Annotated in this window: 53 protein-coding genes (1 of these 53 running past the window's edge); 22 read left to right on the top strand and 31 right to left on the bottom strand. The window is 48.3% G+C overall.

Going from position 1 to position 57,671, the window contains the following annotated elements; translation table 11 throughout:
* Positions 1–575 precede the first annotated feature (575 nt).
* Both Q0135_RS08715 and Q0135_RS08720 read right to left on the bottom strand, forming a co-directional pair.
* Positions 576–2,222 (bottom strand): formate--tetrahydrofolate ligase, encoded by a 1,647-nt coding sequence (locus Q0135_RS08715; RefSeq protein ID WP_297989871.1) that lies wholly within the window; start codon positions 2,220–2,222, stop codon positions 576–578.
* Positions 2,223–2,359: 137 nt separating this feature from the next.
* Complete coding sequence (locus Q0135_RS08720) at positions 2,360–3,118, bottom strand: exodeoxyribonuclease III (protein WP_297989873.1); 759 nt, start codon at positions 3,116–3,118, stop codon at positions 2,360–2,362.
* Between the two features lie 67 nt (positions 3,119–3,185).
* On the opposite strand from Q0135_RS08720, the gene Q0135_RS08725 reads away from it, so the two are divergent.
* The 4 genes from Q0135_RS08725 (at position 3,186) to Q0135_RS08740 (ending at position 9,865) form a co-directional block, all read left to right on the top strand.
* Positions 3,186–3,548, top strand: coding sequence for a diacylglycerol kinase (locus Q0135_RS08725; protein WP_297881047.1), 363 nt, complete (start codon positions 3,186–3,188; stop codon positions 3,546–3,548).
* Positions 3,549–3,913: 365 nt separating this feature from the next.
* The gene (locus tag Q0135_RS08730) at positions 3,914–5,056 is read left to right on the top strand and encodes a PepSY domain-containing protein (RefSeq protein WP_297989875.1); all 1,143 of its coding nucleotides are present in this window, start codon (positions 3,914–3,916) and stop codon (positions 5,054–5,056) included.
* A complete protein-coding gene (locus Q0135_RS08735; RefSeq protein WP_297989877.1) occupies positions 5,053–7,188 on the top strand; it encodes a TonB-dependent siderophore receptor in 2,136 nt (711 codons plus the stop codon). Before Q0135_RS08730 ends, Q0135_RS08735 begins: the two co-directional genes overlap by 4 nt.
* Before the next feature lie 223 nt (positions 7,189–7,411).
* A complete protein-coding gene (locus Q0135_RS08740; protein WP_297989879.1) occupies positions 7,412–9,865 on the top strand; it encodes a molybdopterin-dependent oxidoreductase in 2,454 nt (817 codons plus the stop codon).
* Between the two features lie 28 nt (positions 9,866–9,893).
* On the opposite strand, the gene Q0135_RS08745 is transcribed toward Q0135_RS08740, so the two are convergent.
* The 6 genes from Q0135_RS08745 to Q0135_RS08770 form a co-directional block, all read right to left on the bottom strand.
* Entirely contained in the window at positions 9,894–10,922 is a 1,029-nt protein-coding gene (locus Q0135_RS08745) for a hypothetical protein (RefSeq protein ID WP_297989880.1), read from the bottom strand.
* Between the two features lie 682 nt (positions 10,923–11,604).
* Positions 11,605–12,885: a dihydroorotase family protein gene (locus Q0135_RS08750; protein WP_297989882.1), complete on the bottom strand. Its 1,281-nt coding sequence runs from the start codon at positions 12,883–12,885 to the stop codon at positions 11,605–11,607.
* Positions 12,882–13,811 carry an aspartate carbamoyltransferase catalytic subunit gene (locus tag Q0135_RS08755; RefSeq protein ID WP_297989883.1) on the bottom strand — a complete coding sequence of 310 codons (930 nt, stop codon included), beginning with the start codon at positions 13,809–13,811 and terminating at the stop codon, positions 12,882–12,884. Before Q0135_RS08755 ends, Q0135_RS08750 begins: the two co-directional genes overlap by 4 nt.
* 279 nt (positions 13,812–14,090) lie before the next feature.
* Positions 14,091–14,621 carry an NAD(P)H-dependent oxidoreductase gene (locus tag Q0135_RS08760; protein WP_297989884.1) on the bottom strand — a complete coding sequence of 177 codons (531 nt, stop codon included), beginning with the start codon at positions 14,619–14,621 and terminating at the stop codon, positions 14,091–14,093.
* 560 nt (positions 14,622–15,181) lie between these two features.
* Positions 15,182–16,012 (bottom strand): hypothetical protein, encoded by an 831-nt coding sequence (locus Q0135_RS08765; protein WP_297989885.1) that lies wholly within the window; start codon positions 16,010–16,012, stop codon positions 15,182–15,184.
* An 11-nt stretch (positions 16,013–16,023) separates the two neighbouring features.
* Entirely contained in the window at positions 16,024–17,154 is a 1,131-nt protein-coding gene (locus tag Q0135_RS08770; RefSeq protein ID WP_297989886.1) for a CinA family protein, read from the bottom strand.
* A 118-nt stretch (positions 17,155–17,272) separates the two neighbouring features.
* Between Q0135_RS08770 and ileS the strand changes: the two genes are divergently transcribed.
* The 7 genes from ileS to Q0135_RS08805 all read left to right on the top strand — a co-directional run bounded on the left by ileS (position 17,273) and on the right by Q0135_RS08805 (position 26,072).
* Entirely contained in the window at positions 17,273–20,032 is a 2,760-nt protein-coding gene (gene ileS / locus Q0135_RS08775; protein ID WP_297989887.1) for an isoleucine--tRNA ligase, read from the top strand.
* A gap of 96 nt (positions 20,033–20,128) precedes the next feature.
* On the top strand, positions 20,129–21,487 hold the full coding sequence (gene gatA, locus Q0135_RS08780) for an Asp-tRNA(Asn)/Glu-tRNA(Gln) amidotransferase subunit GatA (RefSeq protein ID WP_297989889.1): 1,359 nt from the start codon (positions 20,129–20,131) through the stop codon (positions 21,485–21,487).
* Positions 21,488–21,489: 2 nt separating this feature from the next.
* Entirely contained in the window at positions 21,490–22,941 is a 1,452-nt protein-coding gene (gene guaB / locus Q0135_RS08785; RefSeq protein ID WP_297950290.1) for an IMP dehydrogenase, read from the top strand.
* Complete coding sequence (locus Q0135_RS08790) at positions 22,938–24,041, top strand: homoserine O-acetyltransferase (RefSeq protein ID WP_297989890.1); 1,104 nt, start codon at positions 22,938–22,940, stop codon at positions 24,039–24,041. The genes guaB and Q0135_RS08790 overlap by 4 nt, the downstream gene beginning before the upstream one ends.
* Positions 24,034–24,225, top strand: a complete 192-nt coding sequence (gene xseB, locus Q0135_RS08795) for an exodeoxyribonuclease VII small subunit (RefSeq protein ID WP_297942120.1) — start codon at positions 24,034–24,036, stop codon at positions 24,223–24,225. Before Q0135_RS08790 ends, xseB begins: the two co-directional genes overlap by 8 nt.
* A 9-nt stretch (positions 24,226–24,234) precedes the next feature.
* A complete protein-coding gene (locus tag Q0135_RS08800; RefSeq protein WP_297989891.1) occupies positions 24,235–25,410 on the top strand; it encodes a carbon-nitrogen hydrolase family protein in 1,176 nt (391 codons plus the stop codon).
* On the top strand, positions 25,407–26,072 hold the full coding sequence (locus Q0135_RS08805) for a ThiF family adenylyltransferase (RefSeq protein WP_297989892.1): 666 nt from the start codon (positions 25,407–25,409) through the stop codon (positions 26,070–26,072). Before Q0135_RS08800 ends, Q0135_RS08805 begins: the two co-directional genes overlap by 4 nt.
* 48 nt (positions 26,073–26,120) lie before the next feature.
* Here Q0135_RS08805 and Q0135_RS08810 read toward each other — a convergent pair whose 3' ends face one another.
* Complete coding sequence (locus tag Q0135_RS08810) at positions 26,121–26,873, bottom strand: hypothetical protein (RefSeq protein ID WP_297989894.1); 753 nt, start codon at positions 26,871–26,873, stop codon at positions 26,121–26,123.
* Positions 26,874–26,912: 39 nt separating this feature from the next.
* The gene (locus Q0135_RS08815) at positions 26,913–27,320 is read right to left on the bottom strand and encodes a hypothetical protein (protein ID WP_297902092.1); all 408 of its coding nucleotides are present in this window, start codon (positions 27,318–27,320) and stop codon (positions 26,913–26,915) included.
* A 157-nt stretch (positions 27,321–27,477) separates the two neighbouring features.
* Here Q0135_RS08815 and Q0135_RS08820 point away from each other — a divergent pair, with 157 nt between their 5' ends.
* Positions 27,478–27,693, top strand: a complete 216-nt coding sequence (locus tag Q0135_RS08820; protein WP_291938102.1) for a transcriptional regulator — start codon at positions 27,478–27,480, stop codon at positions 27,691–27,693.
* Between the two features lie 18 nt (positions 27,694–27,711).
* Here Q0135_RS08820 and Q0135_RS08825 read toward each other — a convergent pair whose 3' ends face one another.
* The 3 genes from Q0135_RS08825 to Q0135_RS08835 all read right to left on the bottom strand — a co-directional run bounded on the left by Q0135_RS08825 (position 27,712) and on the right by Q0135_RS08835 (position 29,257).
* Positions 27,712–28,122, bottom strand: coding sequence for an Rrf2 family transcriptional regulator (locus Q0135_RS08825; RefSeq protein WP_297989896.1), 411 nt, complete (start codon positions 28,120–28,122; stop codon positions 27,712–27,714).
* An 81-nt stretch (positions 28,123–28,203) separates the two neighbouring features.
* On the bottom strand, positions 28,204–28,839 hold the full coding sequence (locus tag Q0135_RS08830; protein ID WP_297961745.1) for an SDR family oxidoreductase: 636 nt from the start codon (positions 28,837–28,839) through the stop codon (positions 28,204–28,206).
* Between the two features lie 43 nt (positions 28,840–28,882).
* The gene (locus Q0135_RS08835; protein ID WP_297989897.1) at positions 28,883–29,257 is read right to left on the bottom strand and encodes a cupin domain-containing protein; all 375 of its coding nucleotides are present in this window, start codon (positions 29,255–29,257) and stop codon (positions 28,883–28,885) included.
* A 167-nt stretch (positions 29,258–29,424) separates the two neighbouring features.
* Here Q0135_RS08835 and Q0135_RS08840 point away from each other — a divergent pair, with 167 nt between their 5' ends.
* The 5 genes from Q0135_RS08840 (at position 29,425) to Q0135_RS08860 (ending at position 32,935) form a co-directional block, all read left to right on the top strand.
* Complete coding sequence (locus Q0135_RS08840) at positions 29,425–29,559, top strand: hypothetical protein (RefSeq protein WP_297989899.1); 135 nt, start codon at positions 29,425–29,427, stop codon at positions 29,557–29,559.
* A 51-nt stretch (positions 29,560–29,610) separates the two neighbouring features.
* Positions 29,611–30,567: a cation diffusion facilitator family transporter gene (locus Q0135_RS08845; RefSeq protein WP_297989900.1), complete on the top strand. Its 957-nt coding sequence runs from the start codon at positions 29,611–29,613 to the stop codon at positions 30,565–30,567.
* Positions 30,568–31,196: 629 nt separating this feature from the next.
* The gene (locus Q0135_RS08850) at positions 31,197–31,775 is read left to right on the top strand and encodes a hypothetical protein (RefSeq protein WP_297989901.1); all 579 of its coding nucleotides are present in this window, start codon (positions 31,197–31,199) and stop codon (positions 31,773–31,775) included.
* A gap of 282 nt (positions 31,776–32,057) precedes the next feature.
* Entirely contained in the window at positions 32,058–32,318 is a 261-nt protein-coding gene (locus tag Q0135_RS08855; RefSeq protein ID WP_297989902.1) for a transporter, read from the top strand.
* A gap of 62 nt (positions 32,319–32,380) precedes the next feature.
* A complete protein-coding gene (locus tag Q0135_RS08860) occupies positions 32,381–32,935 on the top strand; it encodes a hypothetical protein (protein ID WP_297962575.1) in 555 nt (184 codons plus the stop codon).
* A gap of 3 nt (positions 32,936–32,938) precedes the next feature.
* Here Q0135_RS08860 and ribD read toward each other — a convergent pair whose 3' ends face one another.
* Positions 32,939–34,030 (bottom strand): bifunctional diaminohydroxyphosphoribosylaminopyrimidine deaminase/5-amino-6-(5-phosphoribosylamino)uracil reductase RibD, encoded by a 1,092-nt coding sequence (gene ribD, locus Q0135_RS08865; RefSeq protein WP_297989903.1) that lies wholly within the window; start codon positions 34,028–34,030, stop codon positions 32,939–32,941.
* Positions 34,031–34,565: 535 nt separating this feature from the next.
* On the opposite strand from ribD, the gene Q0135_RS08870 reads away from it, so the two are divergent.
* The gene (locus Q0135_RS08870) at positions 34,566–34,820 is read left to right on the top strand and encodes a hypothetical protein (protein WP_297989905.1); all 255 of its coding nucleotides are present in this window, start codon (positions 34,566–34,568) and stop codon (positions 34,818–34,820) included.
* Between the two features lie 926 nt (positions 34,821–35,746).
* On the opposite strand, the gene Q0135_RS08875 is transcribed toward Q0135_RS08870, so the two are convergent.
* The 9 genes from Q0135_RS08875 to bamA all read right to left on the bottom strand — a co-directional run bounded on the left by Q0135_RS08875 (position 35,747) and on the right by bamA (position 47,140).
* A complete protein-coding gene (locus tag Q0135_RS08875; RefSeq protein WP_297989906.1) occupies positions 35,747–36,166 on the bottom strand; it encodes a ribosome maturation factor RimP in 420 nt (139 codons plus the stop codon).
* Positions 36,159–36,524 carry a 30S ribosome-binding factor RbfA gene (rbfA, locus tag Q0135_RS08880; RefSeq protein WP_005872391.1) on the bottom strand — a complete coding sequence of 122 codons (366 nt, stop codon included), beginning with the start codon at positions 36,522–36,524 and terminating at the stop codon, positions 36,159–36,161. Before rbfA ends, Q0135_RS08875 begins: the two co-directional genes overlap by 8 nt.
* 1,193 nt (positions 36,525–37,717) lie before the next feature.
* Positions 37,718–40,426, bottom strand: coding sequence for a translation initiation factor IF-2 (gene infB, locus Q0135_RS08885; protein WP_297989908.1), 2,709 nt, complete (start codon positions 40,424–40,426; stop codon positions 37,718–37,720).
* Positions 40,410–40,637, bottom strand: a complete 228-nt coding sequence (locus Q0135_RS08890; RefSeq protein ID WP_040304108.1) for a hypothetical protein — start codon at positions 40,635–40,637, stop codon at positions 40,410–40,412. The genes infB and Q0135_RS08890 overlap by 17 nt, the downstream gene beginning before the upstream one ends.
* A 21-nt stretch (positions 40,638–40,658) precedes the next feature.
* Complete coding sequence (gene thrB, locus Q0135_RS08895; RefSeq protein WP_297989909.1) at positions 40,659–41,540, bottom strand: homoserine kinase; 882 nt, start codon at positions 41,538–41,540, stop codon at positions 40,659–40,661.
* An 8-nt stretch (positions 41,541–41,548) separates the two neighbouring features.
* The gene (locus Q0135_RS08900) at positions 41,549–41,947 is read right to left on the bottom strand and encodes a glycoprotease (RefSeq protein ID WP_297989910.1); all 399 of its coding nucleotides are present in this window, start codon (positions 41,945–41,947) and stop codon (positions 41,549–41,551) included.
* Positions 41,948–42,010: 63 nt separating this feature from the next.
* Complete coding sequence (gene lpxC / locus Q0135_RS08905) at positions 42,011–42,895, bottom strand: UDP-3-O-acyl-N-acetylglucosamine deacetylase (RefSeq protein WP_297989911.1); 885 nt, start codon at positions 42,893–42,895, stop codon at positions 42,011–42,013.
* Between the two features lie 50 nt (positions 42,896–42,945).
* Positions 42,946–44,325 (bottom strand): M23 family metallopeptidase, encoded by a 1,380-nt coding sequence (locus Q0135_RS08910; RefSeq protein ID WP_297963870.1) that lies wholly within the window; start codon positions 44,323–44,325, stop codon positions 42,946–42,948.
* A gap of 559 nt (positions 44,326–44,884) precedes the next feature.
* Complete coding sequence (gene bamA / locus Q0135_RS08915; RefSeq protein ID WP_297989912.1) at positions 44,885–47,140, bottom strand: outer membrane protein assembly factor BamA; 2,256 nt, start codon at positions 47,138–47,140, stop codon at positions 44,885–44,887.
* An 81-nt stretch (positions 47,141–47,221) separates the two neighbouring features.
* On the opposite strand from bamA, the gene Q0135_RS08920 reads away from it, so the two are divergent.
* A complete protein-coding gene (locus Q0135_RS08920) occupies positions 47,222–48,052 on the top strand; it encodes a prephenate dehydrogenase (RefSeq protein WP_297989914.1) in 831 nt (276 codons plus the stop codon).
* A gap of 120 nt (positions 48,053–48,172) precedes the next feature.
* Here Q0135_RS08920 and Q0135_RS08925 read toward each other — a convergent pair whose 3' ends face one another.
* The 7 genes from Q0135_RS08925 to accD form a co-directional block, all read right to left on the bottom strand.
* Positions 48,173–48,904 (bottom strand): metallophosphoesterase, encoded by a 732-nt coding sequence (locus Q0135_RS08925; protein ID WP_297989916.1) that lies wholly within the window; start codon positions 48,902–48,904, stop codon positions 48,173–48,175.
* Between the two features lie 98 nt (positions 48,905–49,002).
* Positions 49,003–49,440 carry a hypothetical protein gene (locus Q0135_RS08930; RefSeq protein ID WP_295152162.1) on the bottom strand — a complete coding sequence of 146 codons (438 nt, stop codon included), beginning with the start codon at positions 49,438–49,440 and terminating at the stop codon, positions 49,003–49,005.
* 22 nt (positions 49,441–49,462) lie between these two features.
* Positions 49,463–50,389 carry a tRNA-dihydrouridine synthase gene (locus Q0135_RS08935; protein ID WP_297989918.1) on the bottom strand — a complete coding sequence of 309 codons (927 nt, stop codon included), beginning with the start codon at positions 50,387–50,389 and terminating at the stop codon, positions 49,463–49,465.
* A gap of 537 nt (positions 50,390–50,926) precedes the next feature.
* On the bottom strand, positions 50,927–51,928 hold the full coding sequence (locus tag Q0135_RS08940; protein ID WP_297989919.1) for a LapA family protein: 1,002 nt from the start codon (positions 51,926–51,928) through the stop codon (positions 50,927–50,929).
* A gap of 2 nt (positions 51,929–51,930) precedes the next feature.
* On the bottom strand, positions 51,931–52,287 hold the full coding sequence (gene dksA / locus Q0135_RS08945; protein WP_005872423.1) for an RNA polymerase-binding protein DksA: 357 nt from the start codon (positions 52,285–52,287) through the stop codon (positions 51,931–51,933).
* A 9-nt stretch (positions 52,288–52,296) separates the two neighbouring features.
* A complete protein-coding gene (locus Q0135_RS08950; protein ID WP_297989920.1) occupies positions 52,297–52,749 on the bottom strand; it encodes a 23S rRNA (pseudouridine(1915)-N(3))-methyltransferase RlmH in 453 nt (150 codons plus the stop codon).
* Positions 52,749–53,648: an acetyl-CoA carboxylase, carboxyltransferase subunit beta gene (gene accD, locus Q0135_RS08955; RefSeq protein ID WP_297989921.1), complete on the bottom strand. Its 900-nt coding sequence runs from the start codon at positions 53,646–53,648 to the stop codon at positions 52,749–52,751. Before accD ends, Q0135_RS08950 begins: the two co-directional genes overlap by 1 nt.
* Positions 53,649–53,741: 93 nt before the next feature.
* Here accD and recO point away from each other — a divergent pair, with 93 nt between their 5' ends.
* Entirely contained in the window at positions 53,742–54,356 is a 615-nt protein-coding gene (gene recO / locus Q0135_RS08960) for a recombination protein RecO (RefSeq protein ID WP_297989922.1), read from the top strand.
* 169 nt (positions 54,357–54,525) lie between these two features.
* On the opposite strand, the gene Q0135_RS08965 is transcribed toward recO, so the two are convergent.
* The gene (locus tag Q0135_RS08965) at positions 54,526–55,092 is read right to left on the bottom strand and encodes a PAS domain-containing protein (protein WP_005870765.1); all 567 of its coding nucleotides are present in this window, start codon (positions 55,090–55,092) and stop codon (positions 54,526–54,528) included.
* Positions 55,093–55,248: 156 nt separating this feature from the next.
* Between Q0135_RS08965 and Q0135_RS08970 the strand changes: the two genes are divergently transcribed.
* Entirely contained in the window at positions 55,249–56,481 is a 1,233-nt protein-coding gene (locus tag Q0135_RS08970; RefSeq protein WP_297989923.1) for an MFS transporter, read from the top strand.
* An 85-nt stretch (positions 56,482–56,566) separates the two neighbouring features.
* A protein-coding gene (gene phsA / locus Q0135_RS08975; protein ID WP_297989924.1) for a thiosulfate reductase PhsA crosses the window boundary here: on the top strand, positions 56,567–57,671 show its beginning. Its footprint extends 1,160 nt past the window's final position; only the first 1,105 of its 2,265 coding nucleotides appear in the window; it begins with the start codon at positions 56,567–56,569; its stop codon lies beyond the right edge, outside the window.

The raw sequence follows: 57,671 nt of genomic DNA on the forward strand, positions 1-57,671 counted from the left end.
TGCAAGAGAAGCTAAAATCACGCGACATCAAGGCTTACGAGCGAAATTTAAGCGTAAAAAATATAGAAATTGCGAGCATTTTTAAAGAGGTTGCAGGCGGGATTGAGCCGTGGGAGAAGGTTAAAATTTAGCTCTGTTTCGCGCAGGATTTTTGGCTTACCTAGGAAAATTTGATCAATAAAAACGCCAAAATACATTACGCCGATTTTCCCCTAAATTTGACGTAAAAATCTCAAATTTACGATTAGTGGCGATTTGCCAAAAAGGCAAGCAATTTTATCCGCTTTGGCGAGAAATTATGGGCAATTCGTCAAATTTTAAAAGGCGAACCTAACGTCAAATTCTCCTCAAATTCGCCTCTGTTTTAAAAATCAAAGCCGATCCGCAAAATCCCGCGCTTAAAATTTATCCGCAAGCGAGCAAATTCAGCCAAATTTTGCAAATCGGTAACTCTACTCCGCTCTCGTCTGAGTACCTACGAATGCTAAGCTTAAGTCGCGACTAGGCCGGTGAGCTAAGCTTAAACCCCAATGCGGGCACGCAAAAAAATGGACGCGCGGAAAATAAAATTTCAATCACGCCAACCCGCTTATAACGCCATCGCTAGTGATCTTCATATTTAGCGCGTTAGGAACCTTCGGTAGCCCCGGCATAAGCATTATCTTGCCGCAGACGGCTACGATGAAGCCTGCTCCCGTGCGGATCTGAAGGTCTTTGACGCTGAGCTTAAAGTCGCGCGCTCGCCCGAGCGCCTTAGCATCGTCGCTGAAGCTATACTGCGTCTTTGCGATGCAGACGTTTAGCCGCTCAAGCCCCAAAGTCTTGATGTGCTGCAGCGCCTTTTGCGCCTCGGGCTCGAAAACCACCTCGCTCGCGCCGTAAATTTTAGTAGCGATCTTTTCGATCTTGCTCGCCGTATCGTCGCTAAGCTCGTAGGCAAACTTCAGCTCCTTGGCGCGCTCGCACTCATCTATGACGAGGCGGGCTAGCTCAAGCGCGCCCTCGCCTCCTTTGGCGAAATTTTCGCAAATCGCCATCTGCACGCCGCGCTGCTTGCAGTAATCGCGCACGAAAGCGATCTCGTCGTCGCTATCGAAGCTAAAGCGGTTAAGCGCCACGACCGGATTTAGCCCGAAGTTTTGTAAAATTTCAATATGCCCGCCTAAATTTACGATGCCTTTTTGAAGCGCGGCAAGATCAGGGCTCGCGATATTTTCTTTATCCGCGCCGCCGTTGTATTTAAGCGAGCGGATCGTGCTAACCAGCACCGCAGCATCCGGAGCGATGCCCGCGCGGCGACACTTGATGTCGATAAATTTCTCAGCCCCGAGCTCACTTCCGAAGCCCGCCTCCGTCACGGCGTAATCTGCTAGCGAGAGCGCTAACTTACTCGCCATGATGGAGTTGCAACCGTGCGCGATATTTGCAAAGGGTCCTCCGTGCACAAGCGCGGGCGTATGCTCAAGGCTTTGGATGAGATTTGGCTTCATCGCGTCTTTTAGCAGGATCGCCACGGCATCCGCGCAGCCCAGATCGCGCACATATATCGGCTCTCCCTGCGTATCGTAGGCAACCATGATGTTTGCGATGTTTTCCTTAAGCTCGGCAAGATCGTTTGAGAGGCACAGCACCGCCATTATCTCGCTAGCCGCGGTGATATTAAAGCCGTCCTCGCGCTGCACTCCGTCAGTGCGCCCGCCCTGTCCTACGGTGATGTGGCGCAGCGCGCGGTCGTTCATATCCATGCAGCGCTTCCATAAAATTTTCTCGATCTTTAGCGGGTTTTCTTGATACAGCGAGTTATCGATAACCGCCGAAATGAGATTATTCGCGGAGGTGATCGCGTGAAAATCGCCGTTGAAGTGCAAATTTAGATCATCCATCGGCACCAGCTGCGAATACCCGCCGCCGGCAGCTCCGCCTTTGATACCGAAAACCGGCCCCAGCGACGGCTCGCGCAGCGCAAGGCAGACGCTTTTGCCAAGGCGTTTTAGCGCGTCGGCTAGACCGATGGAGGTCGTAGTTTTGCCCTCGCCAAACGGCGTCGGATTGGTCGCCGTGACCAAGATAAGCTTCGAAGCGCGCGAGCGCGGCTTGATGTTTAGCTTGGCTTTGTAGTGGCCGTACAGCTCGATCTCATCCTCGCTAAGCCCCAAATTTTTCGCAACGTTTGAAATTTTATCCGGCTTCGCCGCATTTGCTATTTCGATATCGCTCAACATTTTCTCTCCTTAAATTTAAAATTTTATCGCGCAGCGTTTACGCACGGCCTCTTTAAATCCGCGCATTAGCCGCTGCTATGCGCACCTTGCCCACAAGCCGCGCAAGATCAAAGCTCGCGCTCCGAAATTTGCCCCGGCTAAATTTCGATCTCGATACCCACGGGGCAGTGGTCGCTGCCCATTACGTCGCTTAGGATGAAAGCGTCCTTTAGCCGCGAGCGCAAATTTGCCGAGATGAAAAAATAATCGATCCGCCAGCCGACGTTTTTGGCGCGCGCGTTAAAGCGGTAGCTCCACCACGAGTAGGCGTCCCGCAGCTCGCCGCGCACGGCACGGAAGGTATCGACGAAGCCCGCCGCCTCCACCTCATCGAGCCACGCCCGCTCGATCGGCAAAAAGCCCGAGGTTTTGGAGTTTGCTTTGGGGTTCGCAAGATCGATCTCGCGGTGCGCGGTATTTACGTCGCCGCAAAATATCACCCCGAGCTCCTGCTCCGCGAGGCTGCGCGCGTAGGCTAGGAATTTTGCGTAAAATTCCATCTTGTAGGCTAGCCGCGCCTCGTCCTTTTGGCCGTTGGGAAAGTAGATGTTAAAAAGCACGACATCGCCGAAGCGGTGCTGCAGCACGCGCCCTTCGTCGTCAGGGAAAAACAGCGCCTTGCTCGTCTCGCTTTTAAATTTAGCTAGGCTCGCCACGCCCGAATATCCCGCTCGAGCAGCGGAATTTAGATCGATCTGAGAAAATCCGAGCTCGTAAAGCCCTTTTGGAGCGTCCTTTTCGCTCACCTTGATCTCTTGCAAGCCCAAAAAATCGGGGTTTTGCTCCGCAAGCCACGCAAAGCCGTCTTTGCCGAGCACTGCGCGCAGCCCGTTTACGTTCCAACTAATCAGTTTCAAATTTAGCCTTTGGCGCAAAAATTTTGGTATGATTATACGAAATTTTGACTAAATTTAAAGGAAAATTATGCGCAATCAGCCCAAATACCGATTTTTTGCCAACTGGGGCTACGCTATGGCGGGTCTTGCCGAGATGCTGCGCAGCGAGCGTAGTTTTAGACTCGAGCTTTGCGTGTTCGTCCCGCTTCTGCTGTCGCTATTTTTTTGGAATTTCGGCGCGGTGCTAAATCTATTTTTGATCTTCGGCGCGGTCTTTACGCTCACAACCGAGTGCATAAACTCCGCCATAGAGCGCGCGGTCGATCTTGCCACGAGCGAAATCCACCCGCTAGCCAAGGGCGCCAAAGACACCGCAAGCACGGCGGTGATGATGAGCCTATTTCTCAACGCCGCGCTGTGGGGATATGCGCTTATCGGTAAATTCTTTTAATCGCGTGATTGCAAATTTCGCGATAAAAGATTTAAATCGCTGCAACGCAGAGTTTTTTTGGCGAGTGCGGAATTTGCAAGCCACTTGAGTCGTTGATCGTCCACGCCTGCAACCCAAACACGACCCTGCGTGATATTGAAATTTTAAAATCCGAAATTTGCTTTAAATTTAAACTCTCCTGTGCGCGAAAATTTTAATATTCGCTCGGCTCTTAAAATTTTAAAATAGCTTTTAAAAATTTCTATAGATAAATCATTCAAGCAAATTTTACGCCGTAAAATTTTAGCTATAAAATTATAACGACTTTCAAGATGCTTTAATACAATTTTCACTAAAATCACGCCGTCTTCAAAAAAAGGAAAATTTTGTCTAAATCCTTTCGCAAAATCTCGCGCAAATTTCATTTGTGGCTATCTTTGATATTTTGCATACCCCTTATAATCATTTCTATAAGCGGCTCGGTTTTAGTTTACGCGGAGCAGATCAATGAAGTTTTGCTAAAAGACAAGGTGTTTAGGACGCAAGAAAGCATAGCGAAATTCCCCGTTAGAATGAAATTCAGCGCTTTGCAATCCGAGATAAAATCCAAATTTAAAGAGTACGCGATCATGGGCTGGAGCATCGCGCAAGATCCTTTAAAGACCGATAAAATCAGACTTTCCTCTCAGAAACTGCAAAAGCGGATCATAATTTACTTAGACGCTTTTAGCGGCGAGATAAAAGGCGCACCCATGCCGCGAGATGAGGGCTTTATCGGCGTAATAAATAAACTGCACGCGGAGCTGTTTTTAGGTTGCGGCGGTAGAATTTTTGCAGGTGTTGTGGGGCTTAGCGCGCTACTTATCGGCATTAGCGGCTTTTTTATCTACAAAAAATTTTGGCAAAACTTATTCTCGCTGAGGCTAGATCGGACCATATATTTTATGCGCGGCACTCACCGCCTAATCGGAGTCGCGAGCACTCCCGTAATGTTTGCTATAGCTATAAGCGGAGCATGGTGGGAGCTAAGGGCGGTAACTTACAAGCCGCTCGCAAATCCATGCGGCGCGGTCTTGCAGAATTTTAAGACCGAGCAAAATTCCACCGTCGCAGCATCAAACGGGGCGGTAAGCATGAAAACGGCGCAAAATCTTGCGACGCTAGATGAGGCTTTAGCGCGGATAGCGGTTAAATTTAAAGAATTTCGCTCCACCTATATCGCCTTTCCGCTCTGTCCGGGCGGCGCTTTTACCGTATACGGCTTCGAGGCGGGGCAAAACCCGCTTCAAAGCCCTTACGCGAGCCGTATCACGATATCGGATGCAGGCGAGATTTTAAAAGCGGACTTTATAAACGATGCGGATTTTTCGGACAAACTTCAAGACGGCTTTCGTCGCGCCCATGCGGGCTCATACGGCGCAATAACGAAGCTTATATGGTTTTTAGCGGGGCTTGCGCCCCTATTTTTAAGCATTTGCGGATTTTACATAACCCTAAAAAATAGAAATTCTAAAAGGAGAAAGTTATGAAGAAAGTATCTCTTTCGCTCGTAGTCGCATTAAATATGCTAACTTCGCTTTATGCGGAAAATAACGCCACTGCGAGCACCCCGGAGGACTTAGGCACCATAGAAGTGCAAGATACCCAAAAGCTCCGTCGCGACGACAGAGATTATGAGGCTAGAAAGCTCGTTAAAAGTACCACCAGGCTCGATCTTACGGCAAGAGAAATGCCCCAGTCTCTTACCGTGGTGACCGAAGCCAAACTAAAAGATATGGGGATAACCGATTATCAGGTGCTGATGCGAAATATCGCGGGCATTACGAGCGGGCGTTGGGATGAGAGGCTCTATCCTACGGCGCGCGGATTTAGCATAGATTATTATCTGCTTGATTCGATGCCTAGCTTCGGAGGTTTTAGCCTCGGGGCGAACGATTTAAATTTACTGCCATATGAGCGCGTTGAGGTAGTAAAGGGTGCGAACGGATTATTAGCAGGCGCAGGAAATCCTGCCGCGAGTTTAAATTTTATTCGTAAGCACGCGGATTCCGCCGTTCCGAAAGGATACATCAGCCTAAACGGCGGCTCATACGACAAATACGGGCTTAAAACCGATGTGCAAAGCCCGCTCAATCAAAGCGGTTCGGTGCGCGGACGCCTAGCGTTTATGCATGAACGATCGCACTCCTATATGGACTATTACAATCGTCGCAATACTGCCGTTTATGGCGTATTAGATATCGATGTAACGGACGATTCAAGGCTGAGCTTTGGCTCATTTTATCAGACCCTACGCCGACATAACACACGCTGGGGCGGAATGCCCGCGTTTAAATCGGACGGCACGCGCACGAACTTCGGCAAAAACAAAATTTTCTCTCAGCCTTGGACGCGATACGACATCTCTACGCTTGATTTTTATGCCGATTTTAAACAATATTTCTCAAACGAGGCGAGTTTAAGCTTGAGTTATTCGTTTCGTCGCGCTCATACCGATTCAAATTTGCTCTATTATGGCGGCAGGGTAGGCCCTGGCGGCATCGGAAACGTCGCCGATCTTAGCGTTTATGCTAACAAGCGCGAAGAGAATATCCACAATATCGACGCCTACGCAAATATCCCGTATGAGCTTTTCGGACAAGATCATGAATTCGTATTTGGTGTGATGTATAATCTTTACAAAAAAGGATCTGATAACGTAAGTAGCTACTGGAATAACCGAAATACTCCAGCAGGCCTTGCTTATGCCGCGCGCACTAGAATAAATTTTAACGACCTTCATATTGAAGATCCACGCTTACCGTATGTAGATCAAAATAATGCCGATCGAACTATTCAAAAAGCAATTTATGCCGCGAATAAACTCTCAATCACCGAGGATTTAAAGCTCTTATTAGGAACGCGGATGAGTTACTATAAATATAAAATTACAGGTGGAGCAGATAATAGAAATTTTACCCGCGAAATTACTCCATATGCAGGGATCACCTATGATTTAGACGATCATCATACCCTTTATGCAAGTTATACGAGTATTTTTAAACCTCAAACCTACAAGGACAAAAACAATAAATATCTTGATCCCATCCAAGGCAAGGACTACGAAGCGGGCATCAAAGGCGAGTATTTTGACGGCGATCTGCAAGCAAGCCTGGGCGTTTTTAAGATCATCCAAGATAAACTCGGCATCCGCACCGACGAGTATATCACGGGCACAAATTCTTACGCTTACAGGCAGGGCCGCGGAGTAACCAGTAGGGGCTTTGAAGCGGACGTAAACGGTAAAATCACCGATGCGCTAAGCCTAAGCATGGGGCTAGCACACTACAAAGCCAAAGACGCTGACGGCAATATCTACGCCAGCGACTCCTCCCGCACCAGCGCAAATCTTTTTGCAAAATATGAGATCGGCACATTTAGAATAGGCGCAGGCACGATGTATCGCTCAAAGATTTATTCCGACTCGCCATACGGCAGGATCGAGCAGAAAGCTTACACGATTGCAAACGTAATGCTAGGCTACAAAGCGAGTAAAAACCTAGATGTGCAGCTAAACGTCGATAACATAACCGATAAGCGCTATTTTGAGGGTATTGGTTCTAATCGAATGATCTACGGCGATCCGCGCACCTTCAATCTAAGCCTTACGTATAACTTTTGACCCAAATAGTCGCGGCGGAATTTATCTAGTGCTTAGCTCTAATAGAATTCCATCGCGACGCCATAGATAAATGGCAAATTAAGCCTAAATTTCGTAAAATCACGGCTAAGACGCGAGGTCGCGTAATACGTTATAAAGGCAAACGATGCAAAGTTCAACCTCATAAATCCCGCTAAATTTAAACCAAATCAACCAACAAATTTAAATTTAACGGAGAAAAACCATGAAAAGACGAGACTTTCTAAAACTAGGTGCGCTAGCTGCGGCTTCAGCGCAAGCAAAACAATTAGGTGCGGCGGCGCAGGCGATATTTGACGAGCAGATGGGGCTTTGCGCGAATAAATTTGGCGCATTTTACGTCCAAACCATCGGCGGCAGGGTCGTTGGTACCGAGCCATTTGAGGGCGACGCGATGCCAACGGTGCTAAACAACGCCCTAAGCGATCACATCCAAAACGAAACGCGCGTGAAATACCCCTACGTGCGCAAAAGCTTCCTAGCAGACCCGTCAAATCCAAAGCCAGAGCTTCGCGGTAAAGAGCCCTTCGTGCGGGTTAGTTGGGACGAGGCGATAAAGCTAAGCGCTAAAATTTTAAAACAAAACTTCGACAAATACGGCTCAGAGGCTATTTACGGGCAGCTTTATCAGTGGGGCAGCCTAGGCAAAGTCGGCCACTCGCAGCGCACTGCAAAGCGCATGCTAAACGCGCTAGGAGGCTACGTGAGCGAGCTTGGCGGCTACTCATACGGCGCGGCGACGGCGTTTTTGCCTCACGTGACGGGCTCTATCGATCCGACGCATAATCCTACGCGCTGGGAGGGCGTGATAAAGGAGGCCAAAACGATCGTGTTTTGGGGCACGAATCCCGTCGTCTCAAATAAGATCGCTATCGGCGTTCCGATGCACAACTCCTACGCCTACTACGAGATTATGAAGGATAAATTTAAAAAAGGCGAGATGAAAATTTACAGCGTCGATGTCTACCGCAACGAAACGGCGGAGTATTTCGGCGCGCAGTATCTTGCCGTGCGCCCTTGCACCGATACGGCGATGCTGATCGGACTTTGCGATTATCTTTACGAAAACGGCCTTTACGACAAGGAATTTATAGAGCGCTATACGGTCGGGTTCGATAAATTTAAGGATTATTTCACGGGCGCGAAAGACGGCGTGAAAAAGGATCTAAAATGGGCGAGTAAAATTTGCGGCGTGAGCGAAAAGGAGCTAAAAAATTTAGCTGATACGCTGTCTAAAAAAGACACGCTCATCGTCACGGGCTACTCTATCCAGCGTCAGCACCACGGCGAGATGGCGTACTGGGCGCTCATCACGCTAGCTGCGATGCTAGGCGACATCGGCAAGACGGGGCGCGGCTACGTGATGAACGATCAGATGCATAAAAACGCCGATATCAGCTTCGTCGCGCCAAAGCTTCAGGCCTTTAACCCGGCAGTAAACGAAAAATACATCGCCCCGCAAGGCAAGCTAGCCAAAGCCAAATACCACGAGATACCAAACAGCAGGCTCATAGACGCGATCATGGAGCCTGGCAAGCAGATCGAGCGCAACGGCAAAAAATACGTCATGCCGCACATCCGCGTGATGTTTAACGCCAACGGCTCGACCTTCACCCGCCATCCCGATACCAACCGCGCGGTCGAAGCGATGCGCAAGATCGAAGCGATCATCACCACAGAGCCCTTTTGGACGAGTACGGCGAGGCTCAGCGATATCGTACTACCGGCAGCGCTAGAATGCGAGCGCACGGACATAGAGTTTGCAAACTCCACTAGCGAGTACCTTTTTGCGATTAAGCCGCTAGTAAAGCCTGCGGGCGAGAGCAAGAGCGACTTTGAGATCGCGCGGCTCATCTGCGCGCAGTGGGGCGAGGAGTACGATCAGGCCTTTAGCGAGGGCAAAACGGAACTTGAGTGGGTGAAGGAAATCTACGAAAACGCCGCAAAGCAAGCCGAGGGCATGGGAGTGGCGATGCCTAAATTTGAGGAGTTTTGGCAAAAAGGCTACGTCAAATTTGATAAGATCGACGAGAAAAAGAGGTACTTTACAAACTACGCGGACTTCCGCGCCGACCCCGAGAAGAACGCGCTAAAAACGCCGTCGGGCAAGATCGAGCTATACTCAGAAGCGGTCGAAAAGCTAGGTTACGCCGACTGCCCGCCGCACGCGACGTGGATGGAGCCGTTTGAGTGGCTGGACGGCGACGTGAGCAAGTATCCTATCGCCATCAGCGGCGCGCACTCTAAATTTAGGCTCCACTCGCAGCTAAACAACTCGCTCATCCGCAACTACGCCGAGATCGCAAACCGCGAACCAGCACTCATCAGCCCCGCCACGGCAAAGGCACGCGGTATAAAAACGGGCGACGTAGTTAGGATCTATAACGACCGAGGCGAGATCCTCTGCGGCGCGCTGGTGAGCGATACGGCGCAAGATAACGTCGTGATCGTAAGCGAAGGCGCGTGGTACGACCCCGCCGTCTGGGGCGAGAAAAGCCTGTGCAAACACGGCAACATAAACGTGCTAACCAAGGACGTGCCTAGCTCGCAGCTCTCGCAAAGCAACACCGCGCACACGAGCATGGTGCAGATCGAGAAATTTAAAGGCGAACTGCCGAGCGTAACGGCGTTTGATAGACCTGTGACGATAGAGGCTTAGCGCGCTTTCTAACTCTTGTGCCAAAGCCCTACCAGCCATTTATCGCAAACAAAATCGCTAAGTTTTTCTGCGCCAAGAGCTCGTCCGAGAGGCGGTCGTATTCGTCCCCAAGCCCTATTTCTTGCGCCATAGACGGCGGCTCGTCATTCCAAGAGCCCATTGCACCGAATACATCGGCGATCCCCGCCGCGGCAAACGCCCTCAAGCTCGGCTGCGGCAGCGCCGCAAACGAAACGGCGTAATACTCGCTCGCGGCGACTTCGCCCCGCAGCGTCTTAAGCGCATTATCAAACGTCTGCGCGAAGTTTTCGCAGCCTATCTTGCTCGCAAAATCTCTGATTTGCACTAAAACATTCTCGAATTCCGCGCTGTTATCGCGCGCGTTTAGCGCATCCCACGGCATCCCGCGCCAAAGGCACTCGACGTATTTCACGCGCCAAGCCTTTTTGTCGCGATCGTATTTCCACTGCGGCACAAAAATGCTGTCAAAGCCCTCAAAGCGACATACGATGCCGTTTGCATTCGCGCCGCTAAATCCTAAAAGCGACCTATCTTTTGCGAAAGTTGAAATACTAAGCCCCGCGTCCTTCAGACCGAGCTTTAAGCACTGCTCTATCCAACGCCGCCGTGCGGAGATCGGCTCGTCCTCGCGCCCTTTTTGCGCGAGCCGTCTGGTGAAAAACTCGCACGCTTTTTGCAAAAGTGGCGAGCCCGTGCTTTCGTCGGCGCCTTTTTTACTAGCCGCTTTTTCATTTGCCGCTTCTTTTCTGTTCGTGCGCTTTTGTTTCACCGCCTCGACACTTTCTCTGGCTTTGTCCGTCGCACTGCTCTGCACTGCGCCGTACGCATCTTTTTGCTCCGCAGCTTTACTTACGTCGTTTACGCCGTCCTGCGCTGCGCGGCTCGAGCCCTCTGCGGTGCGGAAATGCTCCTTTGCAAACTCAAAATTTAAATATTTTATATATTTTTGATCTTGCGGCAGCGGCTTAGGATTGCCGTGCAGAGCCGATTTTAGCGCGACGCACAGCGCACACGAGAGATATATTTCGCCGTTCATAGATATCCTTTAAATTTAGATCGCTCCCGTTCATGCAGCGGATTATTTATGCTCCGCGCCAAAAGCTAGCGGCGGCAAAATTTTAAAATTTTGCGCCTTAGCGACAAATTTAATCACGATAAAATTTACGCGCGAGGCAAAAACAAATCTACGCAAAGATAGAATTCCCAACCGCCGCGAACATAAAATTTTAAAAGCAGCGACCATATCGAAAAAGGTGCCGTTATAAATTTAGAGCAGCTCGCGCACGGGCACGGATAAAATTCCGAAGCCAAAATATACAAATGCCACAAACAAGGCAGCGTACGTTAAATTTACGCGCACTTTAAAAATGACAAACCACTTTAAAAAAATTTCAATCGCGCTCGCGCTATGAAATTTTAAAAGCAAGTTACCACACGAGCTACCGATAAATTTAAGCAGGGCAGTCACGCTGCGAGATCAAGGGTCGCGCCGGTACCGAGCAAAACGCACTATGAAATTTTAAAGACAAGTCGCCACGCCTACGCTGCCACCAAATTTAAAATGAACCGATCGCACCGCAAAATTTTAAAAGCGAGTCGTTGCGCCCAAGCTAGCTAAATTTAAAATGAAGCAATCTCTCCGTTTATGCTACGAATGCCGATCATCCGCAAACTGAGCCTTCCAAGCCGCTGATCGCAATCCCTACGCCGCGAGCGTGCTACGCTACGACGTTTGGAAACTCATAAACTACGCGGCCGCTTTTGATCGTGCAAACCGCAGCGCCCGTAAGCTGCTTGCCGAAAAGCGGCGAGTTTCGCGATTTGGATTTATTTAGCGCCTCGTCGTAAACGTAGGAAATCCGCGGATCGATGATCGCGACGTCGGCCAAAAAGCCCTCTTTGACCTCGCCCTTGTCCTTTAAATTTAGAATTTTAGCCGGGTTAAACGAGCACAGCCGCACCATGTCTTCAAGGCTGATGACGCCCTGCTTTACGAGCCGCAGCGTAAGCGGCACGAGGGTTTGAAGCCCCAAAATTCCAAACGGCGCGTGATCAAATTCTACGAATTTATCATCTGTGTTGTGCGGCGCGTGATCGGTTACGATGGCGTCGATCAGACCGCTTTTAAGCGCCTCTCTGATCGCCTGCACGTCGCTTTGAGTGCGAAGCGGCGGCGACATTTTAAAATTCGTATCGTATCCCATCAGCTCGCGCTCGTCGAAGGTAAAATGATGCGGCGTAGCTTCGCAAGTGACGCGGATGCCCTCGCGCTTAGCCTGCTCGATGAGCTTTAGCGACCACGCCGAGCTTACGTGCGCGACGTGGATGTGCCCGCCCGTCTTTTTGGCAAGTAGCAGATCGCGCGCTATCATAATCTCCTCTTTTTCGCTCGCCATCCCCTTTAGACCTAGGATCGCGCTAACCTTGCCCTCGTTCATTACGCCGCCGTGGCAAAGCGAGCAATCCTCGCTGTGATTTATCACGAACGAGCCGAAGTGCGCGGAGTATTCGAGCGCCTGTCGCATCACGGAGCTGTCGGTCACGGGTAGCCCGTCGTCGCTGAAAGCCACGCAGCCGGCTTCCAGCATATCGCCCATCTCGACGATCTTTGCGCCCTTGCAATCCTGCGAGATCGCGCCTATGGGTAGCAGATCGATAAGCCCGCGCCCCTTAGCCTTAGCGATCATCGCGCGAGTGATGCTGGAGTTGTCGTTCACAGGCTTAGTGTTCGCCATCGGGAGGCAGGTCGTCACGCCGCCTGCGACCGCAGTTTCGCTGCCGCTGATGACGTCGTCTTTGTATTCGAGCCCCGGGTCTCTAAAATGCACGTGCATATCAATGAGCCCAGGCATCACGAGCTTGCCCGCAGCGTCTATGACGCGGTCTGCGGCTGGGCACTCGCGTGTGATCTTTGAAATTTTATCGCCCTCGATCAGGACGTTTGCCTCCTCGCTGCCGTTATGATTAACGATCGTGCCGTTTTTTATTAAAATTTTCATCGTGCGCTCCTGTTTAAATTTATCGTATGAAGTATCGCCATTCGCATCGCCTCGCCGTTTTCTACCTGATCTAAAACGCAGCTATAGCGCGGATCGTCGGCTACGTCGGAGTTGATCTCCACGCCGCGGTTGATCGGGCCGGGATGCATTATCATGACGCCCTCTTTCGCCGCCTGCATCCGCTTAGCTGTAAGTCCGAAAAATTTCGAGTACTCGCGCACGCTCGGGAAGCTCGGCTCGCCGTCTTGCCGCTCAAGCTGGATTCTAAGCATGATGATGACGTCGGCGCCCTCTATCGCCTCCTCCACGCTTTTGCATATCGGGCAGCCGAACGCGTCGCAGTCGCGCAGCATCATCGGAGGGCCAAAGAGCCGCACGTTTATGCCGAGCTTTTTCATCGCCCAGATGTCGCTTCTAGCCACGCGCGAGCGAAATATATCGCCGATGATCGCGACGTTTAAATTCTCGATCCTGCCTTTGTGCTCGCTGATCGTAAAAAGATCCAATAGCGCCTGGCTCGGGTGCTCGTTCAGCCCGTCGCCCGCATTTACGATCGATGCATCGCAGTTGGCCGCTACGAATTTTGCCGCGCCCGAGCAGCTGTGGCGCAGTACGAAGATATCCGTGCGCATCGCCTGCATATTTCTGATAGTGTCGATCAGCGTCTCGCCCTTTTTCGTGCTGCTGTCCGCAGCCGTGAAATTTACGCTGTCCGCGCCCAGGCGCTTGGCTGCGATCTCAAAGCTCGTGCGGGTGCGGGTGGAGTTTTCAAAAAACGCGTTGATGACCGTCTTGCCGCGAAGCGAGTCGGATTTTTTGACGTCAGAGCGGTTGAGCGCTTTAAACTCGCGCGCTAGATCTATAAAGTCGTAGATGTCCTCGCGGCTCAGATCCTGCGCGCTAAGAAGATGCTTTAGCTTATACATTCCCTCTCCTTTTTTGGGCCGAATTTCAGCCGTAATTGTATAAAAAAATCTCTGATAAAATTTTAAAATTTAAGAGCGAGGCTCAAATTTAGACGCGGAATTTTGCTTGGAATTTCATTTTAGATCGCATACGAAGCGCGAGCGGAATTTTGGGGTAAAATTTAAAAATTTTAGGATTAAATTTGAGCTTTTTGAGCGAAAATTTTAAAAAATCAGCCACGCCACTTACATAAAATTTTAAAATTTTACGCGCAGTTGGCGGCTAGAAAAGCAAAGAATTTAAAGCTTATTTAAATACTTTATATAATTTTTCGCGCTATTTTCTACGGCTTGCTCACTTTTATCGTAAGTAAAGCCGTATGAGACGAAATTTGGTAGCGTAACTGCGCCGACGAAATTAAACGTAGCCTTAAATGGCGCTAGCACCTCATCTACGCTAAAGCCCACAATGCCGTTTTTAGAGTAGTTTGCCTCGGTCGCGCCAAGTGAGATCGCAAGCGCGAATTTTTTGCCCTTAAGTTTGCCGCCATCCTCTCCGCCATAAGCCCAGCCGCGCGTAAAAACATCCTCAAACCACTGCTTAAGAAGCGGCGTGCAGTTTGAAAAACGAAACGGAAACTGAAGCACGATTTTATCGTGGCTTTCGAGCAGTTTTTGCTCCTTTTCCACATCGATTTTAAAATCCGCATAAAGCGCGTAAAGATCATGAAGCTCGAACTTATCAGGATGGGCTAGCACAGCATCCCTCCAGTGGCGGTTTACGAGCGAGTTTGCGATATTTGGATGAGCTAAAATAATGAGAGTTTTCATTTTTATCCTTTAAATTTGAAATTGCGGGGCGCATTATAGCCCTACTTCGTAAAATTTTTCTTGTTTTATCATAAGCAGCCTTAAATTCTAAAGCTTTACCAGCCGCTGCCTGCTTATCTTTGACAGCGGCTTCAAAGGGCGTGATCTTTGAATTCCAAACTTCATCCGTTACTCGCGCTTTATTTTATAAATGCTCGCCCTCTGGGCACTCGTTGCGTTTTACAAAGGTTTACTGCTTCTTTGCAAATATTCATATTCCATTGCGGAAGCTCGCGCGAGTAAAATTTTAACGAAACCGCCGCGCAGGGGAAATTTTAATAAAATTTAGCATCATTTCTCTGCGAGCATTTGCCACAACAAATAAAATTTAGATGAAATCTAGCCGCGCTTTAAACTATAAAACCTTGCCATCGGTTCCGTCGTCGGGCTGCGGGTGCTCATCGCGCTCTTATGAGTGTCCGTCACGCTTTCGTGCAGGCTCGTTACGCTCCTGCGAAGACTTGCCACTTTCCTGCGGGTGGTAGTTGCAACAAAAAATTTTGAGTAGAATTTAGCGTAATTTAAATTCTAAAGCTTTGCCTACCAGCCGCCTCTTCAGGATCTGAATTATCATCGCGCTCCTGCGAGCGCCCGCCGCGCGGCTCCTGTCTAGGCTCCACGCCAAAGCCCTCCAAGACCTTGCCTAGGCTTTCATTAGCGTCCTTGATGATACCTTGCAGGCTTTCGCCCATCTTATCAAGGTTTTTGCCCGCCTCGCGTGCCGCCGCCTCGCCCTGCTTTAGCAGATCCTCTATCCTATCGGCGTTGCGAGCGGCGAAATCGTTCAAGACTTCGGGCGCTTTTTTCTGCAAATTTTGCAAGGCCTCGCCCAAAACTTTAGCATCGTTTGCAAACTCGTCTATCGTGGAGTTCAGATCGGAGCTTTGCTTGCTCTCAAAGCCCTGCGACACGGAGTTTTGCATAGAATTTTGCGCGGAGCTTTGAGCGGAATTTTGCTCCGAGCTATCCGCGCTTTTATTAAAATTTTGCCCTTGATTACCCGCGCTAAAATTCTGTTCCGAACGCGTGCTTTGCTCGCGATCTTGCCCGTCCGATCCGCCGTCGCAGCCGCTCAAAATACATGCCGCAGCTAGCGTCAAAGTAAAATTTCGCGCCGCGCTTATAAAGCTAAAATCGTTTATAAAATTAAAATTTCTAGCGCGACTCCCTGAGATAAAATTTAGTCCGTCGCTAGCCCGAGTAAAATTCCGCTCGCCGTATACCGAAGTAAAATTTCGCGCACTGCCTGCCGAAACGAAATTTCGCTCTCGTTCAAAGCCCCGCTCACCGCTCGCTCGGATAAAATTCTGCGCCGAATCGCCTCCGCACCCTTTCAAAATTCGTCTTTTCAAAATTTACTCCTTTAAATTTCATCTCTCGCAGGCGCGCTCGGAAGCCGCCCGAAAAACAGATCGCTTCTAAGCTTCAAAAGCAAGCAGATAGCGATATCGGCGCTTTGTTCGCGGATGTAGTTTCGATCGCCTTTTAGATGAAATTCCCCGACGATCTGTTTGCCGCCCTGCTCCTTTGCGCCGATAAAGACCGTCCCTACGGGCTTTTGCGCGCTTCCGCCGCCGGGGCCTGCGATACCGCTTACCGCAAGAGCGAAGCTCGCCCCGCTGCTTTGCAGCGCGCCCTCCAGCATCTCGCCCACGGTCTGCGCGCTGACCGCGCCGTAGCGCGCGAGCGTATCTTCGCTCACGTTGAGCCAGAGATTTTTTATCTCGTTGGCGTAGCTTACGAGCGAACCGTCGAAAACGTCGCTCACGCCCGCGACCGCGCCGAATTTTGCGGCGATGAGCCCTGCGGTGCAACTTTCGGCAAAGGTGATCTTAGCGCCTATTTCGCGCAGTCTATCCACCACGAAGCCCATAAAATCGCCGCCTTCGATGTAGCAGCTCTCATAATACTTGCCGACGCTTTGCAAAAACGCGTCCAGCGCTCCGAATTTCATCGCACTGGCGCGCACTAGCAGCAAAAAGGAGCTGGGTCTGCTGATCGTAAGCGAAATTTTATAGCTGATCGCGAGGCTCTCTAGGCGCTGCTTTACGCTTTCGTATTCGCAATCGAATAGATAAAAGCTCTCGCCCGCGCTCGGCGCGTCTTGAAGGATCGGCGGCAAGCTCTGTAAGCAAAGTGCCTTGATCACGTTTACCGAGCAGCCTCTGACGTTTAGCAGGAAGCTGTTTTTCGCCACCGTGCGCGCCATCGAGGGCGCTAGGGTTTCTCCGTTTTTTAGCTCGAGCGAATCGAAAGAGAGCGTCGATAAAATTTTACCCACGACCGCGTAGGCGGAGTTTGCCGCAAAGATCGTGATAAAATCGTACGAATCGATCATCTTTTCAAGCGCGAAGGGCAAAACCTTATCGTTTTCGCTTAAGAATTTCAAATCGTCGATCCGCCCAAAAACTCGTTCGTAGCTGCGAGATATATAGCTCATCAAAGCCGCGTCGTAGCGGATCTCCTCGCCGATTACAAGGATGATATTTTTCATAAAGACCCTCATTAAATTTTCGCACATTATAGCATAAACGCGGACTGCTCTTTCAGAGCTTTTTAATGGCGTTTTGGATAAACTTCACAAATTTTTTAAGACACGAAAAGGTACAAATATGGACTACAAAGATACTCTCTTTCTTCCTACGACGGACTTTGCGATGCGAGGCGCGCTACCGCAAAACGAACCTGCGCGGTTTAAGGCATGGTATGACGAGCGTAAAATTTACGAAAAGATGAAAGCTAGGCGCAAGGGCGCAAGCGTCAGCTTCAATATCCACGACGGCCCGCCGTATGCCAACGGACACCTCCACATCGGCCACGCGCTGAATAAAATTTTAAAAGACATCATCACCAAAACCCATTATTTTTTCGGCGAGGATATCCGCTACGTGCCGGGCTGGGACTGCCACGGTCTGCCGATCGAACAGCAAGTAGAGATCAAGCTAGGCGAGCGGAAAAAATCGCTTTCAAAAGTGCAGATCCGCGAGCTTTGCAGACAGCACGCCAAAGAGTTCATCGACGTGCAGCGCAATGAATTTAAAGATATGGGAATTTTAGGCGACTGGGACGATCCGTATCTGACGCTAAAATTTGAGTTTGAGGCTGAAATTTACAAAGCGCTCTGCCAGATCGCGAAAAAAGGAATTTTAATCGAGCGAAGTAAGCCCGTGTTTTGGAGCTGGGCGGCAAAAAGCGCGCTCGCAGAAGCCGAGGTCGAGTACAAAGACAAAGAGGACTACTCGATCTTCGTGGCGTTTGATCTAAGCGGTGAAGCGAACGCTAAAATCGGCGCGAAAGGCGCTAAAGCGGTCGTCTGGACGACCACGCCTTGGACGCTGCCTGCAAACGGCGCAATATCTTTGAACCCGAATGAAATTTACGCGCTGACAAGCGAAAATTTGATCCTTGCAAAACCTCTGGTCGAAAGCCTCGTAAGCCTGGGCATCACCAAGGGTGAGATTGTAAAAGAATTTAAAGCCGCCGAGCTTGAGGGCCTAAACGCGATCAATCCGCTAAACGATAGAATTTCAAAATTTATCCTCGGCGAGCACGTCCTGATGGACGGCGGCACCGGGCTCGTGCATACGGCTCCGGGACACGGCGAGGACGATTATTTCGTAGGGCTTAAATACGGCATCGAGGTGCTGATGCCGGTAGATGAGGGCGGCTGTTTCGATCAAACTCTTAAAACTAAAAAACTCTTCCGCGCAGACGTCGTAGATGAGCTCGTGGGGATGCATATTTTCAAAGCAAACGAGAAAATTTTAGAGCTTCTAGGCCCCGCGCTTATCAAATCCGGCAAATTCGTCCACTCCTATCCACACTGCTGGCGTACGCACAAGCCGGTGATCTACCGTGCGACGAAGCAGTGGTTTATCGCGATGGACGAGCCCAAGCTCAGCGGCAAAACGCTACGCCAAGTAGCACTTGAAGAGATCGGCAAGGTTAAATTTTACCCGCAAAGCGGCATCAACCGCCTTACCTCGATGATAGAAAACCGCCCCGATTGGTGTATCTCGCGCCAGAGAGATTGGGGCGTACCGATAGCGTTTTTCCGTGATAAAAGTACCAAAGAGCCGATTTTTGATGAGAAAATTTTAAATAATATCTACGAAATTTTTAAGGCTAAGGGCGCGGATGCTTGGTGGCAGATGGAAATTTCGGAGCTCTTGCCGCAGGACAGCGGCTATAAGCCTGAAAATTTAGAAAAGGTGATGGATATTTTAGACGTTTGGTTCGATAGCGGCTCGACGTGGAAAGCGGTGCTACAAAGCGGCGCCTACGATGCGGGCAAATTCCCTGCGGATATGTATCTTGAGGGCAGCGACCAACACCGCGGCTGGTTTCAAAGCTCACTGCTTCTAAGCTGCGCGATCAACGAATGCGCGCCGTACAAGAGCATCCTCACGCACGGATTTACCGTCGATGAGAAGGGTCAGAAGATGAGTAAGTCCGTCGGAAACGTCGTCTATCCGCAAGAGGTCGCAAAGAGCCACGGCGTTGAAATTTTACGCCTGTGGGTCGCGATGAGCGACTACTCGACCGATCTAAAGATCAGCGACAATATCCTTAAGCAGGTAAGCGAGCAGTACCGCAAGATTCGAAATACTATAAGATTTCTGCTCGCAAGCACCAGCGATCTGGGCGAGATCGAGACGAGTAATTTTACGCGGCTTGATCGCTGGATCCTAACGCGCGCGGTAAACGCCTTTGCGGGCGCGGAAGCGGCGTTTAAAAACTACGATTTTTCAAAGGGCTTCAATCAGCTACTAAATTTCTTAAGCGCCGATCTGAGCGGAATTTATCTTGATATCTGCAAAGACAGGCTTTACTGCGACGCACCCGACGAACCGCGCCGCAGAAGCGCGCAAAGCGCGATCGCTCTGATTACACGAGCTCTGCTGCCTCTAATCGCGCCTACGCTAACCTACACGATCGACGAAGTAATGCAGTTTGCGCCGCGTATCATCAAAGATGGTAAGGAAGATGCTTTTGATCTGATCTACAAGCAGGTAGAATTTGACGATTTCATAGAATTCGACGAAATTTTAATCAAATCGAGGGAGAAATTTTTCGAACTCATTGACGCGCTGAAAAAGGACAAGATTATCAAGTCGACGCTTGAGCTGGTTTTGCAGACGAGCTCGAACGAAATTTTATCAAACGACATCCTAGGCGTGGCGGATTGGTTCATGGTAAGCGACGTGGACACTCTGCAAAGCGAGGAGGCTCTAGCGGAGTTTAAGATAAACGATGAAATTTTCCGCCTCGTAAAATCCTCTAAACACAAATGCCCTAGATGCTGGAAATTTAACGCAAAAGAGCCCGATGAGCTCTGCCCGCGCTGCGCAAAGGTCATGCATGCTAAGTAATCCCATAAGTCTTGGCTTCGTATTTTTTACGATCGCGCTGATCTGCGTAGCGACGGGCGTGGGGATCTATTTCGTGAATAAATTTAAGGATGGCAGATGATAAGTTTGAAAGAGGCTCTAAAGCTGAGCGCGGATGAAATTTCGGCGCTTAGAGCGGAGCTAAAGGATAAAATTTTAAAAACCAAAGAGCTCGGCGCCTACGTCGAGCAGCTCACGGGCGAGGCTCTAAATATCAGCGGCGAGGGCGTACCGATCGCGATCAAAGATAACATTCAGGTAAAAGATTGGAGCGTCACCTCGGCGAGTAAAATTTTGCAAGGCTACGTTGCGCCATACGACGCGACGGTGATCAAAAAGCTACGCGAGCGCGGCCTGGCGCCGTTTGGACGAACGAATATGGATGAGTTTGCGATGGGAAGCACGACCGAGAGCTCATTCTATGGCAAAACGCTCAATCCGACCGATCACTCGCGCGTACCAGGCGGCAGTAGCGGCGGAAGCGCGGCTGCCGTAGCGGCAAATATCGCCATAGCCGCACTCGGAAGCGATACGGGCGGCTCTATCCGCCAGCCGGCGGCATTTTGCGGCTGCGTAGGCTTTAAGCCGAGCTACGGCAGGGTCAGCCGCTACGGGCTCGCGGCGTATTCGAGCAGCCTAGATCAGATAGGACCGATTACGCGCAGCGTCGAGGACGCGGCGATTTTATACGACATTATCGCAGGGCGCGACGAGATGGACAGCACGAGCTACACGGGCGCTTACGAAAGCACCGCGGATAAGCTAAACGCCGATCGCAAGCTTAAGATCGCCGTTATAAAAAACTACGTGGACGAGGCCTCGCAGCAGGTCAAAGAGGCTCTAAATTTAACTATAGAAAAGCTAAAATCATTTGGACACGAGATCGTTTACCGCGATCTTTGCAGCTCCAAATACGACATCGCGACCTACTACATCATCGCAACCGCCGAGGCTAGCGCAAATTTAAGCCGCTACGACGGCGTGCGCTACGGAAACCGCGCGAAGGCTCTAAATTTAAAAGAGCTCTACGCCAACACTCGCGGCGAAGGCTTCGGCGACGAGGTCAAGCGCCGTATGCTTCTAGGCACCTTCGTGCTAAGCAGCGGCTATTACGACGCGTATTACATCAAAGCACAGAAAGCAAGGGCTTTCATCAAAAGCGAATATGAGGAAATTTTAAAAGACGCCGATTTGATCTTTATGCCGATCGCGCCTGGAGTGGCGTATAAATTCGGCGAGCTTAGCAATCCGCTTCGCGCGTATCTTAGCGACATCTACACGATCGGCGTAAATTTAGCGGGGCTTCCCGCAATCTCCGTGCCGGTAGCGAAAAACAAAGAGGCTCTTAATATCAGCGCGCAGCTCATCGGGCGCGCCTACGACGAACAAGCGGTGCTGGACGGCGGCTTGAGTTTAGAAAAAATCGTGAAAGGATAAGTATGAAGATCGTCAAAAAGGCTCTGACCTTCGAGGATGTTTTGTTGGTACCGCAATACTCTGAAATTTTACCCAAAGAGGTTGATATCAGCACGAGTTTTACGAAAAATATCACGCTAAATACCCCTCTCGTGAGTGCTGCGATGGATACGGTCACCGAGTACCGCACCGCGATAATGATGGCGCGCCTCGGCGGCATCGGCGTGATCCATAAAAATATGGATGAAGACTCCCAAGCCAAGATGGTTCGCCGCGTAAAAAAGAGCGAAAGTGGCGTCATTATAGACCCTATCTCGATCAAGGCGGACGCCACGATCAAAGACGCGCTCGATCTGATGAGCGAGTACCACATCAGCGGCATTCCCGTTATTGACGATAACGGCGTGTTAATTGGAATTTTGACCAATCGCGACCTGCGCTTTGAAACAGACACCGCCGCGCTAGTAGGCGAAAAGATGACCAAAGCTCCGCTAATTACCGCCCCAAAGGGCTGCACTCTGGATGATGCGGAGAAAATTTTTAGAAACAATAAGGTAGAAAAGCTTCCGATAATCGACGCAAACGGCCACTTAGAGGGGCTTATTACGATCAAAGACCTTAAAAAGCGTATCGAATATCCAAGCGCCAATAAAGACAAATTCGGCCGCCTTCGCGTCGCCGCGGCAATCAGCGTAGGCCATCTGCAAAGAGCCGAAGCTCTCGTCAAAGCGGGCGTAGATGCACTTGTGATGGACTCCGCGCACGGACACTCCAAAGGTATTATCGACACGCTTAAGGAGCTGAAGCGAAATTTTGATGTCGACGTAGTAGTAGGAAACGTCGCAAACCCCGCTAGCATAAAGGATATCGCAAACGCAGGAGCCGACGCGATTAAAGTAGGCATCGGTCCCGGCTCGATCTGCACTACCCGCATCGTAGCTGGCGTGGGCGTGCCGCAATTCACCGCGATCAACGATTGCGCGATCGAGGCGGCTAAATTTGGAATTCCGATCATCGCAGACGGCGGCATCAAATACTCGGGCGACATCGCCAAAGCCCTAGCCGCGGGCGCAAGCTCGGTGATGATGGGAAGCTTGCTCGCAGGCTGCTACGAAACCCCGGGCGAACTCATTACGTTTCAGGGCCGCCAGTACAAAACCTACCGCGGCATGGGCTCTTTGGCAGCGATGCAAAAGGGAAGCTCGGATCGCTACTTTCAAGACGGCACCGCAAAAGAAAAGCTCGTGCCCGAGGGCGTCGAGGGGCGCGTACCTTACGCGGGCATGCTAAAAGACGTAATCTTTCAGCTGCTAGGCGGCTTGCGAAGCTCGATGGGATACTGCGGCAGCAAGGATATCGCGACCTTTCAGCAAAAGGCGGAATTCGTCGAGATCACGAGCGCAGGTCTTAAAGAAAGCCACGTCCACGACGTCATCATTACGCAGGAAGCGCCGAATTACCGAGTAAATCAGTGATCCTTAAAAGCAAAATTCAAAATTTCGACGAGCCGCTCTATCTGGAGAGCGGCCGCGTCTTTTCCAACTTCAAGCTCGCCTATGAAACCTACGGCGAGCTAAATTCCGATAAATCAAACGTCATCGTCATCTGCCACGCCTTAACCGGCTCCGCGCACGCCGCGGGACTTTACGAAGGCGACGTTAAGCCGGGCTGGTGGGACGGGCTCATCGGCGATCATAAAGCGGTCGATACAACGAAATTTTTCGTCATCTGCATAAACATCCTGGCTTCGCCTTTCGGCTCCACCTGCCCGCTCGATGTCGATGAAAGCAGCGGCCGCGAGTACCGCTTGCGCTTTCCGGTAGTGGTCGTTTCAGACGTCGTGCGCGCGCAGATGATGCTTTTAAAGCGCCTAGGTATTTCGCGCGCCCGCGCCGTTATCGGCGGCAGTCTGGGCGGCATGCAGGCGCTGTGCTATGCGATCGAATATCCGGAATTTGCGGATGAAATTTTCGTACTCGCAAGCACCTACGCCACGCAGCCTTGGGCGATCGCGTTTAATAAGATCGCGACCGAGGCCATCTTGCGCGATCCGAGCTTCAAAAACGGCAACTACGATAAAGGCTTAATCGCCGAACGCGGGCTTGACGGCATGGCGGTGGGGCGCATGGCGGGGCATATAAGTTTTTTGAGCCCAAGCTCGATGCAGGATAAATTCGGGCGCAACTACGTCGAAACCGATGGTCTTTACGAGATTAACGGGCGCTTTCAGGTGGATCGCTACCTTGAATACAACGGCGAAAATTTCGCGCGCAGGTTCGATCCACTGTGCTATCTCTACATCGCCAAGATGATGAATATATTTGATTGCACGCGCCACTACGGCAATCTTAAAAACGCCTGCGCGCAGATCAGATCGCGCCTGCACCTCATCTCTTTCAAAGGCGACGTGCTCTTTCCGCCGGGGCTGATGAAAGAAATTTACGATGCGATGAGCGATCTGGGCAAAAAGGATCGCGCGAGCTACGCGCAGATCGACAGCGACTACGGACACGACGCGTTTTTGGTCGAGATAGAAAAATTTGATTACATCATAAAAAGGATTTTGGATGAGTGAGAGTTTCGAGGAAAAAATGGAAAAGATCAACGCGCTTTTAAAGAGCCTAAACGACAAGGATCTAAGCCTAGAGGAGAGTGTGAAGCTGTATAAACAGGGCGTGGCGCTGCTAAAGGAAGCGAAGGAAATTTTAGAAAACGCCAAGCTCGAGGTTGCCGAAATAAACGCACCCGAGCAGGCTTAGGAGGCGACGATGATAAACGTATGCGTTTTACAACTACCGACGCTTTCGATGAGCGAAAATCGGATCGATTACTATATGAAGGTCGCCAAAGACAACGGCGCGCGGATCGTGCTGCTGGGCGAATATGAGCTAAATTCCTTCTTTAGCGAGCTTAAAAAGATGCCCCGCTCCATCGCGTGCGAACAGAGCGAGCACAAGCAGGAGCTGATGGCGCGGCTGGCCGCCAAATACGACCTACATATCGTAGCGCCGATAATCAGAGCCGCAAGTGGCGCAATTTTGAGGCAGGCGGGCATCTTCGGCGGCGCGGCTCAAAAAAGCGCGCGCTGCGACGGCGAAAATTCCGCAAGCCTTAAAAGCGAGCATGGTTGCAAGGGCGAGCTAAATTCCAAAAGCGCTTTAAATTCCAACGATGGTTCAAATTCCAAAGGCGCTTTAAATTCCTCAAGCGAGCAGAGTTCCAAAGGCGGCTTAAATTCCTGCGGCGCGCACGCTTTAAATTTCAAAGCCACAAATTCCGCAGACGGTTTAAATTTAAGCGCTTCGATCCAAAGTAACTCGAACGCTTCAAATTTAAAAGCCGAAAGCCAAAAAGACGCGAGCGAAGAGGAGATCTTTTGCGCGAGCGAAAACGAGCCTATCTGGATAAAATCATGCGCGAAATTTTCGCCCTCGGAAGTGAAATTTTACGATCAAAATATCCTGATGGACTATCCGCACTGGAACGAGGAGGGCTTTTTCGCCAACCGCAAAAGCCGCAAAATCGGTAAAATTTCGCCGATGATCTTTAGCGAGGGCGGCGTGAAATTCGGCGTGTGTTTCGGCTATGAGGCGCATTTTGACGTGTTTTGGCGCTATTTTATGCAAAAAAACGTCGGCTGCGTGCTCGTGCCCTGCGCCTCGACCTTTGAAAGCGGCGGGCGCTGGCGCGAGCTTTTGAAGATGCGCGCGTTTACGAACTCGCTCTACGTCATCCGCGCCAACCGCATCGGCGAGGCGAAATTCGGCGAAAGCGAGTTTAAATTTTACGGCGAGAGCTTCGTCGTAACCCCCGGCGGCGAGATCGCAAACGAGCTGAAAAACGAAGAGGGCGTGCTGATGTGCGAAGTGGACGCGGACGAGATCGCTGCGGCGCGCGGGCTGTGGAAATTCCGCAAAAATCTAGTCAGCAGGGGGCTTTTATGAACTACTTTCACAGACAGATCCAGCTTTGGGGCGAGCAGACGCAGCGCGCGCTTGCGGACAAGCGCATCCTGATCATCGGCGCGGGCGGGCTTGGGAGCAGCCTTTCTTACGCTCTGGGCGCAAGCGGCATCGGGCGGATCAGCGTCGTGGATTTCGACACGGTGGCGCTTCACAATATCCACAGGCAAATTTTATTCACTCTCGAAGACGAGGGTAAATTTAAAGCGGACGTCTTTAAAAGCCGCACGGAAAGCCGCTACGACGGCGTGAGCGTGGAGGTGCATAAGAGCCGCGCGGAGGAATTTTTCGCTAACGTGATAGGCTCGGGCGAGAAATTTAATCTCATTTTGGATGCGACCGATAATCTCGCCACGCGCGCGCAGATTGATGCCTTTGCTAAGCAAATAGGCGTGCCGTGGGTGTTCGCGTCGGTGGACAGCTGGCAGTGCCAAGTCTGCTTCGTGCAGAATGCGGATTTTAAATTTTTCCCGAGCCTAAACGCGACGCCTGCGGGCATAACGGCTGCTATAGTGATGTTTGCGGCAAGCTTTGAGGCAAACCTCGCTCTGCGCTACCTAGCGGGGCTTGAGGTCGAAAAAGACCTGCTTTACTACGCGAACTTTTTTGGTGGCGAGCTGGAAGTAAGGAAGATAAAATTGTAAATTTTAAATTTGGGCTTTGGCATTTATAACCGTCAAAGCCCGAATTTTTTAAAATTTAATTTCATCGGTATCAATAAAATCAAAGTACTCGAAGAATATATTTGCTATTTTGGAATTTATAAGCCCATTTTTGACGATTTCCGAAATAAGAATTTCGCTAGAAATATCATCCTTAATACCTTTTTCGGAACAAAGTATTTTATCAGGCGATAGCATATCACAAGGAAGCATCATAGAATACGCAAGAGCTTTAAAACAAGAATCTCTATTACCGATGCTTTTTACATAATCTTTATTTATTTTGATCTTACCACTCATAATATCGAACCATTTTATAAGCGACCTACAATCTTCAAGCTCTTTTTTAAAGACATCTGAAAGATAAAACAATGCCCCTTTGTCATCAAGCTCGGAAGTTTTATTAATAAGCTCTAAACTTAAATTACTAAATTCTTTTGCAGAAAATTTCATCGGCGAATTTGCAGAATAATATCCGATATATGCCCTTGCTTTTAAAACATCTCTTTTTACCCCTAGTCCAAAAGCATAATGAATTCCCAGATCTCCGCACGCCTCCGGAAGCCCTTCTTCACAATATAATTTATCGAAAGCGGCCGCTTTGTCAAACTTATGAGCTTCAAAATCTTGCAGAAATTCTTTCTCTGAATTGAGGTATTTTTTTAAAACCCGCTCAAACTCCTCTCCCTTTAGTGGCTCCGGTAGATCCAGTGCAGATAGCTTTCCCGGTAATAACACGCATATTACCGATACTCCGATCAATTTCAAGATAAAATTTCTCATCTTTATCTCCTTAATGCTTATTACATTAAAATTTTAAATTTACTTTATACCGCAGTCAAAAACCTGCGCATTTATCCTATATGATTGGACGTAACCGATGACATTTCCCGAGCAATCAACCCGCTGTCCGTTTAACAAACAAACCGCCTTTTCACTTACTATGTTTATCATCGCGCGTTTTCCCTCTCCGATCACGTATGCAGCATTATTTTTAGCGTCATTGACCGCACTATCGCGCATTAGCTGTAAATTTGCACCATAGCCGTTATTTTCGCTTCTGCCCTCGACCTCGCCCAAGACAGTGCAATTATAAGGCGTGCTTCTTGCCACCGTGATACCGCGTGCGTTTTCTTGTAATTGAACTACCTGAAACGGCGGCGTTACGTCGCATCCGTTAAAGAATATCGCCGCAAAAGCGCCGAAAACTAAAATTTTGAAATTTTTCATATTGGATCCTCCCAAAAAATATTCTCACATTATATTGCAAGGTAGTTAAAGAAAAATTGAAATATTATATGAAAAATACTAAAAACATAAAAATATTCAAGTGTTAGTTTATCAGAATAAAAGCTATACAATTTTATTGATTTCAAATTTAAGGAAAATTTTGAAGCTGACTAAACGCGATATGGCATATCATCTAGGCATTGATGTCGCAACGCTGTATAATTGGCGCAAAAACAAGCCGAATTTATACCGTATCGTCATGCTCGGTTTTAAATTTGACGACGCCATACGAAAAAGCAAAGAAAATTACGAAAACCTTCTACAAGCCGATGAATCGATAAAATCCGAGATGAGCGATAAAAAGTCCACTTAAAGCCACGCTATACAAATCTCATTCTAAATCCCGCAGCAAATCCGCCAAGCTCACGCTTGATAGGGATTTTTTAAAATCATTCTGAATGCGAGCAAAGCGCGGCGCGAGTACCGCCTCGATCTTGCCGCCCACGGGGCAGGCGCTAGGCGAGCCTTTGTGCAGGCGAAACATCGCGTCCTCCTCGCTCACCGCCTCGTAAATGTCTAAAAGCGTGATGAGCCGCGCGTCGCGAGCCAGCGTGATGCCGCCCACGCCCGCAGTCGTGAGCACCAAGGCTGCGTTTTTCAGCTGCGAGATCAGCTTGCGCGCGATGGCGGGGTTTATCCCCGAGCTTGCAGCGACGAAATCGCCCGTGACCTTCTCCTCGCGAAAATACGCGACGCAGAGCATGATGTGAACGGCGAGTGAAAATTTTATACCTACTTGCATAGCCAGCCTTGATTTAAATTTAAAAACCGCACGTTAGTTCCGTGCGGCGTTATTTTAGCTAAATTAAGCAAAATTTTAAACTCACGCCCTCTCGCCGACTGCGGTAAAGCGCTTTTGCACGAAATTTCTATTTTTTAGCTCGTCAATGATCGCGATCGCAAGATCGGCGTAGCTGATATAGCTCTCGTTTTGCGAGTTTAGTATGACGTGATCGTTACCGAGCACGTATTTGCCGGTGCGAGCGCCATTTGCGTCGTAGTCTCCGGCAGGCGAGACGTATGTCCAGAGCACGCCCGTTCTACCTTTTAGCTCGAAAAACGACTCCGCCGTAGCCTTTGCGACGCCCATATACTCAGGCGGGAAGTCAGGCGTATCCATAGCCATAGTGCCTTTATCGTCCACGTATAGCGTACCCGCGCCGCCGATGACGAGCAGTCTCGTTTTCGTACCGCTAAGCGCGTCTGCGAGGTGTTTTGCTACCTTTTTATGAAGGGGGAACGTTTCGGGCGTCCATGCCGCAAATGCGCTGATAACGGCGTCAAAGCTAGCTAGATCGGTCTTTGTTAGTTCAAAAATATCTTTGTAGACTACTTTAACGTCGCCGTTTTTATACTCTTTGTTTCGCACGATAGCCGTTACGTCATGCCCTTGTTTTAGGGCTTCTTGCACCAAATTTGAACCTGATTTTCCGTTTGCTCCGATGATTGCTACTTTCATTGTTACTCCTTTAAATTTGATTTGTTTTTATTGCCGCGTAAATTTACAGCCAGCTTAGCTTTACATCGTCGTTTATCACGCCATCATCCATCGTGTACTGCTCCAGGCTGCCGCGTTTGGTCTGGATACAGATAAACTTCATCCCCTGCGCGTCCGCCTTGAAGCATCTTTTGCCCGCGGGATTGATGCGGATCGCGTCGCCCTCGCCCACCGCCTTTTCCTCGCCGTCGATAAAAAGCGTGCCGCCGCCTTTTAGCACCAAGTAAAGCTCCTCGTTTTGCTTGTGCGAATGCACGAAAGGCACGCTCGCGTTTGCCGGAAGCTCGTTGATAGAGAGCTCACAGCCGCTTAAGCCTAGAGCTTCTTTTAGCTCGACTCTCAGTTCGCTTTTCGTTGAAACGATCTTGTAGTTTGACATCTTCGTCTCCTTGGATTTTTTGTTGTAATGCTATAACTTACAACCGATGAGCGAAGTATAATAAAATTTTGTTGTAATGTCAAGAGTTACAGCAAAAATTTTCAAAAAAATTTGACGCGAATTTTAAAATCAGCTAAAATCCGCGCGATTTTAACCGAAGGAATTTTATGCAAAATAGCGCATTTAAGGCGTTTGCGATCAGCCCCAGCGACGCACCGAGGCTGATAAAGGAGTTTAGCAAACTAAAAGACATCGGCAAGCGCGTAGATGCCGGACTAGAAGGCGATATAGATAAAATTTAAGCGCTTTTTGGGGTATAATTTAACTAAAATTTGCCGAAAAATGAGGTCAAAATGCACGAAAATCACGCCCATTGCGCGCATTCGCACACGTCAAACAAGGTCGTTTTGAGAAATTCCTTTTTTATAATCTCCGCTTTTATGCTGGTCGAGGTCGCGGGCGGTTTCGCGACGAACTCGCTCGCCCTGCTCTCGGACGCCGGGCATATGCTATCAGACGCCGCAGCGCTCGGGCTTTCGCTGTTTGCGTTTAAATTCGGCGAACGCAAAGGCAATCTGCAAAAGACCTTCGGCTACAGGCGGATCGAAATTTTAGCCGCGACGATAAACGCCCTCGCCCTCGTCGCGATCGCCGTTTTGATCGTCATCGAGGCGACGCGGCGCTTCCAAAACCCGCCCGAAGTAGCCACCGCGGGCATGCTCGCCATCAGCACGCTGGGTCTTGCCGTAAACATCGTCGTGGCGCTTTATATGCTGCGCGGCGGCGACGTGAGAGAAAACGTCAATATGCGCGGCGCCTACCTGCACGTGCTGGGCGACGCCCTGGGCTCGGTGGGCGCGATCACGGCGGCACTGCTGATGATGTGCTTTGGCTGGGGCTGGGCGGACGCGGCGGCTAGCGTGCTCGTGGCCGCGCTCATCGTAAAAAGCGGCTGGGGCGTGCTAAAAGACAGCCTAAACATCCTGATGGAGGGCTCGCCAAAGGGCGTGTGCCTGGACGGGCTCGTCGCGCGGATCAGGGGCGTCGACGGCGTGCTTTCGGTGCACGACCTGCACGTCTGGAGCATAACAAGCGGCGCAAACGCGCTCACGGCGCACATCGTGGTCAGTGGCGAGCTGAGCGTGCGCGAAGCGGAGCGGATCTTGCGCGAAATATCGCACGAGATGGAGCATCTGGGCATCACGCACACGACGCTGCAGCTTGAAAGTAGCGACAACGAATGCGCTGACGAGCTAATCTGCGAAGTAAGATCAAACGATGCGGGCGGGCATTTGGGACATAGTCATTAAATTTTTGGATTTGAAATTCCGCTCAATTTAGAATTTAGAATTCCGCTAGGTTTGAAATTTAAAATTTGGCTTGAGTTTTAAATTTTAAATTTGCCCGCGCCGCGAGATTTCGGAATTTTAGAATTTTGAGGTTTTAAATTTTAAGATTTTGCGCTCGTTATGGAATTTTAAATCCCTACGCGTGGTGGAATTTTAAAATTTCGCCCCGCAGACGCCGTTTCAAAATCGGGCGCCGTGCGCGCAAAATAGTAGAATTTTACACAGCGGATCGTCGCATCATTCAAAACGGCGCCTATGCGCGTTTGTAGAATTTTAAATTTGACCGAAGCGGCAGGCTAGCAATCATGGCGAAATTTATCGAACGCACGGAGTGGTTTTAAATTTAGCTAAGCGCTTTCTGTTTTAATAGCACGGAGATGACACAGCGCGCGCTACATTTTTAAATTTAGCCAGCATACCGCGCTTCTAAATTTTAAAATTCCGTGCCGCGAATTGAGCTGTAAATAAAACCGTAAATTTAAATTACGCTCAAAATTTTGGCTAAATTTCACTCATCAAATTTTCCTGCCGATTTGAGCCTGTTAAAAGCAAATTTGACGTATAATCTCGCGAAATTTCAGGGAGCCAAGGTGCGCAAAAACATAAAATACCTAATTTACAAGTTTCTTTTAGGCAATGTCTTTTTGGCAGTTTTCTTGATTTCATTTTACGTTGCTTCATTGCATCTCTCAAAACTTTTAAATGTTGATATTATAGACCTTTTGAAGGGATATTTTTTATTTCCGGGCGATATTCGTCTGCCTTTTACGACGGTAATTCTTGAGTTATTTTCCTTCTATATCAGTAGCAGTTTAAGCGATTTTTATGTCAAAGGCATCGATCGCAAACTTAATGTTATATTTTTCATCGCCTTTGCGACGATAGGAATTTTAGCTCTTACCGCCATTATTCTTATCGCGACATTTGGTTTTATGATATATGGTATGGATTTAGATAAAAAACTAATGGCAATTTTATCCGCCGCGGCATTATTCATGGGCATCTGCTCAACGGTATATTTATTTCGCAAAAGCGATTACGAGCTCGGTAAATTTTTGCAAATTATCAGCCGAAAAAGAAGCGGGGAGATCGATAAAAAGCTATTTCCTATCTTGCTGCTTATTATATCTGCAATTTGGTTGGGTCTTATCTTTTTTGCATCTAGATAAAGCCAAGCGCCCAGTTTAAATTTCGTCCGTATGCGCTAAATTTCATAGGCGTAGATCGCCCGCACGGCGCGACAAAATTTTAAGCACGGAATACTTTTTTATCAAAATTTAAACCTATGCACTATAATTGCAAGAATTGAAAAGGACGGCAATTGGATATGAAAAGAGATATATTAATCGCGATTTTAGGCTTACTTTGCGCCTTTATAGATATTTAATTACATAGGTTTTCTTATTGCATTAAATTTGATGGTAGTCTTGGTTTGCGCCGCTTTTCCTTTTATGAAAAAGAACTATATATTTTTTCTACTGCTTATCGTAAATTTAGCTTTGTATTTGAATAATATCTACACCCCTTTTGAAAAGCCCGAGCTTTGGACTTATAGCATACCTGCGCTGGCAAATGCGACATATGTGCTAATCTCTCTAGTTTATGCTTCGGGGTTTCTTGCTTTTCTTCCGCTTATGGCATATATCTGTTTTTTATATTCGCTCTGTGTCGTTGCCTGCGGCATACGTGAGAAATTTCAAAGCTTACGCTAAATTTACGATTAAAGTTTTAAGCCATCGTTTCGTATAATTTCGCAAAATTTTAAGGATTGCGTATGAAAATATATCTCTATAAATTACTTCTAGGCATCTTACTGACGGGCGTATTCTCATTCTCGCTCGGCTTTACTTTATCGCACGTAGGCATCATATCAAATGCGGTTTTTGGCGTACCGCTATTGCCTTACGCTTCCTTGGGCGCCGAGGTCGCAAAAGCTATCCTAACGATAATATCCGCATTTTATATCGCAAATAAAATTATTAATTTTCGCATTTTAGGCATCGATTGCAAGCTAAATTTTATATTTTTTATCGCCTTTGCGACGATAGGTGTGATTATCGTTAGTCTGCTATCTTTATTTATGATCGTCGGCATAATGATATTAAATAAATCAGAAATTGCATTTGCGGCGATGTGTCTATCCCTCGGGCCGATTTGGACCGCTTGGTTATTTCATATCAGCGGATATAGGCTCGGGGCTTTCTTGCAAAATTGCAGCCCAACGACAAAATCTACGGCAAGAAAATACAACATAGACAAGGCGCTATTGGTCGTTATAATAATAGTAGCACTGCTGATCCTTATACCGATAATAACGAAGCTTTTGTGATTTTTATTTTAAAATTTTAAACCAGCCGTAGAATTCGTTCGCCTCTAGGTGCGGATCGCCTGCGCGGGAGATGAAAAGCGGTCGTAGCGCAGCATTTGTTCTAAAATTTCCCGCGTCCTTCATCTGCGCGCTGTAAAAAATAAGCGCGTGGCTCGCAAACTGCGCAAACTCGTCAAACGAACTCGCCCCCGCCTCTATCATCGTGATTTTTGCGTCCGCAGGCAGCGAGCGCGAAACTTCCACCTTGCGCCCTGCGACGCCGAAAAGCGGAATGCTCGCATCAAAATCCGAAAGTGCGCGGCGCGAACGAATCCAAACATCGGGCGCGCGCGGCTTTAGGTTTTGCGGCGCAACGCGCACGTCCAGCGTCGGTCTGTCGGCGCGCACGGTCTGCCCGCCTACGCCTACGTAATCGCACACACCGCGCAGCTCGTGCACGAACGCGCGCTGCTTCTCGCTGCCGATCCGCCCATGCACCGCGCCGTTTAGCGTGGCGTTGATTTTGATGAAGCAAAAGCCGCCCTCGCGCGCCAGATAAAACGGCTCCGCAAGCTCCGTCGCCGCGGCACGGCAAACGTCAAATTTCACCTCTATGCCCCCGCGGCGTAAAATTTCCGCGCCGCCCGCAGCCTGCGCGTTCGTATCGCGCGCGCCGATTACCACGCGCGACAGCCCAAGCTCCGCCAAAAGCTCGGCGCAAGACGGGGTCCTGCCGCGGTGCGCGCAGGGCTCGAGCGTGACGTAGGCGCAAGCGCCGCGTAAAAGCCCGCCGTGGCGGTTTAAGATGAAATCGTAGGTAAAGCTCGGCTGCAAAAGCGCGCTTTTTAGGGCTTTTGTGTTTTGAAATTTAACGCCGAATTTGCGGGCGTATTCGCTAGCGAAATCCTGCGCGAAATTTGCGTCCAGATCGCACAGCGCGGCGAAAACGGCATTTGCCTCGGCGTGCAAAAAGCCCGCCTTTTTGTGCGCGCCTATACTTAGAACTCTGCCGCTCTTATCCAGCAGCGCGCAGCCCACGGCGGGGTTGGGTAGCGTCAAGGCCTGATAGCGCCACGCAGCCCGCAGCGCCAAATCCATATAAAATTCGTCGTTCATAAAAGATCCAAAATTTAAATTGTCCCGCTCCGCCGCGATTGTTTAGCCGAATTGCGACGAGCGAGCAACCTCGTCTGTTCACAAGAGATTGCACCTCGAGCGCAAACCGACTAGCTCACCTACGCTCATCCTTGCTGTACCGGATAGCGCCGGCTCGCACTTAGCCCACTTGCGAGAGCCAAGCTTGCTTTAAGCGCCAAATTTACCAGAGTGCAAGTCGCGCGCCGTATGCGCCTGAGAGAAATTCCGCGCAGATACGAAACTGCGAAATCTTACCACAGGTTTTAGAATTTTATCCTAAATCGCAAATTTTGCGGCGTCCGTTTCGCGCGCGAACGGCACAAAATTTTACGCTTATCGCGCAAAAGAGCGTCTGCCGATAGCGCGGAGGAGCCGGCTTTGCGAAGTAAAATTTTAATAGGCGCATGGCAGAACCGCAATCGAGCGTGAATATACAGCCTCAAAAGGCACGGCTTAATTTCAGCTCAAATTCAGGGGGGGGTATAATTACACGAATTTTCTTCAAAGGATTAAAATGTCTGAACAACCGACCGTTCAACCCCAATCAAACGTGCTTGGGATACTCTCCATAGTCTTTGCGATTTTAGGGATATTTTTTCTAGGGATCGTCTTTGTTCCGCTTGCGTTTTTGTGCGCGATCGCCGCGACCTATCAAGCCGTCAAAAAGCAAGCCTCGCTCGTAATAGCAATATTAGCGTGGATCCTTACGATCGTGGGGCTCATGACCTCGCCAGCGCTGCTAGCCACAATCGGCATTTCCGCTTCGTAGTCGCAAACATTCGCGCCGCTTGGCCGGCAATCAAAATTTCGCTAAGCGGCGCGCAAATCTCTGCTCGTGGAATTGTAAAGTTAAATTTATCGATAAAAGTTAACCGCCTAAAATTCTGCGGCGAAATTTAACGCGGGAATTTGTATTAAAAATTATGGGCGGAATTTCGGCGCGAAATTTTACTGCAGCAAAACAGCGCGTAAATTTTAAATTTAGCCGCTTTCAGGCGCGAGATAAAATTCCAAAGCAACGCGCAAGCGTCGCGCAAAACTTATCATTTAGCGACGCAGCGTGAAATTTCAAAGCGCCGCCCGGTGGCGTGAAAATTATCTTTTATCGGCGCGATCTGAAATTTCAAAACAAACAAGCGCACCGGAATTTTAAAATTTTGCACCGCGCGCCATGAGAGATCAAGAGCGACCGGTAGCGGCAAATTTTAAAGAAATCTAAAAATTTAACGTACTCGCGTGCCCATGCGACGCAACAAGGCGGTGCTGCAAATCATCACGCGCGAGCCACACGGTCTATTTTGCCAAATCTTCGCTCTATCCGCAGCTCGTGGGTTTATACCGCATGCCGACAATCGCAAACCTAAGCCGCAAAAAGCTTGGCAACGGCGTTTCGCCGCGGTGCGCATTCGAACAATTGCAACGCGAAAATGCTTTCGTGCGATACGATCAAGCTCAATACTAAAGACTTGCGCGCGGCATGTGTTTTTGAAAGCCACACCGAATATCGCGCGCTAAATTAAAAAGCGAGGCGAGATGCCGCGAGCCGTGCATCGCTTGCGATAGGAGTGATACTTAAAGCATGCAAGTAAAACAAATTCAAATTAGCCTCGCCGCTTTAGCTTAAAAATTTAAGTTCGCGCTTCTTAGGCGCCGCACCCCAAAGCCCTACATGCAAAATTTTAAAAATCTCCACCGCTACCACTGCACGTAGGTTCGCGCCTTTTTGATCTCGTCAAGTCGCACGCTTACCTCGCCGCCGTCCGTGTGCAGCCTAAGCACGCCGCCTTCGCAGTCTAGCACCTCGCCGCTTAGCTTCTGCCCGTCCGTGCGGCTTAGGCGCACCAGCTCGCCCACAGAGTTTGCGAAATGCTGCGGTTTGCTTAGCTTGCGCTCAAGCCCAGGTGAGCCGACCTCCAGCGTCCATTCGCCCTCAAGCGGCGGCTCCACGTCAAAAATCGGCGAAAGCAGCCGTGATAGCCGCTCGCAGTCGTCTAGGCCCACGCCGCCCGCTTTCGTGATACTGATGCGATAGATCGTTTTGCCGTTTTCGCTCACCGTCTCCACGTCGTAAAGCTGCACGCCGCACTCGCGCGCCAAAGCCTCTAAATCAACCATTTTTGCGCAGCTCCTCCTCTATTTTGTCAAAAAGATCGTCCATTTTGTTTTGATACTCCAAGCGGTCGTCAAATTTGAAGTGAAACGCGGGGCAGCGGTACCAGCCCTCCGCCTCGGCGCAGAAGTTTTGCAAATATCTCGCCACGCGGCCGAGCTTTTCGAGCACAAATTCCTGCTCGCGCTCGTCGAAGGCGTTTTTATCCAGATACACAAACGCGTCGTAGCGCCCGCGCTTGCACTCCACGTCGGTCACGCACAGCCCGCGCAAAAGCTCGTCCTCAAGGCTCGCGAGCGCTTCGGGGATGAGCTGCTTTAGCACGCTTTGCGTGCGAAGTCTTCTGAGTTCGGTCGGATTCATCTTTACCTCGCTATCTTAAATCGCCGCAGATTACGCGGCGATGGAATTTTATTTTGCGTCTTGCGATGACGGAATTTTATTGCTTTGTCGCAGCGGAGCATCCGTCTCGCGACGACAACGCAGAATTTTATCTCGCGTCTTTCAGCGACGAGAAATTTTATTTCGCTTGGGCATGACGATGCGGAATTCTATTTCACTTCGGCGCGGCGGCAACGCAGAATTTTATCTCGCTTCGGAATGGCGAAATATCCGTCCTGCGGCGAAGCGGTTTGTTTAAATTTGACGCGGCTTGCGATGCGTCGGAGCATCCGTTTAAATTCTGAGCGGTTTGCTGCGCGCAGGTATTGCGGACAGCGACTGCGCCTTTTAGAATTTCGTCTTTAAATTTTAAAAAGTGCGAGCTCGGCTTTAAAATTTTGCTCTTAAATTCAGCCCGGTGCTCCACGCTTAAATTTCAAACGCAGATCGCGTAGAATTTAATGGCTCGCGCACGGAAGCTTGTCGCGTAATTACGCCGCTACCGCAGAAATATTTACGCACTGAGGCTCAATGCTATTCTGCGCCATGCTCTGCTCGCCACGGCGCTATATTGCTGCCGCACTGCCCGTCTTGGCGCCGCAATAATACAGCGCGCGGCGACACCCTCTTTGCGCCACGCTCGCTTACTGCGTCGCTTTTGCGATATCCGCGCTGCCGTCTTTTGGCAGCGCCGCGATGGCACCACGCGCCGTTTCGGTCTTATTTTGCGCCGCTTACACAGCGCCGTCCTCCGCGCTGCTGTTTTGCCGCACACTGCGCCGCTTCGAAATTTATCTTAAATTTTAAAAACGCTTCGATGCTGCGCGAAATCTAAATTTTGCCGCTTTAAAATTTCAACTTTGCGATTAAATTTAAAATTTAAGTCGCGCGGAAAATTCGTAACCTGTAAGCAGCGTAAATTTAAAATTTGATCGCAAAGTCGCGCCGTAAAAAAATCCAAACATTAAAATTTTAAAACTAGCGCTACGCGGCAGAGCCTCGCGCAGAAACCGACAAAATTTAAAGCCTTGCCCGCACGCTACGCTGCTAAATTTAAAAGGCGAAATTTCACGCTCAAATTCTGCGAGCATAAAATTTCAAAGCGCGATCAAGGCTTAAAATTTAGCCGCAAGCCGTGCAAACGAAGCGAATGCCCGCGCGGAATTCCGCGAGCATTAATCAATCGTAGCCTGCTCCTCTTTTTGCTTGTAGCTTTCGATAAAATCGCCCACGCGCATATCGTCGTAGCCCTCGATGCCTACGCCGCACTCGAAGCCTTTGGCGACTTCCTTGGCGTCGTCTTTGAAGCGCTTGAGCGAGCTGACGTTGCCCTCGAAAACGATGACGCCCTCTCTGATGACGCGGATCTTCGCGCCGCGAGCGATGAGCCCGTCGGTAACCATACAGCCCGCGATCTGCCCGATCTTAGGCACGTTGATGACCTGCCTGATCTCGGCTTGGCCCAAGGCCTCCTCGCTGATGATCGGGCTCATAAGACCGCCCAAAAGCGCCTTGATATCATCGATTAGATTGTAGATGACGTTGTAGGTCTTAATCTGCGCGCCGCGCTCCTTGGCAAGCTCTTTGATCTCGCCCGTAGGACGGACGTTGAAGCCCAAGATCACGCAGTTTTCGCTGGCGCTTGCTAAGGCGATGTCGTTTTGCGTGATACCGCCGATGCCGCTGTGGATGATATCGACCTTAACTTCGTCGTTGCGAAGCTTCTCAAGGCTTGCTTTGATAGCTTCCAACGAGCCCGCGACGTCGGCCTTGACGATCACGGGTAGGCTTTTTAGCGAGCCTTCGGCGATCTTGGCGCTTAGCTCGTCGATGGTGACCTTGGTCGATTTGCTAAGCTCTTTTTGGCGCTGATGCTCGTAAATTTTACTTGCATACTCGCGCGCTTCCTTATCGCTTGAAACGCCAATTAGTGTCTCGCCGGCGCCCGGAACCTCGCTAAGGCCTATGATAACGCCGCATTCGCCCGGTAAAATTTGCTTTAGCGCCCTGCCCTTATCGTCGCTAAGCGCACGCACCTTGCCGTATGCGATACCAGCTACGACGGTGTCTCCGACGTGTAGAGTGCCGTTTTGCACGATGACAGTAGCAACCGCGCCGCGCCCCTTTTGAAGGGAGCTTTCGATGATGGTTGCCTTAGCTTGCTTGCTAGGATCTGCTTTGAGCTCCAAAAGATCGGCCTGCAAAAGCACGATCTCTAATAAATTTTCAATTCCCTCGCCCGTCTTTGCGGAGATCGGCACGAACTCGTAGCTACCGCCCCACTCGGTAGGCATTATATCAAGCTCTGCAAGCCCAGTTTTTACGAGATCGGGATTAGCATTAGGCTTGTCCATTTTATTTATCGCGATGATGATCGGAACGTTTGCGGCCTTGGCGTGCGCTATAGCCTCCTTGGTCTGAGGCTTGACGCCGTCGTCTGCGGCCACTACGATGATTACGATATCGGTGACCTCGGCTCCGCGCGCGCGCATCGAAGTAAAGGCCTCGTGGCCCGGAGTGTCTATGAAGGTGATCTTCCTGCCGTTTTTCTCGACCATATACGCGCCTACGTGCTGCGTGATGCCGCCCGCTTCACCGCTTGCTACGCGAGAGTTTCGAATGTAATCGAGCAGGCTCGTTTTGCCGTGATCAACGTGTCCCATTATGGTAATGACAGGCGCTCTAGCGATTAAATTTTCTTCGCCTTCGCTATCCTCGTAAGCTTTGATGTAATCAAACTCCTGCGCCTCATCGATGATATTTACCTCAATGCCAAATTCGCTTGCTAAAATTTCTATCGCGTCCTCGTCCAAAAAGTCGTTTTTCGTCGTCATCATCCCGAGCGCAAATAACTTGCCGATGATCTCGCTAGGCTGCTTTTTGATCTTATCGGCGAACTCATAGACGCGGATCTCTTTTGGGATATTTACAGAGCTTACGATTTCGCTACCCTGCTCGCGAGGGGCTTTTTTATGCTTTTTGCGACCGCCGCGACTTATGCTGCCTTCGCTACTAAAAATTTGATTCTGCGAGGCGCGATAAATATTAGGTTGGTTTTTACTTTTGGTGCGGTTTTCGGTTTGGATCGGTTTGACGGTGAAATCGGGCATTACCACGACGTCTTCGTCCTCGATGACGATATCCGCCATCTCGTGATCAGGAATGATGTCGATTTTAAGGGCATCCTCTTTTTTGGCAGCGGGAGCTTTTTTCTTTTCGATCTTTTTCTTTTTCAAATTTAGTTCAGCGTTTGAGAAGATCGCCTCTAGGCTCGCACTTATCTTTTCGCGCCTAGGCTCGGTTCTATCTTGTGCCGCCGGGGCTTGAACTTCCTTTTTCTTTTTTACGATGACTAAGCCGCGGCGCTTTTGCAAGCTCTCGCTAGCGATACTATCGCCGCTGTTTATCTGCACCGGCGCAGGCTTTGAGGCGGCGTTTTGCTTCTCCTCTTTATCCTGCGGGGCGGAGAAAATTTCTTCTTTTTGATTTTGAGATTTTTCGGTTTTTACCTCGGGCTCTTGCGTACGCGCTTTTTCGTTGCTAGGCTCTTTGGCGATCTGCGAGGACTCTTTGGATTCGGAAGCTTTTAAGCTTTCCGCCTTTTTAGGGCTCTCTTTTTTAGCGGTTTTTTTAGTTTCGCTCTGTTTTTTAGCGGGCTTATTCTCGTCCTCTTGCGCTTTTTCGGAACTTTTCTTCGCGGGCTTTGACTTTTTCCCCGGCAAAATTCCCGTCTGGATATAATCGTAAATAGCGGCAGCTTCCTCTTCGCTTACTTTATTCGACGCGGTTTTTACCTTTTTAAAGCCCATCTCCTGCGCTTTTTCGATTATCTCTTTGCTTGCGTATCCAAGCTCGTCCGCGATATCTTTAATCAGAACACCCATTTAAAACCCTCTCCTTGATATGTCCCAAATCTGCGCTAGACGCAAATTTAGATAGATATTTTGAAATTTTCTCTTTTTGATTTATGCAACCGTCGCAAATATAAAATTGTCTGTTTGAGCTTATATTTTTAAAATTTTGCAAAAAGGCGTGGAGTTCGCGCTTGGCGAAGCGCCCCTTGCAAATAACGCACATCCTAATCGGTTCGCTCATGCGATTATATCTTTATTTTTCTTAGTCAATATTAAAGCCGCCGTTGTCGATATCTAAAATTTCGACGCGGAAGTTTTGAAAATTTTCGCTAAGGCAGGCTTTAAGCTTTGCGGCGTCGGATCTGTAGGCTAAATTTAAAAAGCTTGAGCCGCTACCGGAGAGCGAGCTCATAAGCGCGCCGTTATCATAGGCGATCTCGCGCACCTTAAAAAGCTGCGGAAGCACGCCCATGCGCATCTGCTCGTGCATCTTATCGATACAGGCATAGCGCAAGCTGTCGTAGTCGCGTCGCATAAAGCAAGCACTCAGAAACGCCGCGTGCGAGAGGTTGCTAACGCAATCTTTGATCGAAAAGCTCTTAGGCAGCTTGCCGCGAGATTCGTTCGTAGGCATCGGCGTATCGGGAATGACAACGACCGCTTGCAGATCTTGCGAAATTTCGCATTTTTGCGTGCGAACCGTCTTGCCGTCCACGACGCTGCTGACAAAGCCGCCGAGCGTTGCGGGCGCGATATTATCCGGGTGGTTTTCATATTCCAGCGCCGTGTTTAAAATTTTAGCGCGATCGATCTCAAAACCGCAAATTTTATAAGCGCTTGCGATAGCGCCTACGATCACGGCCGAGCTACTGCCTAGCCCGCGCGAAAACGGGATGTTATTGTGAAAGGCAAATTTAAAATTTGCCTCTTGCCCGCCGCCTAGTTTTCTGTAAATTTCATTGAAAATGTTCAAAAAAGCGTTGCCCTTCTTAAGCCACGCTCTGTCGCTGCCCTCGCCGCTAAGCGATACGCAAAAAAACTTCTGCTCGGTAATCTCTACTTCGTTAAATAGCCCTAGGCTAAGGCCGAGCGCGTCGAAACCGGGGCCTAAATTTGCGCTCGTCGCAGGAATTCTTATAATCAAGCTCTCTCCTAAACCGCTTCTATGATGTAATTTGGAAGTATATCATCGCTTTTATTTAAAACCGATAAATCCTGCGGCAAAGATAGCGGGGCGGGGGTGCATTTTTTCATTTTGATTTCGCCGCGATCGTAAACGTAGCTGAAGTTTTTATTCGCCCTGATCGGCCCGAAGCCGCTTAGCTCAAAGCCGCTGATCGCGTACAGCGGCACATCAAGGGCGATGCTAAGCGTGCGCAAAATCACGTAACTTACCTTCATGCCCATAAAGCTGCCGGGAGTATTTGCGTAGATGAGCTCTTTGATTTTATAAGTTTTTAGAATTTCGCTAAATTTAGCAATCAGAAATTTATCGGCTTTTTCGCCTTCAGCGCTTGAAAATTCCGCTATCTTAGCGCCGTTTTCATACACGCCGAGCAAGCATGGAGCGCTAAGAGCAGCGATTAGAATTTCAACCTCTTTGATTTTGCAGCCTTAAGCAAAGACTTTTTGATATTCGCGCACAACCTCGGCGGTAAGATCTACAAGCTCGAAATTTTTAGCGTCAGCTAGAACTGCCAAAGTTAGTTTATGATTTAGATCGTGGCTTCCCGCAAACGCTGTATAATCGCCCAAAATCGGAGCGCCCACCAGCGCAAGATCGCCGATTGCATCTAAAATTTTATGACGGACGAACTCGTTTTCAAAACGCAAGCCCTCTGGATTTAAAATTTTATTCTCATCGATTACGACGGCGTTTTCTAAGCTGCCGCCTAGAGCTAACCCCATTGAGCGTAGCGCCTGCACGTCTTTCAAAAACCCAAACGTACGCGCTCGCGAAATTTCTTTAAGATAGGCTTTTTTGCTAAATTCAAAAACGTAGTGCTGAGTGCCGATGAGCGGATGGCTAAATTTAATCGTATAATCAAATTTCGGGCTCTTGCTCGGGCTTAGCCGTACAAGCTTATCTCCCTCGCGAATCTCCACGGCACGCTTGATGATGAGAGCTTTTTTATTTGCGTCGAGCTCTCTTACGCCCGCTTCGTCCAAAAGCATACAAAAGCTCGCCGAACTTCCGTCCATTACAGGAATTTCATTAGCATCGACGATGATACGGATATTATCGATACCATAGGCATTAATGGCGCTCATTAGATGCTCTATTGTTGATATATAGCCCTTCTCATTTCCTACGACGGTCGCCATTTGCGTATTTATGACGTTTTTCGGCTCGGCTTTAAAACTAACGCCAAGATCACTTCTATAAAATACGATTCCACTGCCCGCCTCTAAAGGCTCTAACGTAAGTCTGATAGGCTCACCTTTGTGCAGCCCGATGCCGACGTTATGGACTTTCTTAGCTATCGTTGTCTGTCTCATTTCTATCCTCGTTTTCATTAACCCGCGCATTATAGCGAAAATTTTAAAATTTACTTACCTTTTTCTATTACTTTTTTGGACGATTCTAAGACGTCGGTAATGTTATCTTTCATCCACTTAGGATCCATCCACTCCTCGGGTCTTACGTCCACACCCTGAACTACGATGCCAAAATGCAGATGATCTCCGAAAGCAAAGCCGCTTGAACCCGTTTGCGCTAGAATGTCGCCCGGCTTTACATCGCTGCCCACACTTAACTGCGTCGCCGAGCAGTGTCCGTATATGCCGTATAAGCCGAAGCCGTAGTAAATTCCTAAATTTAATCCGAAAATTCCGTTTTCCTGCGCAAAAACTACCTTGCCGTAGTTGCTCTCTTTAATATCGGCGTTTGCGACGCTTGCTAGATCGAGCCCCATATGCCACGACTCGCTTACCTGTTCGTCGTTCATAAAAAATATCCGATGATCGGCAAAGCTTGCTACCGCTGCGCCTTTAGCAAGCGGATAAAAAGGCTTTAGCTCAAATCCATTTATTTTATCCTCGTGCACCGCGCTAGTAGCGGCGTGCAGATCATCTCCGTTTTTCTTACGCAGAGTTTCGTTTACGAATTTAAATTTCTCCAGATCGCTCATCGAGTTAAAATTCTGCGCATATTGGCTAGCCAGATCGCTTACCTTACCGTTAATAAAGCCCGGATTTAGCTTGATAGTAGAGACTTTATATTTTTTGTCCTGATAAAAATATTTTATTTGCGAAATGCTTTCGTTGCCTGCACGATCGGTGGCGACCGCTTCTGCGCGAAATTCCTCTAAATTTGCAGGCCACGCTACGAGAGACGCATAATAGCCCTCTTTTACAAAAGGAATTGCTTTAAAAATTTTGCCATAGTTGGTTTTGACATAGACTTCGCTTAGGCGCTCGTCTTTTGCCGAAAATACGACTACAGCGCTACCGCCTTTAGTGATTTTATAGGATTGATTGATGATATTGATGATGGGCTTTTTGTCATCTATTATTATATTTGCCGTTTTTGCGCTCTTATTTCCTTGCGCAAAATTCCACGAGCTAATGTCATTTGCGAAAACCTCGAGCTTGTAGTTTTTATCTTTATTAAGCATCAAATTTTTAGGAAATTGCACGGCAAGCTCTAGCGTAGTTTGCGGAACGTTCAGCTCCTCATTTAGTAGCGGTATCGTGCTGGCTCCGTCGTTTAAATTAACGCGAACGAGCTTAATGCCAGTATCATCTGAAATTTTAATCTTCAAGGGCGAGGTTAAATTCCAATAAATTTCATTTTCCAGCGCAATTTGCGGAGGATTTTTTTCAAATTTCGGCGAGGTAAAAATTCTAAAGATTCCATAAACCAAAGCGCATATTATAATAAGAAATATTAAAATTTTAAGCTTCGTTCCATTGCCATTTCTACGCATAAAAGAGCCTTTGATATGATTTTAGAGCGCGATTTTACAAGCTTAACTTAAATTATCGGTAAAGCGAGGCAAAATTTAACGCAAATGTTTAGCGATTTACGAGGCGATTTAAAATTTTAAATTCTAGCGATTTTAGAATCTCAAAATTTATGAGCTTTAAAATTCAGTGGCGCGCTAAATCCTATGCAGCGAAATTCCGTGCGCGACAAAGCGGCGTTTATCATCTATATCGTAACCTTTAAAATTTCAATATAAAATTTCTTTAAATTATGCTAATGGCTTGTATTGATTTTTTAGAACTCTTATGCTTAAAATTTTACCATACGAATGAAATTCTAAACTATCTTGATAAATAAAATTCTAAAAAATTCAAAGCAAGCTACGCGTTTAAATTTCATCCTAAGCCGAGCGGAATTCCAATTAAAATTTAGCTCAACCCGCTTACAATAATTCGGCTGCAAATTAGCGCGACAAGAAAAGTCAAAATTGCAGCGTTACTAAATTTTAAGGCGTGCGGTAGAAAATTCTACGCACGCCTTAATGTTCGCAATTGCCGCGTTTAATTAAATCTAGCGCCGATACTAAATTCGAAGCTATTTGTGTCGTCGTGCGGCTTTTTATTAAGCGGCTTAACGAAGTATAGTTGCAAAGGCCCCATTGGCGTCATCCACTCGATACCAGCACCCGTGCTGTAGCGCTCCTCCTCATTCCAGTCATGATCGCCGATCATTCCGTAGTCAAAAAACGTTACAAAGCGCATTTTAAGCCTATCAACTACCGGAAAGCTTAGCTCAAAGGAGTTATTGAAGCTCTGCATGCCGCCCGTCTCAATATAGCGGCAATTATTTGCATTTAAGCAGATCTCTTTTTTCGGGATACTGCGACCTTCGTAGCCTCTAATACTTTTCATTCCGCCTAGGAATAGCTTTTCGTTGATTGGGATTTTTTTATTACCTTCCCACATATAGCCCGTTGCAGCTTTGTATCTAAAGATAATGTCGTGATCGATATAATCTCGCAAGCCAAAGTAGTAGTTAAACGATCCTCGCGCCTTGGTGTAGTCCATATCGCCGCCAAGACCCGCGTATTCTAAGCTAGCACTTGCGATCATACCGCTTCTTGGCAAGTAATAATCATCTGTGCTATTATATGTAATAGACGGGATAATCGAGCTTTTTAAATTCTTGCCATCTAGATAGCCTGCTTTGGCGTAATATTCGTTTAAGCCCTTGATTTCGCTTTTTTCGAGATAATACGTAAGACTTACATCGGTATTGCGCCCGATTTTGCGACCGCCCGTGATTGAAAATCCGTAAGATTTCTCATCGTAATCGTCCCAGTCGTAATCGTTGGCAAAGATTGATCCGCCCAAGCTATACTCAGAATCAAATACTCTAGGATTGGTTAAGCTCAAGCGTCCGCTTAACTGATCGTCGCTCTTTTCAACCGAGAATGCGCCGTGAAGACCGGTACCGAATACGTTACGATCACTGATACCGCCGCTAAGTAAAATTCCATCCTCGCTGCCATATCCGATACCGCCTGTGATAGAGCCTGTAGGAGCTTCTTTGACTGCGACTTCAAGATCGATCTGATCGTTAGAAACGCGGTTTTCTTTAATCTCCACATCATCGAAATATCCCGTGCGTTTTAAAGAATTTAACGAATCGTTGTAGTCGGTTTTGCTATATAAATTTCCCTCGGTCAGATACATCTCGCGGCGGATGACCTTATCCTCGGTCTTATCGTTGCCTGAGATCGTTACGTTTCTAATATAGACTTTATCCTCAGGGATGACTTGATACGTGATAGCGACCGTGCGAGCTTCTTTGTCCTGCTTAGTCTTAGGCACGATACGCACATAGGCGTATCCCTGATCCGCGACTAAAGTCTCTAGCGTATTCATATCGCGGCGCAAACGCTCGGAATTCATTGTATCGCCCTTCTGAAGCTTGAAATCGTCCAAAACCTTTTCTTTATCAAGCTTGATTATATCTGCAGGATATTCGATATCTACGGAGCTTACGGTGTATTGCTCGCCCTCGCTGATATAGTAGGTAAGATCAGCAGTGTAATTATCCATATCGGCATTAAGTAGCGGCGCAGAAACCTGCGCATCTAAGTAGCCTTTTTTATAATATTCTTCTTGAATTCTATTTGCGTCGTTAGGAAGCTCGGCGGTTTTTACCTTGCCGTCGTTAAAGCCCCACATCCAGCCCAGCATCTCGCGTTCTTTATTGGCAACGGATGGCTCTATATCGTCATAGTCAAGCTTGCCTGCGCCTACTAAATTTACCTTATCTATAATGATATTTTCGCCGCGATTTACCTCGATCGTTAGCAAGATGACCGATTTATCGTCGTTTATCGGCTTTGGATAAAATTCCACCACGGTGTCAAAAAAGCCCTTGACTTCGTAGTATTGCTTGATGCGGGTCTCCGCTTTTTTAGCAGCCACCTCATCGTAAACCTGACCCGGACGCAAGCCGATGAGCTCATTGATCTTGTCGCGGTCGTTGGTAACTACGTTTTTGATCTCGACCTTAGCGATAGTCGGTTTTTCGGTTACGTTGATAGTGACCGCGCCGCCTTGTTCGCTGATATAAACGTCGCTGAAATAGCCCTGCTCAAATAGCTTTGAAATCGCAGCATTGGTGTTTTCGCCGTTAAGCTCATCGCCTACTTTAAGTCCTGAAATTTGCTGCGCAACCTGTGGAGAAAGATGCCTTAGCCCTTCAAATTTAATGGATTTGATCTGTGCGGCGCACGCCACGGAAATCCCGCCTACTAAGAGTAAAAAAACGCTTTTTTTCATAAAATTTTACCTAAAAACGAAAATAATTTGCGTATAATACCACATTAAAATTAAAACTTGCATATATCAAAAAGGAATTTTATGAAGATAGGAATTATCGGCCTTGGTCTCATCGGCGGCTCTCTTGGGCTATGTCTAAAAAGCACCAAAATCATCAGCGCCGTCTATGGCTGCGACATCAACCGCGAAAACGAAAAAGAAGCTCTGAGACTTGGGCTCGTGCATGAAATTTTAAGTCTAGAGCAGATGAAGCAAAGCTGCGACGCGATCTTTCTTGCAATCCCCGTGGAAGCAATTATTGAGACGTTGCAAAAACTAAGCGACTGCAGAAGTGAAACGACAATCATCGATCTGGGAAGCACGAAATTTAAAATTTTGCAAAACTGTCCTCCACAGATCAGACGAAATTTCATCGCAGCTCACCCAATGGCTGGTACCGAAAACTCCGGTCCGCAAGCGGCGTTTAAAGAGCTTTTAAACGGCGCAGTAGTCGTTATCTGCGACGATCACGGCGCAGACGAAGTGCATATCAAACGAGCGGTCGAAATTTTTTCATTTGCAGGGATGAAGATCGTATTTATGGACGCAAAAAGCCACGATCACCACGTAGCGCTCATCTCGCACCTACCGCATGCGATCAGCTACTCGCTCGTAAACAGCGTACTAAAAGAGGAAAATCGCCGCAATATCATAAATTTAGCCGGCGGCAGCTTCTCGGGCATGAGCCGTATCGCCAAAAGCTCGCCGCAGATGTGGGTCGATATTTTCAAGCAAAACCGCACGAACCTACTGGGCGCGATCGACGCTTTTAAAAACGAGCTTGAAATTTGCGTACAGATGATTGAGGGCGAGCGCTGGGATGAGCTTGAGGCGTGGATGTATGAAGCGCGCAAGCTAAGGGATATTATTTAAAATTTCACGCGACCTGACTGCGCGACGGACGCTTTAAGAACGCGCCTTTAAATTCTAAAATTTCGCCTTCAAATAGCCTACGCAAATTTAAATTTTAATCCGCGCTATCCCGACACAAACTCAAAAATCTATGCATTCCTGCGTGAAAATTTTCTTTGAGGGAAACTCCAGCGCGCAAAGCCTCGCCTTCTCGCCCCAGTGCTTTTTATAAACACAGCCCAGATCGATATTTGCGCTAAATTCCGTAATGACGGGCTTTTTTACCGGCGTGTGCCCGTAGACATTAAAAATTCCATCATTCGCGCTATCATCTCCGCGCCCGCTTAGCACATGAGCGGCGAAGCTTTTCGCACGCTCTGCATCGTGTCTAATCCCCCACGCGCGACCCACTGCGGAGTGCGATACGACGAGGGCGCGACCGCTTTCATCACGCAAATCATACTCCAAGTAAATCGGCAGCCGCGAGACAAACCGCAGATGCTCCTTGCATTGTTTCACGCCTCCGTGACGATAATACGACGCTAGCGTCGCTTCACCGCCGTTATTAAACAGCCAGCTTTCGTCCAGGCTAAAAAATGCGTAGAGGTCATTTGAGCTCGTAAATTTGCCCGTCTTTGCGCACCTTAGTGCAGTTTTTGCGTTGCTTACAAAGCGCTTTTCGTGATTGCCCATCACCGCGTCATATCCGCGAGTGCGCACTAGCTCCACCACATCCGAGCTCGCAGGGCCTCGGTCAATCAGATCGCCCACAAAGCAAATTTTGCTATCAAATTTATGCGGCAGCTGCTCTATTAACGCCAAAAGCGATCTGTAGCAGCCGTGCACGTCGCCGATGATGTAGATATTTTCCATAATTTCTCCTTAAATTTTAACGCCCTCGCCTTTTAACGCGCGAGCTGTGATATAAGCGGTAGATAAAAGCTCTGCACTAAATTTTAAAATTCCGCGCGTTAGGACTTGGGCGGATAAATCTGCTTTAGGACCTCGGCTACGACGATCATAAAAAGAACGATAAATATTAATGCGCTAAGCAATGAGGAATAAAACGTGGCAAGATGCAAATCTGAAACAATCAGCGCCACAATCATCATCCCCAAAAATGGCGATAGTATCCAAACCGCTGCTGTAGGCAAAAATAAATTTACGAAAAAATCCGTGAGCTTACCAAAATCCTTTAACTTTGCGGCAAGTATTGCGCAAATCCCGCAGAAAAATATCCACAAAAATAGGAAATATACGCACTTCTGCTGTAGCCATTCTAAGGGATCGTCAAACCGGACGCTAGATGTGTCAAAAATCTGCCCTATAAAAAAACCCATTAAACTTGAAATGCACATCAAGCAAAAACCCATCGAAAACGCGCAGGCTATAATTTTTAAAATAATCATCAGAGTTCCTAAAATTCTAAATTTAGGCGAAAAATTCCTCGATCAGCCGAGTCATTTCGCTCTCAGCGGCGACGTGGTTGATCTGCTCGCGAAAGCTTGCAGCGTTTTCGCGCCCCTTAGAGTATTCGTGCAGATGCTTGCGGAATATCGCTACGCCGTGGCTGCCGTAGTGGCTTAGCATTTGAGCGAAATGATAGAGCACGACTTCCCTTTTTAGCGCGTCACTTGCCTGTTCGCCCGTTTTGATCTCGCGAAAGATCCACGGCCTGCCAATTACCGCGCGACCGATCATCAGCGCGTCCGCGCCGCTAAGATCTCGCACTGCGGGCGCATTGGCAGAGTTTATGTCGCCGTTTGCGATCACGGGGATTTGCAGCGCGCGTTTGGCTCTTGCGATCGCGCTGTAATCCACCGCCGCGCTGTATCCGCCCGCTCTGGTGCGACCGTGAATAGCAATAAAATCGGCTCCTGCGCCTTGTACGGCGCGAGCGATATTTTCGATATCCACGGCGCCGAAGCCCAGCCGCACCTTCGCGCTCGTAAATTTTTTATTCGAATACTTTTTGATCGTCTCAACCAGGCGCGACAAGCGGGGCAGATCAAGCAGCAGCGCCGAGCCGGCGCCTTGCTTTACGACCTTGGGGACGGGGCAGCCGCAGTTTAGATCGATACCGTCGATGCCGTCAAATTTATTGATGAGCAAAACCGCCTTTTTGATAATTTCCGCATCGCTGCCTGCGATCTGCACAAAAAATGGGGTTTCGGCGGCATTTTTTTCGAGCATCTTTAGCGTCTTTTCGCCCTCAAAAACAAGGGCGTTTGCGCTTATCATCTCGCTTACGGTAGCGTCGCAGCCGAATTTTTTCACTACGCCCCGTAGTGGCGGATCTGAAAAGCCCGCCAAAGGCGCCAAAAATAAAGGGTCCCTTTTAAAAAAATCTTTCGTCATTTTAAATTTCTCATTTTGATTTCGTTTGAATTTAAACCTTTAAATTTAACGCCGCAGCGCTTGCAGCGGGTTTTGCCGCGAGCTTTAAATTTTAAATTTCATAGGCTACGTATTCGCATTTAGGCGCGAATTTTATTTTTAAGCTTAGCTAATTTACGTGGCGGTAAAACGGCAGCAAGGATTATCACCGCTAAATTTTATTTGCGCGGCGAACCCAGCAAGTAGCTTGCAAAACGCCGCACGGATTTTAAAATTTCAGCACTTTATTCAGCTAGCAAGTCTTGTGCTTTATGTTTAAATTTTAAATTTAATCGCGTAAATGAAAAACCCGTTTACACGCGCACTACGCAAACAAATCTTTTAAATTTTACCGCTTGCGCGCATTGATTTTTCGATAAATTTTGAAATTTCAAATTTGCGCGAGTTGGAATTTTATCCGCACTTTAAATTTTATCGCGCAGGCTGTGTTTAATAGCCGCAAAGAGCGTAAAAGCAGTCTCTCTTACCCGCATAAAACGAACTCATAAAATTACCGAGCTAAAATAACAGCGACGCAGGGACGTTTTTGCCGTTGTCGCGCAAAAATAGCAGAATTTTAAACTTCTCAAACTCGTCGCCGTCGGCAAGACTTAGCTGCTCTCTAAACTCGTCGATCATGCCAAGCTCATATAGCGCGTACAGATATGCCTCAGTCGCTTCTTGATTCTCGTTTTTGAGCCGCTCGAAAAAGGCTTTGTATTGCTCTGGAGCAAGATGATTTTTTAGCTTTTTGGCAAAGCCGATAAAATCCTGCTCGCTAAATTCTTCATTATTTACGAGATCGAAAAGCTCCTCGCTACTGATCTCAAAGCTCGTGTCATTTACCGCGCGATTCACTAAAATATTTACCTCGGCTATATCTTGAGGAATTTTATAGGCCTTGATCTTATCGTAGCTTCCTTTGGCAAGCGCTACGGCATAGGCTTTTTTAGTGATATTTTCGCTATAAACGCCCTTGGTTTTTAAAATTTCATACGCATACGCAGGCTCGGCGTCGAGGCGGTTGAGCTCATTTTGCAAAAATAGTCCGTTATCTTTAGGAAGTTTATATTTTCGCAGATCCGCCACTTCGCCGTTTTTAACCTTCTCAATAACACCTATGACCTCTTTTAGATCCTCATTTTTGACATCTATGCCGGTGCTATCGTACCACGGAGATAAAATTTTAGTAAGCTCGCTTGGGTCTTTAAAATACTCGGTTTTAAAGTCTTTATTGGTATCAAGACCCAGCAAAACCTCTTTACTCATCGCATCGTATGCGCTTAGATCCTTTGCAATCGCCCTTTTTGTGCGGTAAAAAGCAAAGCTATGAAAAACGATATGAAAAATCGCCAAAATCATATATAAAATTAACGGCAGTACGATCCACACCGCCACAGGAAGCGTAAGCGTAAAACCGAAAAGCCCCAGTGTATAGCTACTGCTTTGCTGCGTAAAAACTAAAATCGCGACGATTGCGATATAGACGATCGAATATAAAAAGAATTGCTTGGTTTTCATAGCTAACTCCTATTTTGCTTTTCCGCCTGTTCCTTGCACGAAATGCACAATCTCGCCTCTGGATTTACCTTAAGACGCTCTAAACTTATCTGCTCGCCGCAGCTCTCGCAAAGCCCATAAGTGCCGTTTTCGATGCGTTTAAGCGCGCTTTCGATCTCTAAAAATGCCTTTTGTTGATTAACATTGAGCGAGTATTCGATGCTTAAATCCGTATTCATGCTCGCTACGTCAAAATCATCCGCAGCTTTATTTTCGCGCAATTCCGAAATTTCATTTACAGAGCTATTAATATTGGCGATGAGTTGCTCTCTTTTTTCTTCTAAAATTTTCTTGTAAAATTTCAACTCGTTTTTCTTCATTACTTCCCTTTATTTGTGATATGGATGGTTTGCGTTAATGCACAATGCGCGAAAAATTTGCTCAAAGAGCAAAAGTTTAGCGATTTTGTGCGCTAACGTAAGCCTGCTAAGACTGATTATTTTATCGGCTTTTGCCTTAAAATTTTCACTAAGCCCGTAAGCGCCACCGATGAAAAATGACACGCTACTTTTATCCTTTAGCATACTCGCAAATTCCATGCTATCTAGCTCCTGTCCGCGCTCATCCAAAGCTACGACGTATCCGCTAAGGCGCGGTAGATAAGCTTCATCATACGCCATAAGTGCGAGCTCGCGAGACGCGCTCTGGGCACGAGCGATATTAGCATTAAAAAACGTCTCATCTCGCACCGCGGCAAATTTAGCCGCCATCTTTTTATAATCACTTATCGCGCCTGCGAACTCGTCCGTGCCCTTTTGGATGGAATTTACCGTTATCTGCACTACTCTTCGCTTCCCTCTTCGTGCAGCGATTTGTCACTCGTGTCGTCAATCTGCACAGCGTTTTTGCTCAGCACGTTGATTATATCGCTTAAATACTGTCTCATCTCAGCTCTAGGCACGATCGCATCAATTAATCCGTGCTCAAGCAGAAATTCCGATCTCTGAAAGCCCTCCGGCAGATCCGCGCCGATAGTTTGCTTGATGACGCGCTGTCCGGCAAAGCCGATAAGAGCGCCCGGCTCTGCGATGATGATATCTCCTAGCCACGCAAAGGACGCACTCACGCCGCCCATCGTAGGATCGGTAAGAACGGAGATGAAAGGAATTTTATGCTCTGATAAAATTTTAAGCGCGGCGGAGGTTTTGCTCATCTGCATCAGTGAAAAGGTACTTTCCTGCATCCTTGCGCCGCCGCTTGCGCTTACGATGATTAGCGGCTCGTTTTTATCCAGGCTACGTTTTACGGCACGTACGATCTTCTCGCCCTCAACGGAGCCCAGGCTTCCGCCCATAAAACTAAAATCAAATACCACGAGCTGAATCTTTTGGCGACTTATGGCGCCCTCGCCCGCAATCACCGCGCTAAGCCTGCCCGTTTTTTCTTTACTCTCAGAGATGCGCTTTTTGTAGGATTTTTTATCTACGAATTTTAGCGGATCGACGGGCTGCAAATTTTTATCAAACTCCACAAACGAGCCTTCGTCGCAGAGCAGATCGATACGAGCCTGCGCATCAAAGCGAAGATGATAGTTGCACTTTGGGCAAACGCTGTGGTTTTGCTCAACCTCCTTGCTATACATCAGCGCGCCGCATCCCGGGCATTTGATCCAGTGCGTAGGAGCTTCGCTCGGTGCGGGCTGGGTTCTGCGTATTTTTGAAAACAAATCTCCGAAATTCATATGATTTCCTTTAAATTCTATGAAATGTAACTTCTGATTATAACCTAAAATTCTTTATTTAAATTTATATGTGAATTTCGCTAAAATAGGAAAATGCAAGGATTTATATTAAAAACGACCAAAGTTAGGGACGAGGACTGCATCGTGGACGTGCTGAGCGAAAGTGCGCTCGTGCGTGCGTATCGCTTTTACGGCGCGCGCCATTCAAACATCATCCAGGGCTATAAAATAGACTTCGAGCTCTCGCAAAATCAAAACTTCCTCCCTCGTCTTAGCGGTGTGATGCATCTAGGATACGCGTGGCTCGGAAACCGCGAGAAGCTTTTGTTTTGGCAGCAATTTATGCGGCTTTTACACGCGCATCTAAAAGATGCCGAGCATCTGGATAAATTTTATTACGAGCTGCTAAACCACGCTGCTATGCGCTTTGGCAAACAAAATCCGCGTCGCATAATCGTAGAAAGCTACGCCGAAATTTTAAAATTTGAGGGGCGATTGCACGACGAGCCATATTGTTTTTTATGCGACGAAGAAATTTTAGAAAATATCGCGCTATGCCGCGGCTTTTTGCCCGCGCACGAGCTTTGCGCGCAAAGAGCGGGCTTTGCGCAGGATGAAATTTTAGAATTTTTACGAAGCAAAAAGACGCTAAATTTAAACGACGAAACGGTAGAGAGGCTCTACGACATAACGCTTGAGGGGCTTTGATCTGTAGCGCGTTTGATGAAGACGTGAAATTTCAAAACTCAAGCGCTAAATTTAAAATTTCGTAGAATTTCAAAATTTCATGAACGGGCGGTTTTGTACTTTATCTGCCTTTTCTCGCGCAAAGCCAAACAATCGCATTGCGCAGGGTTTGCATTAAATTTTAACTGGACTAGCTAAAAAGCTTTTTCATCGCCTTAAAAAACATTGCGGTGAGCGGATTTGATTTGCCTGAGACCTTTGCGATCCAGCTCTCGTAGGTCTCGCCTTTGCTTTTTAAAAAGTCCACGAGCGCCTTTTGGCTAGCCTGCATACCGCCGTTTCTTTCGGCATCCAGTAGCGCCCTATAAATTGGCTCTATAGTTTCAATCGCGGATCTTGGCGGAGCCTTGCGAAATGCCGTGTATTCGGTGATCTGCCCTGTCACGGGATCTTTTTTAGAAGTAAATTCGGTAATGACCCAATAAAAGCGCCCATCTTTGGCTAAATTTTTAACCACGGCGGTAAAATCCTTGCCCTGCTGTATCGTATCCCACATAAGCTTAAACGCTATGCGCGGCATATCCGGATGTCGGATGATGTTATGCGGCTGCCCCAAAAGCTCAAGCTCACTATAGCCACAAATCATACAAAAATACGGATTTGCAAACGTGATAATGCCCTTCGGATCGGTTTTGGAAACGATATAGCGCTTCTCATCTAGTTTGATTTCCTGATTAATCGGAGTTGGTCTTTGCATTTTTAATCCTTTGCTTAAAAATTTATTGCAGAGTATATAAAATTTTTCTTTTCAGAAATATTAAATTTTCGTTAAATTTTTATAAATGTTAAATCTTTAAGTGAATTCTTAAAATTTAATGTATAATCTCAAATCAAAATTTCAAAAGGCGGCGCGTTGAAAAATCCCTTCCTATCGCTTAAATACTCAAATTTTAGAATTTATTGGATCGGGATGAACCTCTCGCTGATCGGCTCTTGGATGCAAAGCGTCGCGCTACCGTGGCTAGTGCTAAGCATCACCGCAGACGCTTTTAAGGTCAGCCTCGTAGCTGCGGCGAGGTTCTTGCCCGCGCTACTTTTCACGCCGTTTTCCGGTGTACTGCTCGATAAGTTTAATCGCAAAAAGATCCTTTTGCTCGCTCAAATAGGCATGGCAGTGACCGCCTCAATTTTCGCGGTTATGAGCTTTTGCGAGCTATATTCTTTCGGCAAAATTTTATTTTGCGCTTTTGCAAGTGGCATCTTTACCAGCATGGACGCCCCGAGCCGTCAGTCGATGGTAAAAGACCTCATCGACTCGCCCCGCGATCTAGCCAACGCCATAGCGTTAAATTCTATGTCCTTCAACGTCGCTCGTATTGCAGGACCCGCACTTGCGGGGATCGTGATGGCGCTGTGGGGCGTGGGCTTTTGCTTTTTATTCAATGCACTTAGCTTTTTAGGCATCATCGTTTCGCTGTTTTTCATAAAAATTCCGCCATCCGTTACTACGCTATCTAGCAGAAGCGGAGGCGTTTTTGCCTCGATCGGTGCTGGAATTTCGTATGTATCGCACAAAAAAACTCTAAGCGAGCTAATGATAATAGTGCTTATCGTAGCGACGCTGGTGCCAAATTACAACGTAACAATCTCGGCGCTTGTTAAGCTTAGCCTAGATGCGGATGAGCGAAGCTTTGGATATTTGATGTCGGCTCTGGGCGTGGGAGCCTTTTGCGGCGCGCTTTTCGTAGCAGTTTTTGATAAACTTGGCATCCGCAAAATCAGATCGTGCGCGATCGCTATGGGGGTAAGCTTAGCTCTTACTGGGGCTGCGAATTCCTTCGCATGGGCTGCGGCAGGGCTTGCCGTAACTGGATTTCTTTTCGTAATCACAAACTCAAGCATTAACTCCACCGTGCAGATGCACGTAAGCAACGAATTTCGCGGACGCGTGCTTAGCTTATACGCGCTATTTTTAATAGGTAGTACGCCATTTGGAGCGCTCATATCGGGCTTTTTTACCGAGCTACTGGGCGCTCGCGTAGCCCTTGCGATCTGCGGCGCAATTAGCATTTTGCTACTGCTGGCGCTATTTTACGGCTTTAAAATACGGCGCAGGACGCATTTTATCTTTCGAGATAAAGTCTAAGCCAAAAGCTGCATTATCAAAATTAACCTTATTTTTACGATGAAGCCTTAGAATTCCTACCGAAATTTAAAGGTAAGGAGTTTTTATGAATAGACGAAATTTCTTAAAAAGCACCGCCGCGATCGGCACGCTAGCGACACTAAATCTAAATTTAAACGCTAGCGCGGTCACCGGCGGGACGGAAAAGAAAGTCGCCAGCGTCTGCGAGATGTGCTCCTCGCGCTGTCCTATCGAGGTGACCGTCAAAGACGGCCGCGGCGCTTTAATCGAGGGCAACCACAGGTTTGCAAACAAAACCTCCGTCTGCGCTCGCGGCGGAGCGGGCATCAATCAGCTCTACGACGATCAAAGACTCATTAAGCCGCTCATTCGCGTAGGCGAGCGCGGCGAGGGCAAATTTAAAGAGGCGAGCTGGGACGAGGCGCTTAAAATTTGCGCGCAGAGGCTAGACGAGATTTCGCAAAAATACGGCCCGCAAAGCGTAGTTTTTACCTCTAAAACGGGCGAGCACCACACTCAGATGATGAATTTCGCCTGTGCCTACGGTAGCCCGAACATCTACTCGCACTGGTCCTGTTGTCCGATCACCTACAATATCGCCGTGCCGCATACCTTCGGCGCTAATATGCAAAGAGACTACGGTGACGCAAAATATATCGTAAATTTCGGCCACAATCTCTTTGAGGGCATCGACATCTCAAAAACCAAAAAGCTTGCAAAAGCCGCAAGCAGAGAGGACGTAAAGCTTTTGGTTCTCGATCCGCGCTTTAGCGTCGTAGCTTCCAAAGCTGACGAGTGGCTGCCGATAAAACCGGGAACCGACGCGGCGTTTTTGATGGCGCTAATCCACGTCTGGCTGCGCGATAACAAATACGACAAAAAATTTATCGAACAATACGCCGTGGGGCTAGAGGAGCTAAAGCAGTCCGTTAAGGATACGACGCCGCTTTGGCAAGAGGGCATTACGGGGATCAAAGCGGACAAGATCGAGCGCATCGCAAATGAAATTTACGCTGCGGCTCCCGCAGTCGTAATCGATTGGGGTCATAAAACCACGACCGCCAAATCCGAATATATCCGCACGCGCGCCATCGCGATCGCAAACGCGCTGATGGGAAACGTCGAGAAAAAGGGCGGAATTTACTTTTCTAAAGACTCTAAAACCTTCAACACGCTTTGCAAAGAGGATC

The organism is uncultured Campylobacter sp. (assembly GCF_937981295.1).
In the GTDB taxonomy this organism is placed as follows: Bacteria; Campylobacterota; Campylobacteria; order Campylobacterales; family Campylobacteraceae; genus Campylobacter_B.

Bases quoted from the DNA above. Each gene is read 5' to 3' on its own strand.
- Q0135_RS08715 (WP_297989871.1), bottom strand. From the start codon at position 2,222: ATGTTGAGCGATATCGAAATAGCAAATGCGGCGAAGCCGGATAAAATT.
- Q0135_RS08725 (WP_297881047.1), top strand. From the start codon at position 3,186: ATGCGCAATCAGCCCAAATACCGATTTTTTGCCAACTGGGGCTACGCT.
- Q0135_RS08735 (WP_297989877.1), top strand. From the start codon at position 5,053: ATGAAGAAAGTATCTCTTTCGCTCGTAGTCGCATTAAATATGCTAACT.
- Q0135_RS08740 (WP_297989879.1), top strand. From the start codon at position 7,412: ATGAAAAGACGAGACTTTCTAAAACTAGGTGCGCTAGCTGCGGCTTCA.
- Q0135_RS08745 (WP_297989880.1), bottom strand. From the start codon at position 10,922: ATGAACGGCGAAATATATCTCTCGTGTGCGCTGTGCGTCGCGCTAAAA.
- Q0135_RS08750 (WP_297989882.1), bottom strand. From the start codon at position 12,885: ATGAAAATTTTAATAAAAAACGGCACGATCGTTAATCATAACGGCAGC.
- Q0135_RS08755 (WP_297989883.1), bottom strand. From the start codon at position 13,811: ATGTATAAGCTAAAGCATCTTCTTAGCGCGCAGGATCTGAGCCGCGAG.
- Q0135_RS08760 (WP_297989884.1), bottom strand. From the start codon at position 14,621: ATGAAAACTCTCATTATTTTAGCTCATCCAAATATCGCAAACTCGCTC.
- Q0135_RS08770 (WP_297989886.1), bottom strand. From the start codon at position 17,154: ATGAAAAATATCATCCTTGTAATCGGCGAGGAGATCCGCTACGACGCG.
- ileS (WP_297989887.1), top strand. From the start codon at position 17,273: ATGGACTACAAAGATACTCTCTTTCTTCCTACGACGGACTTTGCGATG.
- gatA (WP_297989889.1), top strand. From the start codon at position 20,129: ATGATAAGTTTGAAAGAGGCTCTAAAGCTGAGCGCGGATGAAATTTCG.
- guaB (WP_297950290.1), top strand. From the start codon at position 21,490: ATGAAGATCGTCAAAAAGGCTCTGACCTTCGAGGATGTTTTGTTGGTA.
- xseB (WP_297942120.1), top strand. From the start codon at position 24,034: ATGAGTGAGAGTTTCGAGGAAAAAATGGAAAAGATCAACGCGCTTTTA.
- Q0135_RS08800 (WP_297989891.1), top strand. From the start codon at position 24,235: ATGATAAACGTATGCGTTTTACAACTACCGACGCTTTCGATGAGCGAA.
- Q0135_RS08805 (WP_297989892.1), top strand. From the start codon at position 25,407: ATGAACTACTTTCACAGACAGATCCAGCTTTGGGGCGAGCAGACGCAG.
- Q0135_RS08810 (WP_297989894.1), bottom strand. From the start codon at position 26,873: ATGAGAAATTTTATCTTGAAATTGATCGGAGTATCGGTAATATGCGTG.
- Q0135_RS08815 (WP_297902092.1), bottom strand. From the start codon at position 27,320: ATGAAAAATTTCAAAATTTTAGTTTTCGGCGCTTTTGCGGCGATATTC.
- Q0135_RS08825 (WP_297989896.1), bottom strand. From the start codon at position 28,122: ATGCAAGTAGGTATAAAATTTTCACTCGCCGTTCACATCATGCTCTGC.
- Q0135_RS08830 (WP_297961745.1), bottom strand. From the start codon at position 28,839: ATGAAAGTAGCAATCATCGGAGCAAACGGAAAATCAGGTTCAAATTTG.
- Q0135_RS08835 (WP_297989897.1), bottom strand. From the start codon at position 29,257: ATGTCAAACTACAAGATCGTTTCAACGAAAAGCGAACTGAGAGTCGAG.
- Q0135_RS08840 (WP_297989899.1), top strand. From the start codon at position 29,425: ATGCAAAATAGCGCATTTAAGGCGTTTGCGATCAGCCCCAGCGACGCA.
- Q0135_RS08845 (WP_297989900.1), top strand. From the start codon at position 29,611: ATGCACGAAAATCACGCCCATTGCGCGCATTCGCACACGTCAAACAAG.
- Q0135_RS08855 (WP_297989902.1), top strand. From the start codon at position 32,058: ATGAAAAAGAACTATATATTTTTTCTACTGCTTATCGTAAATTTAGCT.
- Q0135_RS08860 (WP_297962575.1), top strand. From the start codon at position 32,381: ATGAAAATATATCTCTATAAATTACTTCTAGGCATCTTACTGACGGGC.
- ribD (WP_297989903.1), bottom strand. From the start codon at position 34,030: ATGAACGACGAATTTTATATGGATTTGGCGCTGCGGGCTGCGTGGCGC.
- Q0135_RS08870 (WP_297989905.1), top strand. From the start codon at position 34,566: ATGTCTGAACAACCGACCGTTCAACCCCAATCAAACGTGCTTGGGATA.
- Q0135_RS08875 (WP_297989906.1), bottom strand. From the start codon at position 36,166: ATGGTTGATTTAGAGGCTTTGGCGCGCGAGTGCGGCGTGCAGCTTTAC.
- rbfA (WP_005872391.1), bottom strand. From the start codon at position 36,524: ATGAATCCGACCGAACTCAGAAGACTTCGCACGCAAAGCGTGCTAAAG.
- infB (WP_297989908.1), bottom strand. From the start codon at position 40,426: ATGGGTGTTCTGATTAAAGATATCGCGGACGAGCTTGGATACGCAAGC.
- Q0135_RS08890 (WP_040304108.1), bottom strand. From the start codon at position 40,637: ATGAGCGAACCGATTAGGATGTGCGTTATTTGCAAGGGGCGCTTCGCC.
- lpxC (WP_297989911.1), bottom strand. From the start codon at position 42,895: ATGAGACAGACAACGATAGCTAAGAAAGTCCATAACGTCGGCATCGGG.
- Q0135_RS08910 (WP_297963870.1), bottom strand. From the start codon at position 44,325: ATGCGTAGAAATGGCAATGGAACGAAGCTTAAAATTTTAATATTTCTT.
- bamA (WP_297989912.1), bottom strand. From the start codon at position 47,140: ATGAAAAAAAGCGTTTTTTTACTCTTAGTAGGCGGGATTTCCGTGGCG.
- Q0135_RS08920 (WP_297989914.1), top strand. From the start codon at position 47,222: ATGAAGATAGGAATTATCGGCCTTGGTCTCATCGGCGGCTCTCTTGGG.
- Q0135_RS08925 (WP_297989916.1), bottom strand. From the start codon at position 48,904: ATGGAAAATATCTACATCATCGGCGACGTGCACGGCTGCTACAGATCG.
- Q0135_RS08930 (WP_295152162.1), bottom strand. From the start codon at position 49,440: ATGATTATTTTAAAAATTATAGCCTGCGCGTTTTCGATGGGTTTTTGC.
- Q0135_RS08935 (WP_297989918.1), bottom strand. From the start codon at position 50,389: ATGACGAAAGATTTTTTTAAAAGGGACCCTTTATTTTTGGCGCCTTTG.
- Q0135_RS08940 (WP_297989919.1), bottom strand. From the start codon at position 51,928: ATGAAAACCAAGCAATTCTTTTTATATTCGATCGTCTATATCGCAATC.
- dksA (WP_005872423.1), bottom strand. From the start codon at position 52,287: ATGAAGAAAAACGAGTTGAAATTTTACAAGAAAATTTTAGAAGAAAAA.
- accD (WP_297989921.1), bottom strand. From the start codon at position 53,648: ATGAATTTCGGAGATTTGTTTTCAAAAATACGCAGAACCCAGCCCGCA.
- recO (WP_297989922.1), top strand. From the start codon at position 53,742: ATGCAAGGATTTATATTAAAAACGACCAAAGTTAGGGACGAGGACTGC.
- Q0135_RS08965 (WP_005870765.1), bottom strand. From the start codon at position 55,092: ATGCAAAGACCAACTCCGATTAATCAGGAAATCAAACTAGATGAGAAG.